The sequence below is a fragment of the Mesorhizobium sp. M0159 genome, assembly GCF_040322295.1.
GTDB lineage: Bacteria > Pseudomonadota > Alphaproteobacteria > Rhizobiales > Rhizobiaceae > Mesorhizobium.
This window is the reverse complement of record NZ_JAMYTF010000023.1, coordinates 53,331-99,123: the sequence shown is the minus strand read 5'-3', so window position 1 is coordinate 99,123 and position 45,793 is coordinate 53,331. Positions and strand designations below refer to the sequence as shown.

At 62.2% G+C, this 45,793-nt stretch carries 50 protein-coding genes and 3 tRNA genes (1 of these 53 running past the window's edge); 18 read left to right on the top strand and 35 right to left on the bottom strand.

The genetic code is table 11. From position 1 onward, the window contains the following. Positions 1-139 precede the first annotated feature (139 nt). The gene (locus tag NKJ32_RS21540; protein ID WP_352828882.1) at positions 140-3,109 is read right to left on the bottom strand and encodes an Rne/Rng family ribonuclease; all 2,970 of its coding nucleotides are present in this window, start codon (positions 3,107-3,109) and stop codon (positions 140-142) included. A 666-nt stretch (positions 3,110-3,775) separates the two neighbouring features. Between NKJ32_RS21540 and NKJ32_RS21535 the strand changes: the two genes are divergently transcribed. The 6 genes from NKJ32_RS21535 (at position 3,776) to NKJ32_RS21510 (ending at position 11,235) form a co-directional block, all read left to right on the top strand. After that, complete coding sequence (locus tag NKJ32_RS21535) at positions 3,776-5,038, top strand: N-acetylmuramoyl-L-alanine amidase (protein ID WP_352570913.1); 1,263 nt, start codon at positions 3,776-3,778, stop codon at positions 5,036-5,038. Positions 5,039-5,252: 214 nt separating this feature from the next. Beyond that, the gene (locus NKJ32_RS21530; RefSeq protein ID WP_352570914.1) at positions 5,253-7,709 is read left to right on the top strand and encodes a penicillin-binding protein 1A; all 2,457 of its coding nucleotides are present in this window, start codon (positions 5,253-5,255) and stop codon (positions 7,707-7,709) included. A 167-nt stretch (positions 7,710-7,876) separates the two neighbouring features. Beyond that, positions 7,877-9,008 (top strand): peptide chain release factor 2 gene (prfB, locus tag NKJ32_RS21525; protein WP_156948021.1). Its coding sequence is split into 2 segments (ribosomal slippage): positions 7,877-7,942 and positions 7,944-9,008, totalling 1,131 coding nucleotides; the frame shifts between segments, so codons are not numbered across the junction. Positions 9,009-9,480: 472 nt separating this feature from the next. Continuing rightward, positions 9,481-9,867, top strand: coding sequence for a hypothetical protein (locus NKJ32_RS21520; protein ID WP_031212810.1), 387 nt, complete (start codon positions 9,481-9,483; stop codon positions 9,865-9,867). 177 nt (positions 9,868-10,044) lie between these two features. Further along, positions 10,045-10,413, top strand: coding sequence for a GFA family protein (locus NKJ32_RS21515; protein ID WP_023679923.1), 369 nt, complete (start codon positions 10,045-10,047; stop codon positions 10,411-10,413). Between the two features lie 174 nt (positions 10,414-10,587). After that, entirely contained in the window at positions 10,588-11,235 is a 648-nt protein-coding gene (locus tag NKJ32_RS21510; RefSeq protein ID WP_023679922.1) for a YiaD family glycine zipper/OmpA-like lipoprotein, read from the top strand. A 90-nt stretch (positions 11,236-11,325) separates the two neighbouring features. Here the strand turns inward: NKJ32_RS21510 and NKJ32_RS21505 are convergent, their stop codons facing one another. After that, entirely contained in the window at positions 11,326-11,598 is a 273-nt protein-coding gene (locus NKJ32_RS21505; protein WP_023679921.1) for a DUF2798 domain-containing protein, read from the bottom strand. A gap of 48 nt (positions 11,599-11,646) precedes the next feature. Continuing rightward, positions 11,647-12,531: an NmrA/HSCARG family protein gene (locus NKJ32_RS21500; protein WP_023679920.1), complete on the bottom strand. Its 885-nt coding sequence runs from the start codon at positions 12,529-12,531 to the stop codon at positions 11,647-11,649. Between the two features lie 72 nt (positions 12,532-12,603). Between NKJ32_RS21500 and NKJ32_RS21495 the strand changes: the two genes are divergently transcribed. Together NKJ32_RS21495 and NKJ32_RS21490 are read left to right on the top strand one after the other, a co-directional pair. Continuing rightward, entirely contained in the window at positions 12,604-13,545 is a 942-nt protein-coding gene (locus NKJ32_RS21495) for a LysR family transcriptional regulator (RefSeq protein ID WP_352570916.1), read from the top strand. A gap of 447 nt (positions 13,546-13,992) precedes the next feature. Continuing rightward, on the top strand, positions 13,993-16,005 hold the full coding sequence (locus tag NKJ32_RS21490; RefSeq protein ID WP_352828879.1) for a BTAD domain-containing putative transcriptional regulator: 2,013 nt from the start codon (positions 13,993-13,995) through the stop codon (positions 16,003-16,005). Positions 16,006-16,086: 81 nt separating this feature from the next. Here NKJ32_RS21490 and NKJ32_RS21485 read toward each other — a convergent pair whose 3' ends face one another. The 7 genes from NKJ32_RS21485 to NKJ32_RS21455 all read right to left on the bottom strand — a co-directional run bounded on the left by NKJ32_RS21485 (position 16,087) and on the right by NKJ32_RS21455 (position 23,686). After that, complete coding sequence (locus NKJ32_RS21485) at positions 16,087-17,688, bottom strand: DEAD/DEAH box helicase (protein ID WP_352570918.1); 1,602 nt, start codon at positions 17,686-17,688, stop codon at positions 16,087-16,089. 190 nt (positions 17,689-17,878) lie between these two features. After that, complete coding sequence (locus tag NKJ32_RS21480; protein WP_352705043.1) at positions 17,879-18,652, bottom strand: NAD kinase; 774 nt, start codon at positions 18,650-18,652, stop codon at positions 17,879-17,881. Positions 18,653-19,113: 461 nt separating this feature from the next. Beyond that, positions 19,114-19,875, bottom strand: coding sequence for an MBL fold metallo-hydrolase (locus NKJ32_RS21475; RefSeq protein WP_352593835.1), 762 nt, complete (start codon positions 19,873-19,875; stop codon positions 19,114-19,116). 2 nt (positions 19,876-19,877) lie between these two features. Next, positions 19,878-20,942 carry an ABC transporter ATP-binding protein gene (locus NKJ32_RS21470; RefSeq protein WP_352593836.1) on the bottom strand — a complete coding sequence of 355 codons (1,065 nt, stop codon included), beginning with the start codon at positions 20,940-20,942 and terminating at the stop codon, positions 19,878-19,880. Beyond that, complete coding sequence (locus NKJ32_RS21465) at positions 20,939-21,721, bottom strand: ABC transporter permease (RefSeq protein WP_352593837.1); 783 nt, start codon at positions 21,719-21,721, stop codon at positions 20,939-20,941. Before NKJ32_RS21465 ends, NKJ32_RS21470 begins: the two co-directional genes overlap by 4 nt. 2 nt (positions 21,722-21,723) lie before the next feature. Next, positions 21,724-22,566 (bottom strand): ABC transporter permease, encoded by an 843-nt coding sequence (locus NKJ32_RS21460; RefSeq protein WP_352593838.1) that lies wholly within the window; start codon positions 22,564-22,566, stop codon positions 21,724-21,726. 13 nt (positions 22,567-22,579) lie between these two features. After that, the gene (locus tag NKJ32_RS21455) at positions 22,580-23,686 is read right to left on the bottom strand and encodes a polyamine ABC transporter substrate-binding protein (protein WP_352593839.1); all 1,107 of its coding nucleotides are present in this window, start codon (positions 23,684-23,686) and stop codon (positions 22,580-22,582) included. Between the two features lie 91 nt (positions 23,687-23,777). On the opposite strand from NKJ32_RS21455, the gene NKJ32_RS21450 reads away from it, so the two are divergent. After that, a complete protein-coding gene (locus NKJ32_RS21450; protein WP_023679909.1) occupies positions 23,778-24,392 on the top strand; it encodes a TetR/AcrR family transcriptional regulator in 615 nt (204 codons plus the stop codon). 129 nt (positions 24,393-24,521) lie between these two features. On the opposite strand, the gene NKJ32_RS21445 is transcribed toward NKJ32_RS21450, so the two are convergent. Next, the gene (locus NKJ32_RS21445; protein ID WP_352593840.1) at positions 24,522-24,989 is read right to left on the bottom strand and encodes a hypothetical protein; all 468 of its coding nucleotides are present in this window, start codon (positions 24,987-24,989) and stop codon (positions 24,522-24,524) included. Next, entirely contained in the window at positions 24,986-25,528 is a 543-nt protein-coding gene (locus NKJ32_RS21440) for a hypothetical protein (protein WP_352593841.1), read from the bottom strand. The genes NKJ32_RS21445 and NKJ32_RS21440 overlap by 4 nt, the downstream gene beginning before the upstream one ends. Positions 25,529-25,826: 298 nt before the next feature. Between NKJ32_RS21440 and NKJ32_RS21435 the strand changes: the two genes are divergently transcribed. Further along, positions 25,827-26,513 (top strand): DUF4145 domain-containing protein, encoded by a 687-nt coding sequence (locus NKJ32_RS21435; RefSeq protein WP_352593842.1) that lies wholly within the window; start codon positions 25,827-25,829, stop codon positions 26,511-26,513. 227 nt (positions 26,514-26,740) lie between these two features. On the opposite strand, the gene NKJ32_RS21430 is transcribed toward NKJ32_RS21435, so the two are convergent. The 5 genes from NKJ32_RS21430 to NKJ32_RS21410 form a co-directional block, all read right to left on the bottom strand. After that, positions 26,741-26,941, bottom strand: coding sequence for a DUF2905 domain-containing protein (locus NKJ32_RS21430; protein ID WP_023679908.1), 201 nt, complete (start codon positions 26,939-26,941; stop codon positions 26,741-26,743). A gap of 48 nt (positions 26,942-26,989) precedes the next feature. Continuing rightward, positions 26,990-27,628 carry a cupin domain-containing protein gene (locus NKJ32_RS21425; RefSeq protein WP_352828875.1) on the bottom strand — a complete coding sequence of 213 codons (639 nt, stop codon included), beginning with the start codon at positions 27,626-27,628 and terminating at the stop codon, positions 26,990-26,992. A gap of 135 nt (positions 27,629-27,763) precedes the next feature. Beyond that, positions 27,764-27,961, bottom strand: coding sequence for a hypothetical protein (locus NKJ32_RS21420; protein ID WP_084641813.1), 198 nt, complete (start codon positions 27,959-27,961; stop codon positions 27,764-27,766). Positions 27,962-28,236: 275 nt separating this feature from the next. Next, positions 28,237-28,476: a hypothetical protein gene (locus NKJ32_RS21415; protein WP_156937488.1), complete on the bottom strand. Its 240-nt coding sequence runs from the start codon at positions 28,474-28,476 to the stop codon at positions 28,237-28,239. A 153-nt stretch (positions 28,477-28,629) separates the two neighbouring features. Next, a tRNA-Thr gene (locus NKJ32_RS21410) sits at positions 28,630-28,705 on the bottom strand. A 156-nt stretch (positions 28,706-28,861) separates the two neighbouring features. Between NKJ32_RS21410 and NKJ32_RS21405 the strand changes: the two genes are divergently transcribed. From NKJ32_RS21405 to NKJ32_RS21395, 3 genes are all read left to right on the top strand, one after another. After that, a complete protein-coding gene (locus NKJ32_RS21405) occupies positions 28,862-29,029 on the top strand; it encodes a hypothetical protein (protein WP_352451069.1) in 168 nt (55 codons plus the stop codon). Positions 29,030-29,205: 176 nt separating this feature from the next. Next, the gene (locus NKJ32_RS21400; RefSeq protein ID WP_352623238.1) at positions 29,206-29,505 is read left to right on the top strand and encodes a BA14K family protein; all 300 of its coding nucleotides are present in this window, start codon (positions 29,206-29,208) and stop codon (positions 29,503-29,505) included. 467 nt (positions 29,506-29,972) lie between these two features. Continuing rightward, the gene (locus NKJ32_RS21395; protein WP_023680424.1) at positions 29,973-30,329 is read left to right on the top strand and encodes a hypothetical protein; all 357 of its coding nucleotides are present in this window, start codon (positions 29,973-29,975) and stop codon (positions 30,327-30,329) included. Positions 30,330-30,369: 40 nt separating this feature from the next. On the opposite strand, the gene bhcR is transcribed toward NKJ32_RS21395, so the two are convergent. After that, on the bottom strand, positions 30,370-31,227 hold the full coding sequence (gene bhcR, locus NKJ32_RS21390) for an HTH-type transcriptional regulator BhcR (protein ID WP_352622158.1): 858 nt from the start codon (positions 31,225-31,227) through the stop codon (positions 30,370-30,372). Positions 31,228-31,429: 202 nt separating this feature from the next. Here bhcR and gcl point away from each other — a divergent pair, with 202 nt between their 5' ends. The 3 genes from gcl to NKJ32_RS21375 all read left to right on the top strand — a co-directional run bounded on the left by gcl (position 31,430) and on the right by NKJ32_RS21375 (position 35,163). Then, the gene (gcl, locus tag NKJ32_RS21385; RefSeq protein ID WP_352570927.1) at positions 31,430-33,211 is read left to right on the top strand and encodes a glyoxylate carboligase; all 1,782 of its coding nucleotides are present in this window, start codon (positions 31,430-31,432) and stop codon (positions 33,209-33,211) included. A gap of 23 nt (positions 33,212-33,234) precedes the next feature. Beyond that, entirely contained in the window at positions 33,235-34,032 is a 798-nt protein-coding gene (hyi, locus tag NKJ32_RS21380; protein ID WP_352828873.1) for a hydroxypyruvate isomerase, read from the top strand. A gap of 243 nt (positions 34,033-34,275) precedes the next feature. Next, the gene (locus NKJ32_RS21375; protein ID WP_352828871.1) at positions 34,276-35,163 is read left to right on the top strand and encodes a 2-hydroxy-3-oxopropionate reductase; all 888 of its coding nucleotides are present in this window, start codon (positions 34,276-34,278) and stop codon (positions 35,161-35,163) included. Between the two features lie 123 nt (positions 35,164-35,286). Here the strand turns inward: NKJ32_RS21375 and NKJ32_RS21370 are convergent, their stop codons facing one another. Beyond that, positions 35,287-36,138, bottom strand: coding sequence for a TrmH family RNA methyltransferase (locus NKJ32_RS21370; RefSeq protein WP_023680429.1), 852 nt, complete (start codon positions 36,136-36,138; stop codon positions 35,287-35,289). A 202-nt stretch (positions 36,139-36,340) separates the two neighbouring features. Here NKJ32_RS21370 and NKJ32_RS21365 point away from each other — a divergent pair. Together NKJ32_RS21365 and NKJ32_RS21360 are read left to right on the top strand one after the other, a co-directional pair. Then, positions 36,341-36,425, top strand: a tRNA-Tyr gene (locus tag NKJ32_RS21365). A 67-nt stretch (positions 36,426-36,492) separates the two neighbouring features. Further along, a tRNA-Gly gene (locus NKJ32_RS21360) sits at positions 36,493-36,566 on the top strand. A gap of 71 nt (positions 36,567-36,637) precedes the next feature. Here NKJ32_RS21360 and NKJ32_RS21355 read toward each other — a convergent pair. From NKJ32_RS21355 to NKJ32_RS21280, 16 genes are all read right to left on the bottom strand, one after another. Continuing rightward, positions 36,638-37,852, bottom strand: a complete 1,215-nt coding sequence (locus NKJ32_RS21355) for a hypothetical protein (protein WP_352828869.1) — start codon at positions 37,850-37,852, stop codon at positions 36,638-36,640. Beyond that, positions 37,845-38,096 (bottom strand): hypothetical protein, encoded by a 252-nt coding sequence (locus NKJ32_RS21350; protein WP_352828867.1) that lies wholly within the window; start codon positions 38,094-38,096, stop codon positions 37,845-37,847. Before NKJ32_RS21350 ends, NKJ32_RS21355 begins: the two co-directional genes overlap by 8 nt. Beyond that, positions 38,093-38,308 carry a hypothetical protein gene (locus tag NKJ32_RS21345; protein WP_352828865.1) on the bottom strand — a complete coding sequence of 72 codons (216 nt, stop codon included), beginning with the start codon at positions 38,306-38,308 and terminating at the stop codon, positions 38,093-38,095. Before NKJ32_RS21345 ends, NKJ32_RS21350 begins: the two co-directional genes overlap by 4 nt. Next, positions 38,305-38,766, bottom strand: a complete 462-nt coding sequence (locus tag NKJ32_RS21340) for an ASCH domain-containing protein (RefSeq protein WP_352828863.1) — start codon at positions 38,764-38,766, stop codon at positions 38,305-38,307. The genes NKJ32_RS21345 and NKJ32_RS21340 overlap by 4 nt, the downstream gene beginning before the upstream one ends. Continuing rightward, a complete protein-coding gene (locus NKJ32_RS21335) occupies positions 38,763-39,035 on the bottom strand; it encodes a hypothetical protein (RefSeq protein ID WP_352828861.1) in 273 nt (90 codons plus the stop codon). Before NKJ32_RS21335 ends, NKJ32_RS21340 begins: the two co-directional genes overlap by 4 nt. After that, positions 39,032-40,144 (bottom strand): DUF5131 family protein, encoded by a 1,113-nt coding sequence (locus NKJ32_RS21330; protein ID WP_352828859.1) that lies wholly within the window; start codon positions 40,142-40,144, stop codon positions 39,032-39,034. Before NKJ32_RS21330 ends, NKJ32_RS21335 begins: the two co-directional genes overlap by 4 nt. Continuing rightward, positions 40,137-41,309: a hypothetical protein gene (locus NKJ32_RS21325; protein WP_352828857.1), complete on the bottom strand. Its 1,173-nt coding sequence runs from the start codon at positions 41,307-41,309 to the stop codon at positions 40,137-40,139. The genes NKJ32_RS21330 and NKJ32_RS21325 overlap by 8 nt, the downstream gene beginning before the upstream one ends. Beyond that, positions 41,309-42,439: a DNA polymerase III subunit beta gene (gene dnaN / locus NKJ32_RS21320; protein ID WP_352828855.1), complete on the bottom strand. Its 1,131-nt coding sequence runs from the start codon at positions 42,437-42,439 to the stop codon at positions 41,309-41,311. The genes NKJ32_RS21325 and dnaN overlap by 1 nt, the downstream gene beginning before the upstream one ends. Beyond that, complete coding sequence (locus NKJ32_RS21315; protein WP_352828853.1) at positions 42,436-43,398, bottom strand: DUF2303 family protein; 963 nt, start codon at positions 43,396-43,398, stop codon at positions 42,436-42,438. The genes dnaN and NKJ32_RS21315 overlap by 4 nt, the downstream gene beginning before the upstream one ends. A gap of 34 nt (positions 43,399-43,432) precedes the next feature. Further along, entirely contained in the window at positions 43,433-43,777 is a 345-nt protein-coding gene (locus NKJ32_RS21310) for a YfdP family phage-associated protein (RefSeq protein ID WP_352704999.1), read from the bottom strand. 108 nt (positions 43,778-43,885) lie between these two features. Beyond that, positions 43,886-44,365 (bottom strand): single-stranded DNA-binding protein, encoded by a 480-nt coding sequence (gene ssb, locus NKJ32_RS21305; protein ID WP_352828851.1) that lies wholly within the window; start codon positions 44,363-44,365, stop codon positions 43,886-43,888. Next, positions 44,365-44,646, bottom strand: a complete 282-nt coding sequence (locus tag NKJ32_RS21300; protein ID WP_352828849.1) for a hypothetical protein — start codon at positions 44,644-44,646, stop codon at positions 44,365-44,367. Before NKJ32_RS21300 ends, ssb begins: the two co-directional genes overlap by 1 nt. Continuing rightward, positions 44,646-44,897 carry a hypothetical protein gene (locus NKJ32_RS21295; protein WP_352828847.1) on the bottom strand — a complete coding sequence of 84 codons (252 nt, stop codon included), beginning with the start codon at positions 44,895-44,897 and terminating at the stop codon, positions 44,646-44,648. The genes NKJ32_RS21300 and NKJ32_RS21295 overlap by 1 nt, the downstream gene beginning before the upstream one ends. Beyond that, the gene (locus tag NKJ32_RS21290; protein ID WP_352828846.1) at positions 44,897-45,100 is read right to left on the bottom strand and encodes a hypothetical protein; all 204 of its coding nucleotides are present in this window, start codon (positions 45,098-45,100) and stop codon (positions 44,897-44,899) included. Before NKJ32_RS21290 ends, NKJ32_RS21295 begins: the two co-directional genes overlap by 1 nt. Continuing rightward, complete coding sequence (locus NKJ32_RS21285; protein WP_352828844.1) at positions 45,097-45,774, bottom strand: hypothetical protein; 678 nt, start codon at positions 45,772-45,774, stop codon at positions 45,097-45,099. Before NKJ32_RS21285 ends, NKJ32_RS21290 begins: the two co-directional genes overlap by 4 nt. Further along, positions 45,771-45,793: the final stretch of a hypothetical protein gene (locus NKJ32_RS21280; protein WP_352828843.1), read on the bottom strand. Its footprint extends 496 nt past the window's final position; only the last 23 of its 519 coding nucleotides appear in the window; its start codon lies beyond the right edge, outside the window — the gene reads right to left on this strand; it ends in the stop codon at positions 45,771-45,773. The genes NKJ32_RS21285 and NKJ32_RS21280 overlap by 4 nt, the downstream gene beginning before the upstream one ends.

The window sequence follows — 45,793 nt, the reverse complement described above, 5'->3', positions numbered from 1 at the left end:
ACCAAAACCCCGGATAACGCTCTCGGCCGCGGTCCCGTGGGCGCGTTTTTGTTAAAAAGAAACATAAAAAACCCCGCGCGGCCCATGGGCTGCGCGGGATTTTTTTTAATCAGAAAGTCTGGCTAATGCACGGAAAGGCTTAGAAAAAGCCCTTCCGTTGCCACCAGCCGGCACGCTTCGGCTTGTCCTCGGCCTTTGCTTCCTCGGTCTTTGCCTCGTCGGGGACGATCGAGGAGACGACCGGCACGACCGGAGCATCCACCGGTACGGGCTTGCGCCGCGACGGCCGGACCTTCGGCGTTTCCTCGGCAGCCGCCGCTTCGGTCTCCTGCGGAACCGGCGTGGGGGTCTCGCCGGAAGTCACTGAGGCGGCCTCGGCAGCCGATGTATCGGCGCCCGCAATCTCGGCAACCGCATCCGCCGCAACCTTCTTCGGCTTGGCGGTACGGCGCGGCTTCTTCGGCTTTTCGGCGCTCGGCATGTCGTCGTTCGCCGGAGCGAGCACCGCAAGCTCTTCGGCCGGCGGCGCACCTTCCGGCTCGCCGGTTACGGGCTCTGCTTCCGACACGGCACCTTCCGTCATGGCGGCTGGCTCGCCGGGGGCAGCTTCCAAGCCGTCCTCGCCGTCCTCACGGCGATTGCGCTTGCCGCCGCGCTTGCCGCGCCGGCGCTTCTTGCCGTGACCGTCGTCCGCCGCTTCCGCCGTTTCGGCAACACCGGCCGGCGCTTCACGTTCCGCTTCGGCGCCTTGATCGCCGGCCGCTACGAAGGCATCGTCCATCGGCGCCGAAACGGAAGCACCTTCCACAGCAGCGCCATGCTCGCGATCGCCATGTTCACGTTCCCCGTGTTCACGATCCCCGTGTTCACGATCCTTGCCGCCGCGCCGTCTGCGGCGCTTGCGGCGCTTGCGATCGCGGCCTTCGCCGTCCTCGCCGGACCTTGGCTGCTGCGGCTGCTGGGCAGGGCGTGGCTGCTCGGCCTGCACCGGTGCCTCGTCTTCCTCTTCGATGACGATCTCGTCCTCGGGTTCTTCCGGCTCGACATAGGCCGGGAACGTGCGCGCCTCGACAAAGCCTTCCGGCTTTTCGGCCAGCGCGCCGCGGAAGATGGCATAGTGTTGTGCACCGACCGCGTCATCGGCTTCGATGGTGATGGTCACGCCGAAGCGGTGCTCGAATTCCACCAGCGTGCCGCGCTTGTGATTGAGCACATAGAGCGCGGTCGCCGCCGGCGTCCGCACCGTGATGTGGCTGCGCGAATCCTTGAGCAGGAATTCCTCGATTGCCCGCACCACCATCAGCGCGACCGACGAATCGGAGCGCACATGGCCGGTGCCGCCGCAATGCGGGCAAGGCTTCATGGTCGATTCCAGCACGCTGGCACGGATGCGCTGGCGCGACATCTCCATCAGGCCGAAATGCGAGATGCGGCCGACCTGGATGCGGGCACGATCGTTCTTGAGGTGATCCTTCAGCCGCTTCTCGACGGAGCGGTTGTTGCGGTTCTCCTCCATGTCGATGAAGTCGATGACGATGAGGCCGGCGAGATCGCGCAGCCTTAATTGCCGGGCGACTTCCTCGGCGGCTTCCAGATTGGTGTGAAGTGCGGTGTCCTCGATCGAGTGCTCCTTGGTGGAACGGCCCGAATTGACGTCGATGGCGACCAGCGCTTCCGTCTGGTTGATGATGATGTAGCCGCCGCTCTTCAGCGTCACCTGCGGCTGCAGCATGCGGTCAAGCTGCGCTTCGATGCCGTTGCGCACAAAAATCGGCGTCGTGTCGCGGAACGGCTGAACCACCTTGGCGTGGCTCGGCATCAGCATGCGCATGAAGTCCTTGGCCTCGCGGTAGCCTTCTTCGCCGGAAACCAGGATCTCGTCGATATCCTTGTTGTAAAGGTCGCGCACCGAGCGCTTGATCAGGCTGCCTTCCTCATAGACCAGGGCAGGGGCCGTCGATTGCAGCGTCAGATTGCGGACGTTTTCCCAAAGCCGCATCAAATATTCGTAGTCGCGCTTGATCTCTGCCTTGGTGCGGCTTTCGCCGGCCGTACGCAGGATGACACCCATGCCTTGCGGCACTTCGAGATCGGCGACCACTTCCTTCAGCCGCTTGCGGTCCTGCGCATTGGTGATCTTGCGCGAAATACCGCCGCCGCGTGCCGTGTTCGGCATCAGCACCGAATAGCGGCCGGCCAGTGACAGGTAGGTGGTCAGCGCTGCACCCTTGTTGCCGCGCTCTTCCTTGACGACCTGTACCAGCAGGATCTGCCGGCGCTTGATCACTTCCTGGATCTTGTACTGGCGGCGCACCGGCTTGCGGCGGTTGCGCACTTCTTCCAGCGCGTCCTCGGCGCCGACCGATTCGACCTCGTGATCGTCCGGATGCGAGGATTGCACCTCTTCCAGCATGCCGCGATCATTGTCTTCGGACGTCGCTTCGCCGCTTGTCTCGGCCCCGCTTGTCTCGACTTGTGGGACGGCTTCGGAGATTACGTCGGCATCGACGCTGGCAGCGATGGAACTCGATCCGCCTTCGGAAGGCTCGGTCTCGCCGCTATCGGCGACTTCTTCACTCTGTCCAGCGCCATCCTCGCTCTGTCCGGCAGTGTCGGACGTGGTGTTGTCGGCAACGGCATCCAGCTTTTCTGCGACGGCACCTTCGCCGTTCTCGCCATTCTCACCGTCGGCCGCGCCTGCCTCGCGCCTGTGCTCGCCGCGGTCGCGGCTCTTGCCGCCGCGCCGGCGTCCGCGCTTGCCACGGTCGCGGCTCTGGCGGTCCTCGCCTTCGGCGGCTTCCTCGTCCTCTTCGTCCTGGGCTTCCTGTGCTTCCGCACGCAGCAGCGCCTGACGGTCGGCGACCGGAATCTGGTAGTAGTCGGGATGTATTTCACTGAAGGCGAGGAAACCGTGACGGTTGCCGCCATATTCGACAAAGGCTGCCTGGAGGGAAGGTTCGACGCGCGTTACGCGGGCGAGATAGATATTTCCTTTGAGCTGCTTCTTGTCCTGGGATTCAAAGTCGAATTCTTCAATACGGTTACCGCGAACGACGACAACGCGTGTTTCCTCCGGGTGGGAGGCGTCTATCAGCATTTTGTTGGGCATTATTTCGTTTCCTCCCGGCAGCCGTCGGCCGCAGCTTGCAGGACACTGCCCGCTGCCGTGGACCTGGAACATGGGTGCCGGACAATTGAACGTCCGCCGGCCGCTGCCTGAGCGCCATGGCGGTGCCGCCCGCAGCCGTAGTGGCGCGGTTTGTTGCGGACCTTTCCATGATTGCGCTTGAAGCCATCGTCACCAGCAGAACCTTTTGAACCAAAGCCCGGGAAAAACCGGACCAGCTTGTTTGCTCATACAGAGCCGGCACGGGACAATCCCGGCCGTTTTGCTCACGCAGGCGATTCCCCCGCCACGGGAGCACGCCTGCGAAAATCGTCGCGATCACCGATGCCTTCTTCGCCTGAAGCGAAAGGAGCCGTCTTGCGTCTGACCTGTAGCAGGAAGCTGCGGAGGAGGACGGTTCCAGGATTGCAGTGATCCACCATCGCTTTTATGATTTGGCGGGTTGGAAGGCAACCCCGATTCCCGATGCCGGCAAAAAGCCGTTCCGCAGCGGAAGCCCCGGTCCCAAGCCTTCCATGAAAAGGCTTGGTTAACCTTCTCTGGATACCAATCGTTAATCGAGTTCGCGGCCTGCCAGCACTTTGACAAGCAATAGGGCACTTCGACAAGCGATCGGGCATGACGCCAACGGGAGCGATTGGTAGAAAGATGGGACTGGCAGGCTTCGCAGACAAGGGCCGTCATCATGGAGGCTGGTTCTTCCGCACCGCCTGCCTGCTGCCGCTGATCCTGGTTTGCCTGGTCTTTTCGCCGCTTTCGCGTGCTGCCGACGCACCGCTCGGCGCCATAAGCTACAAGATGGCCGGCGATGCCACCAAGATGCGCATCGTCATCAATTTCGACCGCGAGCCCGACATCAAATGGTTCCTGCTGCGCGGCCCCAATCGCCTGGTCATCGATCTCCCGGCCACGAGATTCGCCCTCAATGCCAAGGATATGAAGCCGCGCGGGCTTGTCCGCGCCGTGCGTTACGGCGGACTCGGCGAGGGGAAATCGCGGCTGATTCTCACCGGCAAGGGACCGTTCGCCGTCGACAATCTCGACGTGCTCAAGAACGATGACGGCAACGGCTACCGCATCGCCATCGACATGTCGGCGGCCTCGCAGCGGGAATTCGACGCAGCGCTCGCCAATCAGGCGCTGACCACCGGTTCGACGGTCTCCGCCGACAAGGCCGGCAGGGTCGGTACCGGGCCGGTCTCCAATCCGGGCCATCGTTTCACCGTCGTCATCGATCCCGGCCATGGCGGCATCGACGGCGGCGCCGAGGGCCTGAACGGGACGGTCGAGAAGAACGTGACGCTCGCCTTCGCCATGGAACTGCGCGACAAGCTCGCCGCCGGCGGCAAATACGACGTGTTCCTGACACGTGAGACCGACATGTTCCTGCGGCTCGACGACCGCGTGCGCATTGCCCGCCAGCATGAGGCCGATCTGCTCATCTCGATCCATGCCGACACGATCAGCCTCAAGGGCATTCGCGGCGCAACGGTCTACACCGTGTCCGACAAGGCTTCCGATCCCGAGGCGCAGGCGCTTGCCGACCGTGAAAATCTTTCCGACCAGTTCGCCGGCATGGAGATCAAGGACGACAGCAAGGAAGTGACCGATATCCTGATCGACCTGATCCGCCGCGAGACGCATAATTTTTCGATGAGCTTCGCCCATACTCTCGTCGGACAGCTTTCCACCAGCGTCGGTCTGATCAACAACCCGCAGCGTTCTGCCGGCTTCAAGGTGCTGAAAGCGCCGGACGTTCCATCCGTGCTGGTCGAACTCGGCTATCTGTCGAACGCCAAGGACGAAGCGCAATTGCTCAGCGCCGATTGGCGCAACAAGGCGACCCAGAGCATAACCAACGCCGTTGCCCTGTTTGCTTCGGCCAAGAGCGGAACGGGGGCCGGAGGCTGAAATGTCCGCCGGCGCCCACAACCTGAAGCAGCGTTGCACGGCGACAACACCCTGTGCTTTTATTTCCGGCATTCGAAACCGAAATTCCGCGCTGCCGTATTTTGCCCACATGGTCGCGACATGGATTTTGCGATTACGGTTTGGGATCGTCCCGAAAGCTTGCGCGAAGGGCGGCTTCGTTTAGGAAATTCCCGAACCAAGGACTGGAGCGGGTATGATTCGTCTCATTGGCTATTTCTTCGGCATCGGCACGACGCTGGCCCTTTTGGTCGCGGCGGGCGTGGCGATCTATATCGGCCATTTGTCGAAGGACCTGCCCGATTACGAGGTGCTGGCCAAATACGAGCCGCCGGTGACGACCCGCATCCACGCGTCGGATGGCGCGCTGATGGCCGAATATGCGCGTGAGCGGCGGCTTTATCTGCCGATTCAGGCGATCCCGGACCGTGTCAAGGCGGCCTTCCTGTCGGCCGAGGACAAGAACTTTTACAATCACCCCGGCATCGACGTGACCGGCCTTGGCCGGGCCATTGTCGTCAACCTGCAGAATGTTGGCTCGGGAAAGCGCCAGGTCGGCGCCTCGACCATCACCCAGCAGGTGGCGAAGAACTTCCTGTTGTCTTCAGACCAGACCTACGAGCGCAAGATCAAGGAGATGATCCTCGCCTTCCGCATCGAGCAGGCCTACTCAAAGGATCGCATTCTCGAGCTCTATCTCAACGAGATTTTCTTCGGCTTCGGCGCCTATGGCGTCGCCGGTGCTGCGCTAACCTATTTCGACAAATCGGTGAACGAGCTCACCGTGGCCGAAGCCGCCTATCTCGCCTCTCTGCCGAAGGGGCCGAACAACTACCATCCCTTCAAGCATGCCGATCGCGCCTTGGAGCGCCGCAACTGGGTGATCGACCAGATGGTCGAGAACGGTTACGTCACGCATGAGGAAGGCGAGAAGGCCAAGGCCGAGCCGCTCGGCGTCACGCCGCGCCGCACCGGCAACTATCTCTTCGCCGGGGAGTATTTCACCGAGGAAGTGCGTCGCCAGATCATCGCGCGCTATGGCGAGAATGCGCTCTACGAGGGCGGCCTTTCCGTCCGCACGACGCTCGATCCGAAGATGCAGCTGATTGCCCGCAAGGCCATGCAGAACGGACTTATGAAGTTCGACACGCTGCGCGGCTACCGCGGGCCGGTCACGAGCATCGACGTTTCCGGCGACTGGGGTGTGCCGCTGGGCAACGTCAAGCGGTTGGAGGACGTGCCGGAATGGTCGCTCGCCGTCGTGCTCGACAGCTCGACCACCGGCCTGTCCATCGGCCTGCAGCCGACGCGCCAGATCTCCGGCGAAATCGTCAAGGACCGCGTCGAAGGCACTGTCAGCAAGGAAGACATGAGCTTCGCCATGCGCCACGTGGTCGACGGCAGGACCGTCAAGGCGAAGTCGCCCGCCGACGTGCTGAAGCCGGGCGACGTGATTTTCGTGCAGAAGAACGACGGCTCGGACAACAGCTACAGCTTGCGCCAGGTTCCCGAAGTGGAAGGCGGCCTGATCGCCATGGACCCGCATACCGGACGCGTCCTGGCCATGGTCGGCGGTTTCTCCTACGCGCAGTCGGAGTTCAACCGGGCGACGCAGGCCATGCGCCAGCCGGGATCGTCGTTCAAGCCGATCGTCTATTCGGCCGCCCTCGACAATGGCTATACGCCCGCCTCGGTGATCATGGACGGGCCGATCACCATCCAGAGCGGCAACACGACCTGGACGCCCAAGAACTACGACGGAACGGTGGCCGGCCCGGCGACGTTGCGCTCCGGCATCGAGAAATCGCGCAACCTGATGACGGTGCGGCTTGCCAACGACATGGGCATGAAGCTGGTCGTGGAATATGCCGAGCGTTTCGGCGTCTACGACCACCTGGCGCCGTATCTGCCGATGGCGCTGGGATCCGGCGAGACGACGGTGATGCGCATGGTGTCGGCCTATTCGATCATGGCCAATGGCGGCAAGTCGATCAAGCCATCGCTGATCGACCGCATCCAGGATCGCTACGGCAAGACCGTCTTTAGGCAGGACGAACGCGGCTGCTCAAACTGCAATGCCGCCGAGTGGCAGGACCAGCCAGAGCCGGAGCTGGTTGACAACTCCGAGCAGGTGCTCGATCCGATGACGGCCTACCAGATCACATCGATGATGGAGGGCGTCGTGCAACGCGGTACCGGCGCCACCATCAACGAACTCGGCCGTCACATCGCCGGCAAGACCGGAACGACCAACGACGAAAAGGATGCCTGGTTCATCGGCTATACGCCGAACCTCGTTGTCGGCCTCTATATGGGCTACGATCAGCCGAAAGGTCTTGGCAAGGGCGCGACCGGCGGCGGCCTTGCCGCGCCGATCTTCAAGGATTTCATGCGCGTGGCGCTGGATGGCACGCCCAATGTCGACTTCAAGGTTCCGGAAGGCATGAAGCTGATTGCGATCAATCGCAAGACCGGCATGCGGGCCAACGCGGGCGACGCCGGAACCATCATCGAAGCCTTCAAACCGGGTACCGGTCCCGCCGACAGCTACTGGGTGATCGGCATGGGTGCGGACGGCTCCAACGCCACCGGCGGGGCGCTGTCGCCGCAGGCCAACCAGGCCATCCAGTCGGGCGGCGGCGGGCTCTACTGACAATCGCTACATCGGGTCGGGCCGGCTTGACGATGATGGTCGAGCCGGTCCATTCCGCTTTACAGGGGCCGGTACATTACAGGGGCCGGCGCTTTACAGGAGACCGTGCCGTCCCTATGTATCGCGCCACCAAACCGCCATCCAGCAACAGGACAGAACAGCCAGCCATGCGCGCGGAAACGCAAAACATTGTCGACGAGATCAGGCAGGCGATCACCCTGCTGAGGAGGCATCTTTGACTGGGACCAAGCCATAAAGCGGCTTGAGTACCTGAACGTCCGTGCCGAGGATTCGAGCCTCTGGAACGAGCCGTTGGAAGCGCAAAAGCTGATGCGCGAGCGTCAGGGCCTCGAGGAAGGTATTGCCGCGGTCAAAGGCCTCACCCAGGCCTTGGAAGACAATATCGGCCTGATCGAGCTTGGCGAGGAAGAGGGCGACGAGGGCGTCGTTGCGGAGGCCGAGGCGGCGATCCGCTCGATGCGCGGCGAGGCCAAGGCGCGCCAGATCGAAACGCTGTTGTCGGGCGAGGCGGACGCCAACGATAGCTATCTGGAAGTTCATGCCGGCGCCGGCGGCACCGAAAGCCAGGACTGGGCCTCGATGCTTCTGCGCATGTATACGCGCTGGGCCGAGCGCCGCCGCTTCAAGGTCGAAGTGCTGGAAGTGCATGACGGTGAAGAAGCCGGCATCAAGTCCGCCACGCTGCTGATCAAGGGCCACAACGCCTACGGCTGGCTGAAGACGGAATCCGGCGTGCATCGTCTCGTGCGCATTTCGCCGTATGACAGCAATGCGCGCCGCCACACCTCCTTCGCCAGCGTCTGGGTCTATCCCGTCATCGACGATACGATCGACATCGACGTTTCCGAATCCGACGTCCGTATCGACACGTATCGGTCGTCGGGATCGGGCGGCCAGCACGTCAACACCACCGATTCGGCCGTGCGCATAACCCATCTCGCCACCGGCATCGCGGTTGCCTGCCAGGCCGAGCGCTCCCAGCACAAGAACAAGGCCAAGGCCTGGGAAATGCTGCGCTCGCGGCTTTACGAGGAAGAGCTGAAGAAGCGCGAAGCTGTGGCGAACGCCACCGAAGCGTCGAAGAGCGATATCGGCTGGGGCCACCAGATACGGTCCTACGTGCTGCAGCCCTATCAGTTGGTGAAAGATCTGCGCACCGGTGTCGAGAGCACCAGCCCGTCGAGCGTGCTCGACGGCGACCTCGATGATTTCATGGAAGCCTCGCTGTCGCAGCGGATCGAGGGTGGCGCCGGCGAAACGGTGGCCGATATCGACTGAGGCCGCCGGGCACCAATCCGGCAGGAATGTGGGTTCATCACGCGAGAGTTACGGCCATCGTGCGAGAGTGACGAGCTCTCAATTTGCACCTACCTGTCGTTCTACAACTTTGTTTTTCGTAGAGTTTTTCAAAATCGATTTCGGCTTTTGACGCGGATGCCTCGGGCCTGCCGGTGCCAAGCCTGGAACCAGCGCGAGCCAAATCCCGTTATTGGCGATCCCGCTGCCGGGGTTGACCAGGTTTCGTCAATCAGGACGGCAGGTTGGTTCCAGTTGCAGAGGTCGGCGTTCGGTTGCGACAGCAATTCCTTGCGCCAACCAAGGAATCAGCCCAGCATTCATGCGCTGGGGAGGAAAAAGCATTTATGGCCGGACGCGGCGTATCTGCGACCTGACGATCCGGCCACTGGGAAGACACGTTCCGGGAACGGGCAAGCGAAATGCTTGACAACCGTTGATAGGAACTGCGCTCATGCCTGCTCTCACAACCAGACCGGCCCCAGTCGCCCGCACGGCGCGCCGACTCCTGAATTCACTTGTCGCGGCAGTGGTTTTGATTGCTGCCGCCATTCCATTTGCGGCGCCTGCTCTGGCGCATGATGCCAAGCCGACCGCGGCAATGCCGCAAGGCTGGAGCTATCCGTTCTCCTGCTGCTCGGGCTATGATTGCCGCGAGGTCTCTCAGACATCGATCAGCGAACGTCCCGAGGGCTATGTCATCAAAGGAACCGGGGAAGTCGTGGCCTATAGCGACAAGCGGATCAAGAATTCGCCCGACGGCGAATATCATTGGTGCTCCGTTGCCGGTGCCAATGACGGAAAGACCATCTGCCTGTTCGTGCCCCCATCGTCCTACTAGCGCATGACGCCCAAAAGCTTGCCCACGGGCTGACCCGAGCGTGTGCAGCGGTTTTGGATCGATGGGCCTTCGATCTGTGCATCGCAGGCTCACAGGTCTGCTGACCGGCAGTTGTCAGGAGCGTTTCTTTATGCTGCCTTTGCCGTACGGGGCGGCGGCATTGTGAGGGACCAATTCATGACCATCAAGGCAAGCTGCCACTGCAAGGCGACGACGTTCGAGGTTTCGCAAGCGCCGCAGACAGTGACGCGATGCACCTGTTCCTTCTGTTCGAAACGCGGTTCGTTGTGGGCCTATTACACCCCATCGCAATTCAGACTCACCAGCCCGCCGGAGAATGTTTCGTTCTACCAGTGGGGATCGAAAACCATAAAACACGGTTTTTGCGCCACCTGCGGCTGCGGCACCTTCACCGAGACGCCGGACTGGTCGACAGGCGAGCCGAATTTCGACAATCCGAAGATCAGCGTGAACTCGCGGCTGTTCGACGATTTCGATCTCGACAAGGTCGAAGTGGTGGTCATCGACGGCAAGAATCTCTGGTAGCCGATCGAATTGGGGTGGTCGCGCGAGCCGCTGCAGGCGTGTGGAATTGAGCCGGGGAAAGCCGCGGCAACGGCTTTTGCTGGTCCGTTTTTCGCCGCATTTCATGGTACAAGTCGCTGGAAGGGCTGATGCGGTGCGCCGTTGCGCGACCGTGGAATGGAGAGGGACCACCATATGAAAAAGATTGTGCTCGCCGTCGTGGCGACGGCTGTGCTCGTGAGCGCATGCACCACCGATCCCTACACCGGGGAACAGAAGGTTTCCAACACCGCTGCCGGCGCCGGTCTCGGTGCTTTGGCGGGTGCCGGGCTCGGCATGCTTGCCGGCGGTAACGACCGCCGCAACGCGCTGATCGGCGCGGGCATCGGCGCGCTTGCCGGCGGTGCCATCGGTGCCACCATGGACCAGAACGAGGCCGAACTGCGCCGACAGCTTCAGGGCACCGGCGTCAGCGTCACCCGCACCGGCGACCAGATCATCCTCAATATGCCGTCCGACATCACCTTCAACGTCGACCAGGACGCGGTGAAGGCCGGTTTCTATCCGGTGCTGAATTCGGTTGCCCTTGTGCTGAAAAAGTTCCGGCAGACCACCGTCGACGTGTTCGGCCACACCGACTCGACCGGCGGCGACGAGCACAATTTCGACCTGTCGCAGCGCCGTGCTTTGGCGGTCGCCAACTATCTGTCCGGACAGGGCGTCGATTCCCGCCGCTTCGCCGTCACCGGCTTCGGCAAGACGCGTCCGATCGCCTCCAATGCGACGGCTGCCGGCCGGGCTCAGAACCGCCGCGTCGAGATCCAGCTGTCGCCGCTCACCTGAGGCAAGCACATGAACCGAGAGCGGCCCCGCAAGGGGCCGCTCTAATGGTTATGCCGGACCACCGGCCGCCGGCGCCCTTCGTTCGCGATATCAGGACCGGGCCGGCTGATCGACAATTGCGGCAACGATCCGGCGCACGATCGGAAGCACAATCAGCAGGCTGGGAAACGCAACAAGCCATGAAGCGCCCCACGCATAGCTCCAGGCCGCTATAAACCCGTTCGTCCAGCCTGCGCCGATTGCCGTCGAAACCGCCGAGACAATCGAGGACATCAGAATCGAAAGAACCAACGGCATCACCACCGCGCCGTAGGAGGGCGGCAGCTTTCTCAACTTGAAGGCTCGGTCCGGTGATGCTTGCATCGAAATCTCCTAATAAAAAAATATGCGTAGGCGCTATTGTGAGGACGATCAGGCGGCATATGCCGTCTGCAGCGCCAATTCCCGAATGAAGCTTCGCAGCGAACGCGGCTCGCGGCCAAGCACGGCACGCAACGTCAGGCTGTTCCCGCCGAGGCCGTATTTGGCGTAGTGGCTGTGTACTTTGGCCAGCATCTGCAACTGCCGGTCCGTATAGGGAAGGCGGGCCTTCGCCGCCCAGTCCTGAAATGTCGGCTCGCCCGCCGAAACCGGCCGGCCAAGCGCTTCGCTCATCATGGCGACGACCTCTTCGCGGCTGTGCATACCGTCGGCGCACAGCTCGAGGGTCGCATAGGACAAACGCGCTTCGGTCAGTGCGATTGCCGCAACTTCAGCCACATCGCGATAGTCGACGCGGGCGAGCTTCGCCGTCCTTGGAAACGGCTCGGCGAAAACGCCGTGCTCGACGACGGACGGCCAGGCCGCCGCGATATTTTGCATGAAATTGGCCGGGTGCAGAATGGTGTACTCCATGTTCGTCGAATAGAGGGCAGCTTCAACGGGTACCTTGCTTGCATGGTTTTCCAGCCTCGTATTGGTCGGCTGGATCACCGACGAAAAGACGAACTTTCGAACGCCTGCTCGCGCCGCCGCCTCAACCATGGCAACCCCCATGGCGGCTTCGTCGGGAGCAAAGGCCGGTCCGATGTGAAAGACACCGTCGACACCTTCCACGGCCTGCTCAAGGCTCCGATGGTCGCGCAGATCTCCGATCGCGATCTCGGATGCACCGGCTTTCTGGGCTTTTTCGGCACTCGCGGCGTCACGAACAAGCGCCCGAATCCTGGCATTGCGGCGGACGAGTTCAGGCACCACCAAACCGGCAACGCGGCCTGCGGCGCCTACGATCAGGACCGTTGGACTGGGTGTTCGCATGACGATCTCCTTCCCTCAAGTCTGCCTTTCGGCCTATGCAGGGAAGATAAAATCTAGCGAACTGCGTTACAATTGATCGATTTTGCGATAGTTTCTCCCGATTTTCGGGAGAAAGGAGCGATGAGCCGGATAGATGATTTCGAAGCCTTCATTGCCATTGTCGAGCACGGCAGCCTGACGGCTGCCGCACGCCGGCTGAACCGCTCACTGCAGTCGGTCAGTCGGTCCTTGGCGACATTGGAGGAATCCATCGGGGTCGAGCTTCTGCACAGGACGACACGCCGCTCGACGCCGAGCGAAGCCGGAGCGGCTTTTTTCCAGCGCATCAAACCCGCCGTCGAGGAAATTAACGAAGCCAGGCTTCAGGCGGCCAACCGACGGTCGGAGCCGTCGGGCATCCTGCGTGTGAGTGCCCCGGTTCTGTTCGGCCCGGATTTCCTGATGCCGGTCATCGCCGACTGTATGCGGACATATCCCCGCGTCGAGGTTGACCTCCAGCTTTCCGATGAATTTGTCGATCTTGATGCCGAGGGTCTCGATTTGGCGGTCCGGATCGGCAATTTGCCGGATTCCAATTTACGTGCGAAGCGGCTGGGGGCGTTGCGGCGCGTCGTGTTCGGCGCACCTGCCTACTTCCAGCAACGCGGCCGACCGGCCCATCCGCTTGAATTGCGTGAGCACGATTGCATCGTACGAACTGTCGACGGCCGCCCGGGCGAATGGATGTTTCAGATTGAAGGCAAGCCCCGGTCGGTGAAGGTCGCGGGCACTTTCCGGTCGAATTTGATGATATCCATCTATGCAGCCGCGGTTCACGGATTGGGTCTGGGCTACTCGCCGCTTTGGCAGATAAAACACCTGGTGGACGACGGCCGCCTGGAACTGGTTCTGACCGAATTCGAGCCTGTGCCGGTGCCGATACACGCCGTGTGGCCGGAAGGCAGATCATCCTCCGCCAAAGTTCGCGCTTTTCTGGACCTGCTGGCATCCCGCCTGGAGCTCAAGAACCTTTAGGGCGCAAAACTAATCTGAGCGCCGATCTTACCTCATCGACATCAAGTTCGTGATCAGAACTGCCTTGGCGGCGTTGACCACGGGTTGATGGACCTCCGAATGACCGATGTCATTCAGCTGATCGGTCGTCAAATTTGCCAATGCCCTGCGTCTTGCGACGGTCCGCCGCCACCCCGTGAAGGCAGTGATCATCATTGCTGCGCTTTTCAGGCCAGACCCAAGCCAGCGGCGTTTGGACGCGCTGCTGCCGGCGCGAGTTCCCGTGTGAGCCATTTCTTAGTCTCCCGTTTCGAGTTTGCGGGTGGGAGCGTGCCACGCAGGTGTTTTCGGGCTGTTCGGCTGTGCGTGAACAATTGGGAGGAGTCCGACGATCCGCCGTTAAATCGGTGTTAAATCAATCTACCGAGATGCTATTCTGTCGCTGCGGTCAAAGTCTGGAGACGATTTGTGCGCATCCGGTTGCTTGGTGGCCTGGAGGTTACTTCCCCGGAGCACCGGCCCGTCCGGTTCGCCACACGCAAGACTTCGCTTCTTTTTGCTGCTCTGGTTCTCGCAGGCCGCCGCGGCCATCGTCGCGAGCAGCTTTCCGAAGCCTTTTGGCCGGGGCGAAGCAATGGGCAAGCCCGCAATAGTCTGCGGCAAGCGCTTGTCGACATCAGGCGCTCGTTCCCGGCCAGCTTGGATGCCACCGTCTACATCGATGGGGATCAGGAAACCGTTGCGCTGATTGCCGGACCGGATGAGGCGGACATCTCGATCTTCGACCGGAAATTAGAGGAGGGCCGAACCACCGATCTCGCCTTCGCCGCCGATCTCTACCGCGGTGAGCTGCTTGCCGGGCAAACGATTCCTGACGAACTGGACGAGTGGTTTGGACCGTATCTGAGCAAGTATCAGCGCAAGGCGCTGCAGTTGGTCGATCGGCTGAGCCTGGCGCTGCCCGCACCCGGCTCAGCGGAAGAGACGGCCTGCGAAGGGCTCGCGGAGAGATTGCTCGCCTCGGATCCGACGGCGGAGGCAGCCCATCGGGCGCTTATCCGCATCCACGCTCATCGAGGTCACGAAAACGCGGCCTTGCGCCAGGTCGAGCTGTGTCGGGCAGCTTTAAAAAAACATCTGAATGCGGACCCAGAGGAGCAGACAAGCTCACTTGCGGCTTCCCTGCAGTCCCGTGAAAGAACTGAACGTCAGCGGCCTGAGCCAAGCTCTGCCGCCGCATCACTGGCGCAGGTTCTGGCGGCCCCGACGAGGCGCGACGACCAGCCGTCGATTGCGGTGCTGCCGTTTCAGAATCTAAGCGGTGATGTGGAGCAGGAATATTTCGCCGACGGCATGGTGGAAGACATTGTCACCGCCTTGGCTCACTTTCGTCACCTGTTCGTGGTCGCACGGAATTCGAGCTTCACCTACAGGGGACGGTCCATAGACATAAAGCAGGTCGGGCGTGAGCTGGGCGTGCGCTATGTGGTCGAGGGAAGTGTTCGCCGGGCGGGCGACCGCCTGCGCATCGCCGGGCAGCTCATCGACACCTCGACGGGGGCCTATCTCTGGGCCGACCGTTTTGATGGAACGCTCGCCGAAGTTTTCAGTCTGCAGGACCAGGTCGCCTCGAGCATCGTCGGCGCAATCACACCGAAAATGGAGGAGGCTGAGATCGAGCGTGCCAAACGCAAACCGACAGAAAGCCTCGATGCTTATGACTACTATCTCCGCGGGCTGGCGGCCTTTGACCGAACGATCACTAGTAGATCGGCGATTGACGACGCCTTGCGCCTCTTCATGAAGGCGATCGACCGTGACCCGGAGTTCGCGATAGCCCATGCGCGGGCGGCGCGGTGCTACGCTACCCGAAAAAGCAACGGCTGGATGGTCGACCGTGCAGAAGAGATTGCCGAAGCTACTCGACTGGCCAGGAGAGCGGTCGAACTCGGAAGGGACGATGCAATTGCGCTTTCCTACGGTGGATACGTCCTCGGCTACGTAGGCGGCGACCTTGATGATAGTGCGGCTTGCATCGATCGCGCGCTCGCTCTCAACCCGAACTTGGCCGCTGCTTTGGGCGTCAGCAGCTGGGTGAGGGCTTGCTTGGGCGAGCCAGGCAAGGCCATCGAGCACGCCGCGCTTGCCATGCGCCTAAGCCCATTGGATCCACGCCTGTTCGCTTGGCAGTTCAACACCGGGCTCGCTCATTTTTGTGCAGGCCACTACGATGACGCCGTCGCTTGGGCGGGAAAGTCGCTGCGGCACCAGCCGAACTACGTGAGCGCGATGCGTGTAGTGGCGGCGGGTCATGCCCTTGCGGGGCGCCTAACGGAAGCGCAGCAAATGATGGCCCGGCTTTGCGAGTTCGATCCCTCGCTGCGGCTTTCGAATCTCGCCGAGGTGCTGCCGCCGTTTTATCGACCGGACGATCGCAGCAGATATATCGAAGGCCTTCGCAAGGCGGGCCTGCCGGACTAACCCCATCTCAGCGCGAAGCGAGGCTGTCTTATGCAGGTTTCGGTGCTTCGCGCGTCCGCAGGACGCACAAGCGCTGCAGCATCAGACCTTGGCGACGATCCGCATGAAGGCCGGCATGTCGTCGCCGAAGCCGACGGTCGCGTCATTGTCTTCCTGTCGCTGGCGGGCAGGGCGCTCGCGCTGCGGCCTGGTGTCGCCGCGTTCGGGCGCGCGCCTTTCGTTGCGATCCGGCGAAGCCTTCCGTTCAGGTGAAGCCTGGCGTTCGCTGTTTTCCGACCGGATCGCCTCTTTGCGGGTACGCCGCTCGTCGATGTCGGCGACGGTGGCTTCGGCCACGACTGGCTGTTCCTCGCTAACCGCTTCCGGCGCCGCTTCCTCGCTGCGCTTGACGTGGCGTTCACGCGGTTTGCGCTCGCCCCTGTCCTTGGCGTCGGCGTCGTCCTTGCGGCCGGCACGGCGTGGCGCACCGCGGCCACGGCGCGGGGCCTCATCCTCGCCGCCTTCGCTGGCAACGACCGTCGACAAATCGCCGTCATGCCACTCGATCTTCGTGCCGATCAGCCGCTCGATGGCGTCGATGTATTTGGTGTCCGACTTGGTCGCGATGGTGAAGGATTTGCCCGAGCGCCCGGCGCGGCCGGTACGGCCGATGCGGTGGACGTAATCCTCCGCGTGGATCGGCACGTCGTAATTGAAGACATGGCTGACATCGGGAATGTCGAGGCCGCGCGCCGCGACATCCGAAGCAACGAGGTAGCGCAGCTTGCCGTCACGGAAATTGGCAAGCATCTGCATGCGCGCGCGCTGGTCCATGTCGCCATGCAGGGCGCCGGCGTCGAAATCATATTTCAGCAGCGAGCGGAACAGCTCCGATACCTCGATCTTGCGGTTGCAGAAGATGATGGCGTTCTTCAGCTCGGCATCCTCGGCTTTCATCAAATTGCGCAGCGTCTCGCGCTTGTCCCACGGCTTTGGCCCGGATTTCACCAGCCGCTGGATAATGTTGGTGGCGGCCGATGCTGCCTTCGACACTTCGACGCGCACCGGCGCGTGCAGGAATTTCTCGGTGAGCTTGGTGATTTCCGGCGGCATCGTCGCCGAGAAGAACAGCGTCTGCCTGGTGAACGGGATCATCTCGCAGATACGCTCGATGTCGGGGATGAAGCCCATGTCGAGCATGCGGTCGGCCTCGTCGATGACGAGGATCTCGACACCATTGAGCAGGAGCTTGCCGCGCTCGCGATGGTCGAGCAGGCGGCCGGGAGTCGCGATCAGCACATCGGCGCCGCGCTCGAGCTTCTTGTCCTGCTCGTCGAAGGACACGCCGCCGATCAGCAGTGCGATGTTGAGCTTGTGGTTCTTGCCGTATTTGACGAAGTTTTCCTCGACCTGCGCGGCGAGCTCGCGCGTCGGCTCGAGGATCAGCGTGCGCGGCATGCGGGCGCGGGCGCGGCCCTTTTCCAGCCGGGTGAGCATCGGCAGGACGAAGGACGCCGTCTTGCCGGTGCCGGTCTGGGCTATGCCCAGCACGTCCTTGCCGAGCAAGGCGTGAGGGATGGCGCCAGCCTGGATCGGCGTCGGCTCGGTGTAGCCGGCATCGGTAACTGCGGAAAGGACCTTCGGCGACAGGCCAAGGTCTGCAAAGGTCAACGCTTCTTGAGCGATCTGGGTGTCTGAGGACAAGTTTGGCTGTCTTTGGCTGGTTCGGGGGCGCAACATATGCAGTCGCGGCAAGCGCCGCGCGCCTGCAAGATTGGTATTGCAGGTAGGCGCAAGCCCACGATTTGTCAACACAAACGGGCGGCATTGGCGCGATTGTGAAGTCGTAACCTTAATCGCGATGCTTAATTTGCGCAGTGGCCGCTGCGCCGGCTCAATACCTGAACTGTTCGGCGAGAATGCGCTCGTTCCACGAATGGTTGGGATCGAACAGCAGCGTCGCCGTTGCCGTCGGCGATTCCCTCACCGTGACCGTCGTCACCGCCTTGACCTCGGTGTGGTCGGCGGCGGCATTCACCGGCCGCTTTTCCGGCTCCAGAATGTCGAAACGCACGATCGCCTTGTTGGAGAGCAGCGCGCCGCGCCCGCGGCGCGGACGAAACGGGCTGACCGGGGTCAGCGCCAGCAGCGGAGCGTCGAGCGGCAGGATCGGCCCGTGCGCCGACAGATTATATGCGGTCGAGCCGGCCGGCGTCGCAATCATCACGCCGTCGCAGTGCAATTCCTCCAGCCGCTCCTGCCCATCCACGGTGATGCGGATCTTGGCCGTCTGGTACGACTGGCGCCAAAGCGCGACCTCGTTGATCGCGAGCGCCGAAATCGTCTCGCCTTCGGCCGTCACCGCCTGCATCTCCAGCGGACGGATCGTTTCGGCAACGGCCGCCGCGATGCGCCCGGTCAAGCCGCTGGCGCGGTATTCGTTCATCAGGAAACCGATGGTGCCACGGTTCATGCCGTAGACCTTCTTTCCCGTGCTCATCGTCTCACGCAGGGTCTGCAGCAGAAAGCCGTCGCCGCCGAGCGCCACGACGATCCCGGCTTCTTCGACGGATGCCTGGCCGTAACGTGCAGAGAGGCTTTCCAGCGCTGCATTGGCGTCGGCTGTACCGGATGAGACGAAGGCGAAACGGCTGGCGGTTTTGCTCATGGCTCTCAACGACAACCGATTGGCGACGACCGTCTGGCGACCGATTGGCGGCGACCGGTTGCTGGGCCGCGCCAGCGCCGGGTTAGCATGGGTGGGCATTTCTGCAAAGGGAGGGAGGTGCCTGGAGATGGCGACCAAACAAGCCGCACTCGCGCATCATGTCGGAGGACAAAATGATGTGATGGTTAAGACTCGCCTTAAACTCTCGTAAAGCCGGATCGATCATGTTAGCCGGCAGCGGACGGGCGGCGTGGGGGCTAACCAGTCGAGGCCGATCTATTGCCGCTGGCACGCTTGATTATTGTCTTCCTGATGCTGGCAAGTTTTGCCCTGGCTTTCGCGGAACTGGTGCGCCAGTCGGAGGAAAAGAGCTTTAGACCCGAGCCCACGGCCTCACGCTGCGGCGACGCGGCGGGGACACCCTGTCCGCAAAGGGCGCTTTGACGCCACAGCGCCAGTGCTTATCGGGCTTGCAACAGATGGCAGCCGGCCTGGCGCTTTTGCGCGAGGTACTCGTCGACAAGCTGGCGATAGCGGACTTTGCCGAAGCTCGGGAAATGGCCGCCGTGCACGACCGAGACATCGAGATCGCGCATGCGCAGCAGCGTTTCGACATAATCGTCGATATCGGAGTGATAGACGTCGTCGATCAGCGGGCCGTCATAGATGATGTCGCCGGAAAACAGGATGCCCGTCCTGTTTTCGTAGAGCGCAATGCCGCCGGGTGAATGGCCGGGCGTGTGGATCACCTCGAAGGCACGGTCGCCGAGATCGACGATGTCGCCTTGCTCGAGCAACCGGCCGGCTGGTGCGGGCAGGATCTGGTAGCGCTTCGCGTCCCAACCTTGCGGCATGCCGTCGAACATCTCGTCAGTGGCATAGCGGTCGGCAACCGTCGATTCGTTGCGTGGATCGGCGAGGATTTCGGCCTCGGCAGGGTGCACGCAGCGGTCGGGAAATTCGTGATGGCAGCCGATATGATCGAAATGCGTGTGGCTGGCCACGCAGGTGAGCTTGCGCTCCGTGACCAGCGGCACGTGGCGGCGCAGGCTGAAATGGCCGAGGCCGGTGTCGAACAGAAGATCGCGGTCGCGGCCGCGCACATGCCAGATGTTGCAGCGGAAGAACGGCTTGATCCACGGCTCGTGGATCAGCGTCACGCCATCGCCCATGCGGATGGTTTCGTACCAGTGGCCGGCGTCGATGGTTGGAAGCGTGCTCATGTTCAGTCCGCAAGCAGGATGATGTCGCCAGCATCGCACGATACCCCGACCACGTCGCCCGGCTGGACGGCCGATGCCGAGGGAACCTTGGCGATGAAATGCAGCGCCGGGTCGGTCGTGGAGGTCCCCAGCACACGCTTGAAGCTGCCCTGGAAGACGACGTCGCTGACCTTGGCCGTACCGAGCGCCACAGCACCGCCGGCAGCGCCGAGGACAAGATGCTCCGGCCGGACGGCCAGCGCAACGGTCGAGCCGGCCGGCAATGTGCCAGGCACGGAGAGCGACCCAAGCTTCGTGGTGACGATGATTTTGCCGCTCTTCGCCTTGGTCACCGTTCCCGATAACAGCGTGCTTTCGCCCATGAAGGTCGCGGAAAAGCGCGTCGCCGGCCGTGCATAGACGCGCTCGGGCGGTCCTTCGTCCTCGATGCGCCCGTCATTCATCACCACGCAATGGTCGGCCAGCGCCATCGCCTCTTCCTGGTCGTGGGTGACGTGGATGAAGGCGGTGCCGACGCGTTTCTGGATCGCCTTCAATTCATCCTGCATCTGCCGGCGCAATTTCAGGTCGAGCGCGCCGAGCGGCTCGTCGAGCAACAGCACCGCCGGCTCGACCACCAGGGCGCGCGCCAGCGCCACGCGCTGCCGCTGACCGCCCGAAAGCTGATGCGGCTTCTTGTCGAAGGCAGTGGCCAGCCCAACCAGCGCCAGCGCCTCGCGCGCCCTTGCTGCCCGGGTTGCGCCATCGACACCCTGCATGCGCAGACCGAAGCCGACATTGCTGCCGACGCTCATATGCGGGAACAGCGCATAGTCTTGGAACACGGTCGTCGTCGGCCGCTTCGCCGGTGGCACGGCCGTGCAGTCCTCGCCGCGGATCAGCACCTTGCCCTCGCTCGGCGTAACGAAGCCTCCGAGGATGGACAGAAGCGTCGTCTTGCCGGAGCCGGACGGCCCGAGCAGGATCGTGTAGCTGCCAGGCTCGATCGTCAGCGAGACATTCTTCAGCACGGTGTGCTGGCCGAAGCGATGCGAGACGGAGCTTATATCGACCAGTGGCGCACTCATGCCGGCTTCCTCCGCAACAGCATCAGCTCGAACAATACCACCAGTACGATGGAGACGGCGAAGACCAGCGAGCCGACGGCGTTGGTCTTGGGATTGAGGCCGGAGCGGAGCAGGTTCCAGATCTCGACCGGCAGCGTCGTGTCGAAGCGCGTCAACAGGAACGAGATGACGAACTCGTCCCAGGAGAAGGTCATCGACAGGAAGAAGCCGGCGAAGATGGCCGGCGCCATGACAGGCACGGTGATCAGCAGCAGCACCTTCCATTCGGGCGCGCCGAGGTCGCGCGCGGCGCGCTCGATGTTGATCTGGTGATCGCCCATCTGGCTGTAGACGATGGCAAAGCAGAGCGGCAGGTTGATCACGACATGGCCGATGCCTGCGGCAAGTAGAGACTTCGGTACGCCGGTCCAGTTGAACAGCACCAGCAGCCCCATGCCGATGATGAGATAGCTGACGGTCAAGGGCAAGGTGATCAGCCCGCGCATCAGGCCCGAGCCCGGCAAGGCGAAGCGCGCAAAACCCCAGGCGGAGAGAAAGCCCAACGTGACGGCGGCAGCCGAGGAGACGACCGCCACCAGCAGCGAATTGACCAGCGCCGAAGTCAGCCGCGTGTCGGCGAGCACGGCCTCGTACCAGCGCAGCGACGGCCCGGTGAAGGGCGGGATCGGAAACGACGTCGCCTGCAGCGAAAACAGCACCAGCACCACCACCGGCAGGAAGATGAAGCCATAGATGGCGATGGCATAAAGGCCGGAGACGAGGCGGATGAGCGCGCGCATGGTCAGGCCCGCTCGATCTTCAGCCAGCGGGAGCAGGCGAGGTAGGCGATGGTGACCACCGCCATCAGGATGATCGACAGCGCCGAGGCGAGCGGAAAGTCGCCGCGCCGGCCGATCTGCATCATGACGAGTTGCGGCATCAACAGCTCGTTGTTGCCGCCGAGGATCTGCGGCGTGATGTAGTCGCCGATGCATAGCACGAAGGTGAGGAAGGCGCCGACCATGATGCCAGGCAGCGTCAGCGGCAGAACGACATGCAGGAATGTGCGCATCGGCCCGGCGCCGAGGTCGGCGGCGGCCTTGCGGTAGCTGGGGCTGAGCTGCTTCAGATTGGCAAAGATCGTCAGCGTCAGCAGCATGACGAAGAAATGCACGAAGCCGGTGACCGTCGCTAGCCGCGTATTGGCGAGCTGCAGCGGTTCGCCGAACAGGCCGGAGCCGGTCAACGCGCGGTTAACGACGCCGTTTTGCGCCAGCACCAGCAGCCACGAATAGGAGCGCACGACATAGGAGGTCCAGAAGGGCAGCACCGCCAGCATCAGCGCCAGCCGCTGCCAGCGCTCCGGCACCTGCTCGGCCAGGATCCAGGCAAAGGGATAGGCGAGCAGCACCGAAATCACGGTGACGATCGCCGTGACCTGCAGCGAGTTCACCATCGCCTGCCAGTAGGACGGATTGGCAAAGAATTGGCTGTAGTTGGACAGCGTGAAGCCGCCGCCTTCATGCGCCGTCAGGCTGGATACCGCCATGGCGACGAAGGGCAGCACGAAGAACAGCAATGTCCAGCCGAGCGCCGGCGTGACCAGCGCCCAGGGCAGGGCACGCCCGCTGTTGACGGCGTTCACGACCGGCAGCCGGTTATTGCGCCTGCAGCATTTCGGTCCAGACGTCCTGCATCTTCTTGTCGAGATCGGCATTCGGCGCCGGATAGGACTGGGCGCGGGCGAGGAATTCCGGCTGCTCGTCGAAGCGCAGGATCTTCTTCTGCTCATCACTCAGCGCCGCCTTGCTGTTGGCCGGCATGCCCCAATAGCAGGACGAGGTGGCGAGCCGCGCCTGGCCTTCGGGGCTCATAATGTACTGGATGAATTTAAGCGCCAGCTCCTTGTTCTTGGAATCCTTGAACATTGCCAGCGACTGCGACCACAGCACGGCGCCTTCTTTCGGGATAGAGAAGTCGAGGGCAGGGTTTTCCTTGGCCAGCCCCGCCGTCACCCATTCGCCGCCGCCGACCAGAATGTCGACCTCGCCGGTCGCCAGCGCCGTCTGGCTGGCGGTCACTTCGCCGACCAGCTTGGCGTTGGCCTTCATTTTGAGCAGCTCTTCCTTGATGGCGGGAAGGTCGGCCTCGGTCAGTTCCGCAGTCTTCTTGCCGATCGCCAGTGCGGCCATGCCGATGACCGGCAGGTAATAATCGTAGATGGCGATCTTGCCCTTGTATTTGTCGCCGGTCAGCGCCGCCATCGACTGCATGTCGGCCGGGTCGACCTTGGTCTTGTTGTAGCCGATCGTGTTGTAGCCGAACTTTTCGGTGATGCCGTAACGCTTGCCGTCGACGACGGTGGAGCTATCCATCTTCACCTGCGGAAACAGGTCGGCCAGCGGCAGCTTGTCTTCCGGTAGCGGCTCGAACAGGCCTTTTTCGACGCCGCGCGGTACGTCGATGCTGTCGATCACCATCACGTCCCAGTCGCCCGGCTGTGATTGATCGACGATGGCTAGGCCGGCGCCGGTGCCCTCGAACTCCTTGACATTGACCTTGACGCCATTGGCCTCCTCGAAAGGCTGCAGCAGCGCCGGATCGGCGTGATCGCACCAGATCAGCGCGTTGAGGTCCTGCGCCTGAGCGAGGCTGCCCGTCGCCAGCAGCAGTGCTGCCGCGGCACAGGCGCCTTGGAGATGGCTCTTCAGAACGGAAAGCGGATTCCTGACGGTTGGATTGGGGGTCTTCAGCTTGGTGTACATCGAGTGTTCTCCCTTGCCTTTTTGGCTTGTAGGAAAAAATTGAACCAATTCTAAAATTGAGTCAATTCTGTTTTTGTGGCAAACAGCCGCTATGAGCGGATTGCGGGCAAGGCAGAAGGCGGATCGGCACCGCCGCATCATCGAGGCAGCGGCGGCGCTTTTCCGCGATGCCGGTTATGAAGGCGCCAAGATCGAGACCATCGCGGCGCAGGCCGAAGTCTCGGTCGGCACCATCTACAATTACTACCAGAACAAGGGCGACATCCTCGGCGCCATCGTCTCGATGGAGGTCAACGAGGTGCTGAATGCCGGGCGCGGCGTCGTCGCCAACCCGCCAGCCAATGTCGGCGACGCTCTCGATACGCTGCTCGGCATCTATATCGAGCACTCGCTGCATTATCTCAGCAAGGAGATGTGGCGGCAGGCGATGGCGATCTCGACGCAACTGCCCGACAGCCCGTTCGGCCAGGCCTATACCGCGCTAGACCGCGCCCTGACCGAGCAGATCCGCGCGCTGATCGTCCGCCTGCAGGCGCTCGGCCTGGTGCGCCGCGACATCGACGGGCCGGCGCTCGGCGAACTCATCTTCAACAACATGAACATGATGTTCATCGAATTCGTGAAGCGCGAGGAGGCGAGGATTGCCGAACTGCGCACGGCGATACGCAGGCAGAACAGGATATTGGTGGCGGCGATCGGAGTTTGAACGGAGGATCTCAAAACCGGAATTTTCGGTGTCTTAGACAGAATTCTCAAGAAGAATTTCCGCGCATGGCATCTACGAGTTTCTTTTCCCTCCCGGCTAGTTCGTTCGGTTATTGACTGACCTCGATAACTAGCCGCCACATCTGCAGAGCCATCCATCCTTCGTTTTCTTGAGTTCAGAACTTGCCAGCGGTTTCGGCCTGATGATGTAATCAACCTCCGATTTTTGTATGAGTGAAAAGCACATCGAGTATTTGTTTATGTACGCGAGCATAATCTCGCGCCCGGTTCGCCCGCGAACTAGGGAATACTCGCACACCCAGACGTCCTTGAACGCGGGCGGGTCGAAGGAAAATGTGCTCTTCAACTCATCCGCTTGCACTCTTTCGAGGAGCGTCGGCATCGGGTTCGCATAGCCGGCCGCGTTTGTGTACACTTCGAGTGCCGTAGGAGGTGGATCCCTTAGATACCAGTCCCAAAAATAAGCGCCAATGAATGAGACTACCGCGCCTACAAGAATGGCGCGGAAGTCCGCTCCATCCGCCCAGAACCAGCCCCACACGCGCCGCGCGTAGCGTTTGATTTTATGAATGTTCATTTGATCGGTAGGTATACCGACAAGGTGGCGGCATTTTTCCTGGCTTCGAGGAGGAAATCACCGGCTTCGGTTCTGCCACATGACACGTCCTTCCCATTGTAGAATTTGTCATCCTTCCAGAGCGTTTCAAATGAACATTTCTCTATCTCATTGGAATTATCTGCGATCGCCTTCATCCATTGTGCCCTTTCGTCCGCTCCCACATCCGGGCTCAGCAACGGAATCGCCAACGCTTCAATCGCGGAGGGGACGAATTTTCCCTGCACTATAGAAAACGCTTTGGCAGCGTCCGACGTATTTTTTAGTTCATCCCAAGTGTCGAAGACAGCTTTGAATTTTCCCATCGGCGCTATTGATACGAAGAACTTACATGTCTGCGTTGCTGGGTCCTTCAGCACATTAACAGCGAGCTGAGGATCGACATTAACTTCGGCCATCTGGCGTACTGCATCACAGGTATAGCGCACCTGTGCCTCCGCCTGATGGGAACTCAGCAGGATTCCCGAAGTGATGGCCAAACCAATTCTATTGATCGTCATTTCGCCCTATCCCCGCTACAACCGATTGGCACTTGTTACCCTACGATCATTTGCCGCTAAAAGACCATGGGTTCAAAACGACGCTCGACAGCCTGGGGTGTTAGGCGAAGGCCACTCCAAGCCCCCGCTGTTCTTCGATCCTGGGGTGCGCCGCCACATCCTTCAACATCATCGAGGCATATGAGCTTGGGCGGTGATTTACACGTGGTATGATCCGCATTCGAAGCCGCCCGCTACTCAAGATTTCATGGACGCGGTATTACTGGGTCGGGGTCACTCAATTTAGGGCAACAGACCGATGGCGAAGCTTCCAAGCGCGATTGAAATTTATCTGACGGAAATGCAACGGCCTAAGCTGCTGTTCTCAAAATTCCTGCAGCCGGGGGGCAGATGTCCCCACTGTTCGATACCCAATCCTGGATATGCGGAATGGTGGACGAGTGGCGGCTTGGTTCCAAGGGCAACCCCTGGTTTCACCGCAAAATGGGGTACCTATTTTTGTACAGCCTGCGGCGGAGGGGTACTGGCAAAAGGTGTTTGGGGTGATGCTAAAGATAATGCAGAAATTGCGTCATTGATCCCAACGGCACGGTCTGTTCATGACGATGTGCCTGAGCCCGTGCGAACCTTTCTTCAACAGGCTATAGATACTCAGCACGCACCCGACGCAGCGGCCGTCATGGCAGGCTCGGCTGTGGACTCCATGTTGAAAGTCTTAGGCTACGAAGACGGCAGCGTGTATGCGCGCATTAACAAGGCCGTCGAAGAACACAAAATTACGGAAAGTATGGGGGAATGGGCACACGCGGTGCGGCTGGAGGCCAATAACCCGAGGCATGCCGACAAAGCTAAACCTCACGTATCCTCTGCTGAGGCGGCACAGTCTGTGGAATTTGCGGAAGCCCTCGCATTTTTCTTGTTTGTGCTCACGGAAAGAATAAAGCGCGGGAAAACAGCGGCCGAGGAAGCATCGTTGCCGAGTTGAAAACCTGCTGGTACGCCGCGACATTGACGGGCCGGCGCTCGGCGAACTCATCTTCAACAACATGAACATGATGTTCATCGAGTTCGTGAAGCGCGAGGAGGCGAGGATTGCCGAACTGCGCACGGCGATACGCAGGCAGAACAGGATATTGGTGGCGGCGATCGGAGTGTGAGAAGATCAAAGGCGAGTAGGGCCTGGAACACAAATCGCCGCAGCCGGAGCATCGCCTAACGGTTGATCAGCCATAGAATCGCCGAGAGCACGATGCTGACCAGTATCCCCGTGGTGATAGGGACATAAAGCCTGAAGTTCTCACGCTCGATCACGATATCGCCGGGCAGCCTGCCAAGGCCGGTCCGAGCCAACCAAGGCCACAGCAGGCCTATGGCAACTATGCTGAGACCAACGACGATCAGAGTTCGCGACATGGCAGCATCCTGCCGATAAAAATGCCGGGCGCCTGGTATGGACCCGGATCACCCAGCCGTTAGGCCTGCTCGAGCGAGGATTTCAGGAGCCGGCATGACATGCCCGTGCGGCTTGCAGTAGACGGGGTCGATCGCGTGATAGCCAAGCAGATGGCCGAGTGGCGCCAGGATCCCCAGCGCCACTCGCTGAATCGCAGGTGGCGGGTGCGTGAAGACGATCACGTCGGCAAATTCTCTGGCGATGACTGCTGCCTGAAGCGGCGAAGGTCTACCTTTTCTGTCTACCTTGCCGGCATTGGCCAGGCCGAAGAGCATGCCGATCAGCAGCTCGAAACGGTTCGGGTCGACATTGTCCGCACCTGGCGCCCGGTCGACTTCGACCAGGACATGCGCTTCTTCGGTTTTGCTGCTGTTCCACCAATCATGTGCGACGCCTGCTTCGACCGTGGCGGATTGGCCAGGCCCCAGGGACAAAGTGCTCCCGGCGATGCAAGCGTCGAGACGGCCACGGAGGACGGTAAACCGTTCCGTCAGATTCGGGTGGAAGTGCTCGCCCACCACTGCGGCTCCCGGCCGGGCGGTCAGATGAGCGATGCCAGGTCGCTGGCCGCGGTCTTCGGTACCACGCAGGATGACCGCATATTCGCCGGTCACCTTGTTCTCGTAGACATCTCCACAGCGTGACATGGATCGGCTCCGGAGTTTCAGAGCACCACTGCCCGGCAACTCTATCGTCAAAGACTTGGTCGTTCAACGACGCTCCAACGGGCGATTGCGGAAACACCAGTTGCCGGCTCTTCGTCAACGCGGGCGATCAGCGCTCTACCGAACATGCTTAGGCGGCCGCGCTCGCGGAAACGGCACGACCGTCAGTGGCGCCTTGCGGAATTCCGCGATGGCTATTTCTTCAATCAGCGCGTCGAGGGCCTCGTTGACGCGTCGGCTCGTTTCATCCGCGCCGCAGAGGCGGTTTTGTGCGCACTCCAAAAGCTCGCGCGCCGCGGCGAAATCACTTCGCATGACAACACCCTTTGGTTTTTGGCCCGCCGCACCGACATTGTCGGCGCGCTTAATTGAGCGAGTGCTAATATACACAGGAGCAATTTAATCGAATGGTACGAGATGGCCGAGGCCGGGAGAGAGGGCCGAAATGACGGCTCTGCAACCGCGAAGTCACGCCCGGGCTCAGCGTCTCTAGATATGAGATGCTAACTCGTTGTCTGGCGACAGATTTTGCCAGCAATTTCACGGAAGTTTCTGGTGACCCGACGAGGACGGTCCCGACACGTACGCCCCTAATACGATCTTGGGCGGCTTATATATTCTCTGGCGGCGGCAATCTGGCGCCGGTGCTCGCGGAGGAAGGCTGCGCCGAAACAAATGGCGAAGGCCAGTACTGAAAGGCTTGTCGTTGCTCTTGATGTTGGATCGGGATCGGGACTTAGCAGGAAACGGAAACCGAACGCGAAGGCGAAGACGATAAATCCGCCAAATATGCCGTTGATGAAGGGGGCGGTCGTGCGTTTCTGCTCCAACGAAGACTCCTAGGTTTTCCGCTAGGGAACTATGGTTTCCGCTAGGGAATATATGCGTTGAAGCTGATGTGCTACCGATCCTGACGGCCCCGGCCTGTGGATATCGGGGATGAGCAGATATCAAGCGCCCCGGAGGTCTCAAGAAGCCCGTACTGGTGCCCCCGGACGGAATCGAACCGCCGACCTTCGGTTTACAAAACCGCTGCTCTACCAGCTGAGCTACAAGGGCACGGCGCTCCGGTTACCATATCTGCTGCGCCAGTAAAGACAAAACTCCGTTTTCCGATGCCGCGAACGCGGCGGTTCTGCCGCCAAGGCGTCCTGAAAACGGCCAATTCGCTTCCTATATTGATCGAAGGTGCAATTGCATCAGCGAGGCAGTCGCATGATCAGGTTTGTCATCATTCTCCCGCTCGTCGTCGTGGCCTGGGTTCTCCTGGTGAAGCTCATCAAGGACCTGAAGCACGCCAATATCGACTGGACCGGCGTCACCACCATCATCGGCTTCATCGCGCTCGCCTTCTGGCTTCGCCATATCACCGGCATGGGCTGAGGCCTGCCGGTTGTTCCGGTGAACTGTCGACGGCGCGACCGTTCGTGGTCGCGCATCAGACCGCGCGATTTCTCCCGCCGAGAAAAAATCCAAAAAGACCTTCGAACCTTTTTCCTTGTCGCGACGACTGACGGTCAAGAGGCGGTTGGATCGCCTCCCACAACAAGGAGATCGTCATGTTCAAGCGCACCATCGTTTCCGGCCTCGTCGCCACCACCGTCGCCACCGCCATGCTGGTTGGTACGGTTCAGCCTTCGGCCGCCCATCACAAGCACAAGCACCTCGGCATCGGCATTGCTGCAGGTGTCGGCGGCTTCCTGCTCGGCAGCGCGCTCGCCCAGCCGCGCACCGTCTATATCGAGGAAGACGGCGGCTCCTGGCACGTCCGGCGCTGCCTCAATCGCTACCAGAGCTACGACCCGTACTCGGACACCTATGTCGGCTACGACGGCTATCGTCATCGCTGCCGGCTTTGAGAGCCACTACTGCCAATTTTGAGAGGAGGTGACCGTTTCAGGCAACCGGAAGAAGGGGCACCCCACTGCCCCTTTTTCTGCGTGTCTGAATGGCAGGGCAGAGGGGTTGTTCCTCCGACCTCTTAGGACCTGGGTTCCTCGCCCGCCGCGAAGCGGGGGAGAGGTGGCCGCCCACGGGTCTTGCCTTCGGCAAGCCCGAGGACAGGCTCCGCGGCCGGAGAGGGGGCCTTCGTAGGGCGCGGTTCCCTCTCCGTCGCGGCTTCGCCGCGCCACCTCTCCCCACTTCCGTGGGGCGAGGAACCCAAGCTGGAATAAAGCCGCGCTCCGTCAGCCTCTCTGTCCTGTCGAACATCGCCCACTTAAGGCGAGATCGGATGCCGCTTCAGCATTCGCCAACACTCTTGCCGATGTACAGGGATTTCCCGACAGCCTAATCTACTGCCGAGCCGAAACAGGGGAGAGGGCGCTTGGGCGAGCAAGATCCGAACGAAGAGCCGATCGAGACAATTTTCCGCAACGGCACAATCACCACCGTCGGCATCCTGCTGGCGTTCTCGCTGGGCTTCATCACGCATTGGGCCGCCAACCCGATACCATGGGAAATCTATCACCTGGCCGCCGTCGTGCCGATTTTGATCGGCATTGCCCTGCAGATACGAGCGCTGCGGTTGCTGCTCGACATAACGTCTCTACAACGGCGCGTTTATGAACGCGCCAATCGTATCTTCATTGCCGGCCTCATCTTCACCGCCTGCGGAGTTGGGCTGGCGATGCTGCTTGATTTCTACGACCTATCGACCAAGAGCGCGGTGCCCGGGGGCTAGCTCTGGCCATCCTGGCAGATGTCGCACCATTCGGCGCTGGTCAGCGCTGCCATGCGCTCGGCTCGCTGCCAAGGCCGGGAGGGGTCGGCAGGCCGCCGATCATCCTCGTCACCTCCGCCGCCGCATCGTGCACCAGCGGGCCGATCTCGGCCAGCCGTTCCGGCGTGACCCGTACTGTCGGCCCGGAGACCGAAACGCCGCCGATCGGCTCGCCGAATTCATTGAAGATGGCGGCGGCAACGCAGCGCATGCCCGGATGCCGCTCCTCGTCGTCTACCGACCAGCCGCGCAGCTTGATCGTCACCAGGTCGCGGGCGAGCGCCGAGATGTCGGACAGCGTGTTTTCGGTGAAGCGCTCCAGCCCGGCCCGGCGCAGGATGGTGGCGACGCGTTCCGGCTCGAGATGCGCCAGCACCGCCTTGCCGATGCCCGAGGCATGGAAGGAGCTGCGCGTGCCCGGCCGGAAGAAGGCGCGGATCGCCTGGTGCGTCTCGACCTGACTGACGAAGACGACGCAATCGTCCTCGGCGACGCCGAGATTGGCGGTCTCGCCGGTCTTCTCCATCAGTTCCTGCATGACGATACGGGCGCGGTCGACCAGCTTGCGGCGGCGCAGGAACGCCGCGCCCATGCGATAGGTCTCGACGCCGATCGACCACAGCTGGTCGGTGCCGTCGAACTCGACCATGCCGTGGTTCTCCAGCGTCGTCAGCATGCGGTAGGCGGTGGATGCCGGCAGACCGGAACTGGCGGCGATCTCGCTCAGCGACAGGCCACTGCCATCGGCGACGATTGCCAGGATCCGCAGCGCCCGGTCCAGCGACTGCACCGAGGCGGCCTCGGACGGCCCGTTGAAGGCGCGCGGCCGGCCGCGCTGGCGTTTTTCGGTGGTTTCCATCGGGCCATTCTTCCCCTGTTCGCCCAAACAGGCAATGAAAAAGTTTTCCAGTGATTTACGAAGCGAATTCATGGAAAACAAAAAGGCCAATAAATTCAACCAATAAGAGCTGTTTTCTAGAAATGGAAAAATATTCTGAAAAAATTGAAAAATCATTGGTGCGCTGGCATCATGGGCTATCAACAATTCCGTGGAGGCTGACATGGCCAGGATGCGCGCAGTCGACGCAGCGGTTCTCGTTCTCGAAAAGGAAGGCATCTCCTGTGCCTTCGGCGTGCCGGGTGCTGCGATCAACCCGCTCTATTCGGCACTGAAGGCGAGGGGCAGTATCCGCCATATCCTTGCGCGTCACGTAGAGGCGGCCTCGCATATGGCCGAAGGGTTTACCCGCGCCAGATCGGGCAATATCGGTCTGTGCATCGGCACTTCGGGTCCCGCCGGCACCGACATGATCACCGGCCTCTATTCGGCCGCTGCCGATTCAATTCCCATCCTCTGCATCACCGGGCAGGCGCCGCGCGCGCGTCTCAACAAGGAGGATTTTCAGGCCGTCGACATTGCGGCGATCGCCGCACCCGTCGCCAAATGGGCTGTTACCGTCATGGAACCCTATCTGGTGCCGATGGCGCTGCAGAAAGCGTTCCATCTGATGCGCTCGTCGCGGCCGGGGCCGGTGCTGATCGATTTGCCTGTCGATGTGCAACTGGCCGAGATCGAGTTCGATATAGATGCCTATGAGCCGCTGGTGCCGTTCAAGCCGGCAATGTCGCGCGCTCAGGCCGAGAAGGCGTTGACGATGCTGAACGCGGCGGAAAAGCCTGTCATCGTCGCCGGCGGCGGCATCATCAACGCCGATGCGTCCGATCTGCTGATCGAGTTCGCCGAGGTCACCGGCGTGCCTGTCATTCCGACGCTGATGGGCTGGGGTGCGATCCCCGACGACCACCGCCTGATGGCCGGCATGTGCGGGCTGCAGACCTCGCACCGCTATGGCAATGCCACGATGCTCGAAGCCGATTTCGTTTTCGGCATCGGCAACCGCTGGGCCAACCGCCACACCGGTTCGATCGACGTCTACACCAAGGGTAAGAAATTCATCCACGTCGATATCGAGCCGACGCAGATCGGCCGCGTCTTCGCGCCGGACCTCGGCGTCGTCTCGGACGCCGGTGCGGCGCTGAAAATGCTGCTCGACGTCGCCACCGAGTGGAGAACGGCCGGAAAATTGCGCGACTGGTCGGGCTGGGCCGGCGAATGCCGGCAGCGCAAGAAGACAATGAAGCGCAAGACCCATTTCGACCAGGTCCCGCTGAAGCCGCAGCGCGTCTACGAGGAGATGAACAAGGCGTTCGGCCGCGACATCACCTATGTCACCACGATCGGCCTGTCGCAGATCGCCGGGGCGCAGTTCCTGCACGTCTACAAGCCACGCAACTGGATCAATTGCGGCCAGGCCGGCCCGCTCGGCTGGACGCTGCCGGCAGCGCTCGGTGTTCGCGCCGCCGATCCGGACCGCACCATCGTGGCGCTGTCCGGCGACTATGATTTCCAGTTCATGATCGAGGAACTGGCGGCCGGCGCACAGCACAGATTGCCCTACATCCATGTCGTCGTGAACAATGCCTATCTCGGCCTGATCCGCCAGGCGCAGCGCGGCTTTTCGATGGACTTCGAAGTCAGCCTGGCCTTCGAGAACGTCAACCGGAAAGACGAGCCTGAGGCGGGCTACGGCGTCGACCACGTCGCCGTTGCCGAGGCGATGGGCTGCAAGGCGGTCCGGGTGCGCCGGCCGGGGGAATTCGCCGGTGCCTTCGAAGAGGCAAAGCGCCTGATGAACGAGCACCAGGTTCCGGTGGTGCTCGAATTCATCCTCGAGCGCGTCACCAACGTTTCGATGGGTACCGAAATCGACAAGATCACCGAATTCGAGGAGCTAGCCGAACATCACGAAGATGCCCCCACGGCGATCGTCATGCTCGATTAAGCCGCATATGAGGAACTACTGCCATGCCACGGTTTTCAGCCAATCTTTCGATGCTCTTTGGCGAGCATGACTTCCTCGACCGCTTCGATGCCGCCGCCCGCGCCGGCTTCAAGGGCGTCGAGTATATCGGCCCCTATGACCATGCGCCGGATGTCGTCGCGGCCAGGTTGAAGAAGAACGGGCTGACGCAGGTCCTGTTCAACCTGCCTGCCGGCGACTGGGCCAAGGGCGAGCGCGGCATCGCGATCCTGCCCGACCGCATCCCGGAGTTCCGGCAGGGCATTGCCAAGGTCGTCACCTATGCCCATGCGCTCGGCTGCGAGCAGGTCAACTGCCTCGCCGGCATCGCGCCGCAAGGCGTCGATCGCTCCGTGCTGGAAGACGTCTTCGCCGAAAATCTGGCTTTCGCGGCCGAAAAGCTGGAGCAGGCCGGCATCAGGCTGCTGATCGAGCCGATCAACACCCGCGACATTCCGGGCTTCTTCCTGAATTACTCGGACCAGGCTCTGGCCCTGATCGACCGCGTCGGATCGAAGAACCTGTTCCTGCAATACGACATCTATCACATGCAGATCATGGAGGGGGATCTCGCCCGTACCATAGAGGCAAACCTCAACCGCATCGCGCATATCCAGCTTGCGGACAATCCCGGCCGTCATGAGCCGGGGACGGGCGAGATCAATTTTCCTTTTCTGTACAACCACATCGACCGCATCGGCTATGCCGGCTGGGTCGGCGCGGAGTATAAGCCGAAGGCGGGGACGGAAGCCGGGCTTGGCTGGTTTCGGGACGCGGCCGGGCAGGGGAGTGCGGCGGCGTAGACGCTACGTATCGCACGTCGCGTTCCTGCGCGCCCCCCTCTGGCCTGCCCTCTTTGCCAAAACTTGGCATCTCCCCCACAAGGAGGGAGATTGGATGTCACCGCCGCTTTCGCCAATTTTCGAGGTCGGGAACGTTTAAGGGCCGGCGCGGGAACTGCCGATCTCCCCACTCGTGGGGGAGATGGCCGGCAGGCCAGAGGGGGGCGCGCAGGAACGCCCCCTTAACAAGAAACGGAGAAAGACATGGACACCATCGGCTTCATCGGTCTCGGCATCATGGGCGCGCCGATGGCGGGGCATCTGCTAGACGCCGGTTATCAGGTCGTCGCCAGCGACCACCGCTCGAAGCCGCCGGCCGATCTCGTCGCCAAGGGCCTGAAGACAGTCACCGGCCATGATGCCGTCGCGCGTGCCGCCGACATCGTCATCACCATGGTTCCGGATACGCCGCAGGTCGCCGACGTGCTGTTCGCTGAGAACGGCGTCGCGTCCGGGCTGACAAGAGGCAAGCTGGTCATCGACATGAGCTCGATCTCGCCGATCGAGACCAAGGAATTCGCAAAAAAGATCAACGATGTCGGCTGCGACTATCTCGACGCGCCGGTGTCGGGCGGCGAGGTCGGCGCCAAGGCGGCTTCGCTGACCATCATGGTCGGCGGTGAGGAAAAAGCCTTCGAACGCGCTAGGCCCATCTTCGAGAAGCTTGGCAAGAACATCACTCTGGTCGGACCGAACGGCGTCGGCCAGACCACCAAGGTCGCCAACCAGATCGTCGTCGCGCTGACCATTGAGGCCGTCGCCGAAGCGCTTGTTTTTGCATCGAAAGCCGGCGCCGACCCGGCCAAGGTCAGGCAGGCGCTGATGGGCGGGCTCGCAAACTCGCGCATCCTGGAAGTGCATGGCGAGCGCATGATCAAGCGCACTTTCGCGCCCGGCTTCCGCATCGAACTCCACCAGAAGGACCTGAATCTCGCCCTTGAAGGCGCGAAAGCGCTCGGCGTCGCCCTGCCCAACACTTCAACGACGCAGCAATTGTTCAACTCGTGCGCGGCGAATGGCGGGTCAAAGGAGGATCATTCGGCGCTGGTCAAGGCGCTGGAGCGAATGGCGGGATGTGAAGTGGGTGAATAGTGAATAGTGAATAGTGAATAGTGGGTCGGTAATCAGTAGCAGATGGGTGAGTCGTTGGTAGTGAATTGGTCACGACTTACGTACACTCTCACCATTCACCATTCACCATTCACCATTCACCATTCACTCTCTCAAAAACTTCCTCGCCGCATAAAGCGCCACCGCCGCGGCATTCGACACGTTGAGCGAGCGGATGGCGCCGGGCATGTCGAGCCGGGCCAGCGTCGTCACCGTCTCGCGCGTTTTCTGGCGCAGGCCTTTGCCCTCGGCGCCAAGTACCAACGCGATCTTTTCTCCGGCAAAGCTCGTTTCGAGCTCCGCCGGCCCGTCTGAATCCAGGCCGATCGTCTGGAATCCGGCCTCGTGCAGCTGCTCCAGCGCATGGGCGAGGTTCTTCACCTCGATCTGATCGATGTGTTCGAGCGCGCCGGAAGCCGACTTTGCCAGCACGCCGGATTCCTGCGGGCTGTGGCGCGCCGTGGTGATCAGTGCGCCGGCGCCGAAGGCGACCGCCGAGCGCAGGATCGCGCCGACATTGTGCGGATCGGTGATCTGGTCGAGCACCAGCACCAGCCTGGTGTCGCCGAGCGCATCGAGGCGTTTCGGTTTCAGCGGCTCGGCCTCGATCACCACGCCCTGGTGCACGGCATCCGAGCCGGTGACCTTGTCGATGTCCCTGGGTTCGACCAACTCCGCCTTGAAGGGCAAAGCGCCAAGATCGGCGATTGCCAGCCGCTCGGCAGCGTTGCGCGTCACCAGCATCTTCTTGATTTTTCGGCGCGGATTGTCGAGTGCGGCCCGCACCGTGTGCAGCCCGTAGAGCCGCACCAGCCCATCCGCCGGGTTCTCGCCGGGCGGCACCGGCTGGCGTGGCCTGAATGCAGGCGCGCCACCGCTCTTCTCGTCGCGATGCGCGCGGCGCAGCTTGGCGTAGTGGGTGTCTTTAGGGGTCTTCGATTTGTTGTCGTTGCTCATGGCCGGCTTCTATAGCCGTGTCGTCCGGCCATGGATACAGCTGCATAAGCTGCTTGTCGGGCGAGGCGTGAGATTCAGCGCTTTTTGCCGGACTGTTGCGGTTGACAGTTTTGGGCGCTGCCGCCATAAGGCGCTTCGCGGAAGGGCTGCTCAGGCAGCCGCGACGCGTCGATGCCTCGTTGCATGGCTCCGGCGGCAGACTGGAGAGGTGCCCGAGTGGTTAAAGGGGACGGACTGTAAATCCGTTGGCTATGCCTACGTTGGTTCAAATCCAACCCTCTCCACCACTGCCGGCCCGGAAGCCCTGAAACGCAGAGCGAGCGTCGGAGCGGATCCGATGCTTGACTGAAAGGCGCGGGTATAGCTCAGTGGTAGAGCAGCAGCCTTCCAAGCTGAATATGCGGGTTCGATTCCCGCTACCCGCTCCAGTCATCTATTTGAAATCATTGATGAAATCGCTTTCTAAAAAGTGCGCCGTGTCACGCGTGTCACTGGCGTGTCACTGTCTTAGTTTGGCTCGGGCCTCGGCCACCTTGCGGTTGTTGTCGAGGTCGCCGTTGCGGACGTAGCCTTGCGTTGTCTTGGTGGTGGTGTGGCCGGCCATCTTGCGGGCCGATTCGAGATCGGTGGCGATCTCGGCTTCCGAAATCGCGCCAGCGCGGGTGTCCATCGACCAGACGCTTGCCGGCACCTTCGCCGCGGTCGCCACCTCGCGCCAGTCGGTGGCATAATAATTTTCCCGGTAGGGCAGGCCGGTCGCTTCCGAGACGATCAACGGCCCGAAGGCGGGCAGCTTGATGCGCCTCAGCACCATCTGCACCAATGGACATTTGCTCAGATCGTGCTCGGTCGCCGCCTTGTTCTTGGCGGTGATCGGTACGGTCAGGACATGGTCGGCCGAGATGTCGGCCACCGTCAGGCCGCGCCACTTGGTGTTGCCGCGCACAATGCCGCCGGCATCGCCGGCCTCGAGTGGAAGCCATTCGCCGATGATGTGGATGCGGCGCAGCGCGGTGTCCCATTGCAGCGCCTGCGTCAGCGCGATCGACGGCCGCTTCAGCCTGATCGCCGTGGCGCAGATGGCGAGCGCGTGCCTGTATTCCATCTTGACGCGGCGCGGGTCCGGCGTGGCGAATTCCATCAAGGACAGGATCTCGCGCGCCTGGGCGCAACCAGCCAGGCGTTCCGTCGTGCCGAAGGAGAGGACCGATCGCAGCTTGCGGATGGCGCCATGGGCACGGCGCGTGCGGCCCTTCGATCCCCATTGCTCGAACCAGCGGCGGAAATCCGAGCCGACCAGGTTGCGCACCAGGCGCTTGCCGACGGTGTCGATGATGAGCCTCAGCGAGGGATCATAGTCACGAATGCGGGTCGGGTGCTTCAACGCCTGATAGGGCGATTGCGGATGCGTCTTGTAGACAAGCACCGCCGAGGCGACAGACCCGTCATATTCCGGGCTCTTGCCGTGGCCTTCCAGATCGGCGAGCAATTCATCGGTCCAGGTCCGGCAGATTTTCGAGATGGCCTGGTCGTCGGTTGTGACGTTCGGATGCTCAAGCAGGGCTTGGGCGATCGCTTCATCGGTGATCGGCCGCGGGTCGAGCGCCTTCGGCGCCGTCTTGCAGGCCCGCTGCGGCACCCAATAATGGGCGCGGCTGCCGTTCGCCCTTGGCCGGTATTTGTAGCCCGGCCGGTCCTTTCGCTGTTCAGTCATTAAAATTTTCCTCTCCGTCCACGGCGGCGGGAATGCCGCCGGTACGGGAAGGAGAGTCCAAACCGGCGCGCCGGTCAAAGAAAACTTCGACGGAGCGGCGATCGGTCTTGTTCACAAGCTGGTCGCGGGGCGGAAAATGGCGCGTGGCGCGCAGCCGATCGAGCGCGCGTTCGGATAGGCCGAACCAAGCGCGCAGCTCCTGGTCGGTCATAAAGCGCGGTACGAATCGCTCGTCCAGCTTCATGGCTTTGCCTTCCGGATGGCGTTGCCGCTGGTGATCATCGCGCTGCCGTCGGCGAACTCGACGCGGACCGAGTTGAAGCGGGCCGGGCTGGGCAGTCCGAAACCTGGCAAGGCGAAAGAGGCGGAACCGGCGCGGCTGCGCGCGCTCACGCGGCAGGGCTGGTCTTTGCGGCCGTGACGGTCCCAGCGATAGATGTAGGGAAGGGCGGTCAATCCGGCCTCCAGTGCCAGAAGCCCTGCAAACCCTTCGCCGGCTGGATCGGCTCCAGCGGCACGATGTCGGTCAGCGGCCAAGCCCAATTGGTATGCTCGTCGCGATCGCTGTCGTTCAGCTTCGCGCCGAACTCGGCGACGATGTCATGGGCACGCTTCGGCTCGCCCAGCATCGCCGTGCCGAGGATCGAGGCCAAGGGCAGGGCGAACGGGTTGGAGTGCCAGCGCTCGAGCATTGCCAGCGCTTCGGGCCTCAACGCCGTCGACCACGATTCGGCAGAGCGCAGGCGCAGGATCAGATCAGCCAGCTCGGATTTTCTCACCGGCCGGGCGCCGGCGTGGATGGCGATCCGAGTGCTGCGCAGCGCCCTTGGCGCCGGCCAGCCGCGAAACTCGTAGGGTTTGACGCCGGCCATGATCAGCGTCGCCCAGGGCTGCCAGATGGTCAGGGCTTTCATGTCGACACCGCTGGGAAGTCCTCGGGATCGAGGCTTTCCCTCTTTTCCAGCACGAGTTCGGCGCCGGCGCGGGTGAGGCGAAACAGGTCGCTACCACCGGTTAGTTCCGAGCCGGCGCGCCGCCATGCGTGACCGGCCTCAACCAGCGCCATCCATTCGCGATGATCGTTACCGCCTTCGCCTGTGACGAAGTGGTTTCGGTACGAGCGCCGTTGCCTGTTCGGCAGACCGAGCGCGTGTCGCGCGAGGTCCTTCTGTGCCGGGGTCATGCTGCCACCTCTGGAAATTGGGAGTGCTCGACGCCGTCGAGCAGCCGGCCGGAGGCCTTCTTGCCGACCTGTTCCATACTCATACTGGGTCGATCGAGGCCGTAGCCGGCGCCTAACCAATAGGGCTTTGCAGGCGCGATCGTTCCATGGGGCATCGGATGTGCGCAAAGCTGCCAGTCAGTCTCGCGCCATGCGCCCCACTGCTTGAAAAAGAACGGCACGCCGGCGGCCTGGCATTGATCGCGGATCGAGCGCGCCCAGGCAGGATGCATCGGCCGCGCGCCCGGGCCGCTCTCGCCGCCAACGATGATCCAGTCGAGCTTTCCGCCATCATGCCGAAGCCCGACGTCGATGTCGCCTAGGCGATTTCCGGAGGGATCACGCGCTTCCGCCTGCATCTTTCCGGCAGGCGCATTCAACCAAGTCGCATCCTGGGCATTCGCCGGCCAGTGCGGATCGGGATGACCGCCGCAGTCTTCGAAGGTGTCGGTGAACTCCCCAATCCGATCGAACCTGATTGGTCCAAGCAGCGGCTCGGCCGAGACGAAGCGGATCGCGGCTGGAGTCGCCAGCAGTTCGGGCACGCGCTCGTCGGCGCGCTTCTGATCCTCGGCCGAGACGCCGCACCAGACGTTGTGCAGCGGCCAGGAATAGACCTCGGCCGGCTTGCCGGTGAAAGTGTACCAGTTGACGTAGATGTCCTCGAGCAGGTCACGGCGCGACAGGAACTCGCGCATGCGGTCGGCACGCTTGGTCAGCACCTGGTAGGTGTGATGGTCGGCGGCGGCCATGACGGTGAACACGTCGAGGATCCATTCGTCCGGGACGTTTTCGGCGAACAGGTCGCCATGGGCGCAGACGAAGATCCGGCGCGGCTTCTTCCAATCGAGCGGCTGATGAAGCCATTGCCGGTTGAGCCGCACTTCGCCGGTCCAGACAGGGCCGGCCTTGGTGTCGCGCGTCAGGCCCTTGCGGCTGTCGATGTGCTTCAGCCGGGTGCCGGCGAGCTTCATAGCGTAGCAGTTGGTGCAGCCGGGCGAGACGATCGAGCAGCCGGTGATCGGGTTCCAGGTCGCGTCCGTCCACTCGATCGATGAATGGTCAGCCATTTTCCACTCCGTCGATATTGGTATGCCGCATGACGATGTCGGCGCCGCCGTCAGCATCCAGCCACGTTTCCACCGCCGACGTTGGGGCGGCCTTGGCATTGGAGAGGCGGACTTCAATATCAGAGCGCCGGATGCCGTTTTGAAAGTACAGGTCGTCTACGCCGTCACGAACAGGTTGCCCCAAAAACGCTTCGACTGCCGTATCGCCCAACACAGTGGCAGCGCGAAGCCGGCTCAGTTCGTCTTGCGCCCATTGAGGTAGCGCTTCGAAAGCCAAGCGCTCGTATTCAGCGATGTCATCGGGCGCAGGGTTTATGGTCGAGGTGAGCCGCCTGCCGGTCGTCGGATCGCTGTCACCTTCCTTCTCGGCCATGCGCATGGCCCATTCTTCCGTCACGAGCGGTTTGCGCACGGGCGAGCCCGAAGTGTTTGACCCTATGCCGCCGCATCCTTGCGGATCGTGGCAAAGACCGTCACTCGCGCAATCCTCCCACGCATTGCATGCCGTAGGCGGGAACTTCGCGCTCGCCGATGTTGGGGCGAGAGCGGCGTCGCGCATCGCGAGATAGACCTTTTGCGCGTCGGTAAAATCGACTCCCTCGTAACCGAGTTCGACAAGTTTGGCTCGGCCTGCTTCGGCCATCTTTGGGGTCAGCGCCTTCACCAACTCCCCCGGCACAGCCATGGTGGCAGGGGCGGCTTGGGCGAGGGTGGATGTGATGCCGTCTCTGACGCTCTGGTCCCACGCGCTCCATGATCCATCCTTCGACCACTCGCCTTTCACGACATCGAGAATTTGCGCACAGTTAGTCAGGAGGTTTGCCACATCCCCATCCACCGCCGATGTTGGGGCGGGCGGGGTGGCTACGAGAGTGGCGGAAAGGGCGGCTCTCATGTTCTTGCGGTAATGAGCTTTTGCGAAAGGCTCTTCATTAGCCCACGTCGATGTGAACGCCTCGCATGCACGCTCTACCGCCGAATCGTCCACCACGGCTGGCGCTTCGAGAGTGCTGAGAGTGGCAGCCGGGCGCAGTCGATCAAGGTCAACATCGCCCGCGCAGCCTGAGACATCCCAGACGACTTCGGCATTGTCGTTTTCGTCGATACTCTGCACGGTGCCGAAATCGATGCAGACGACGCGATCACCCTCTTTGATGGACATCATCAAACCCTCATTGGCATCAGGACGAAGAGCGGCTTGAGGCCGGTCTCGTCGGCGGTTTCCGGCTGGATCAGCGTCGGCGAGCCGGGATCGCCGAGGCTGAACACCAGCCGCTTGCCTTCGGCGGCGTTGAGCAGGTCGAGGCAGTAGCGGCCGTTGAAACCGATCTCGACGCTGTCGCCCTCGCCGTGCTCGATCGTGACTTCGTCATTGGCGCTGCCGGCGTCTGGATTGTTGGTGGTCAGCGTCAGGTTGCCGCCGGCCTCGAAGGCGAACTTCACCGCGCTGCCGCGCCCGCTCGACACGGTGCCGACCCGGTCGACGGCGCTGGCCAGTGCTTCGCGTTCGACGGTGAAATGGTTGGCATTGCCGGCCGGGATGACCCTGACATAGTCGGGGAAGCTGCCGTCGATCAGCTTCGACAGCAGCGTGCCTTGGCCGGTCTCGACGCGGATCTTGGTGTCCGACATGCTGACCTTGACTGCGCCCTTCTCGCCGATCAACTGGCGGATCAGCCCGACCGCGCGGCGCGGGATGATGATGGCCGGCATGCCCGCAGCACCCTCTGGCAGGGGCGCGGCGAACTTGGCCAGGCGGTGGCCATCGGTGGCGACTGCGTTCAGCGTCTCGCCGGCGTGCCAGTAGATGCCGTTGAGGTAGTAGCGCGTTTCCTCGCTCGATATGGCGAAGGAGACGCTGTCGAGCATCCGCTCGAACAGGCCGGCGTCGAGGTCGAAACTGTGGCTGAACGTGCCCTCGCTCATCGTCGGGAAATCTGTCGACGGCAGCACCTGGATCTTGAAGCGCGACCGGCCGGCGCTCAGCGTGGCGAAATCCTTCTCGGCCAGCAGCGCGATCTCGGCGCCCTCCGGCATCTTGCGAACGGCATCATGCAGGATCGCCGACGGCAGCGTGAAGGCCTCGTCCCGGCCGGCCTGGCAGGCGAGTGTGGCGCGCAGCTCGCAATCCAGGTCGCTGCCGGTGATGGTCAGTTTGCCCGCCGCGGCGTCGACGGTGAGCAGGACGTTGGCCAGCACCGGAATGGTTGTGCGTCGCTCGACGGCCTTGTTGACGAGCCCGAGCGCGGGAAGCAAAGCCTCCCGCGCCATGATGATGGTGTTGGGCGTCTTCACGCCGACATCTCCGGCGTGCCTTCATAGGTCGGGAGGTCCGTCTGGTCGCGCGCTGACGCGAGCACGTCCCGGACGTGCTCGGTGATGAACTGGTCGGGCCTGTAGATCTGATAGAACCAGGTGACCTTGCCGCCCGCCGGCCGGTAGCGCAGCCGCACCGGAATGCGCACCTTGTCGCCCATGAAGAACGGCGCGATGTTGAGCATGAAGATGCCCGGCACCTTCAGCGCCTTGCCGTCGGCGCCGCTATGCGTCTCTTCCCAGGCAATCTGGCCTTCGCCGCTCTGCAGCGTCGTCGAGGCCTTGACCTTGCTCTCGACATTGACCTGCAGGCCGCGCGACAGCTCGACTAGCTGCGCTGGTGTGGCGATCGTGGTGGCGAAGTCGCGCTCGTATTGGAGCTTCTCCTCCTCGGTAGGCGACGACAGTTCGGCGACGCGATCCTCGAGGAACCAGGCGAAGTCGCCCTGGTCCATCTTGACGCCGTCGCCCGCGACCCATTTCTGCCATTCCTCGGAAAGCGGGAAGGCGTAGTGGATGCGATGCTTGCCAAAGTTGGCGTGGCCCTCGGCCAGCTCGTGATAGTCGATGACGGACGTCAGCGTCGGCTTGCGCCAATCCATGTTGGCGAAGATGGCGCTGTGGCCGGTCTGATGGCGGATCGTAAGGTTGCAGAAGGCTTCGAAGGTCTGCGCCACCGCCTGGCCGACCTTGCGTGCAGGGTGCTGGCGGTAAGGTTCGAGCAGGCGTTCAAGACCTTCGACGCCGGGTGCCGTGCCGCGCTTGAGCAGGACCGGGACAGCACCGGGCAGGCCGGGAGCCTTGGCGGTGTTGGTCAGCGTCGCGATTTCGACACCTTCCGCCTTGGCGCCGAGCCATGCCGCGACGTTGAGGTCGACGGTGAAGGGCGAGGGCGAAAGCAGCGCTTCGCCTGCAACGTTGGAGGTCTTGTCGGCCATTGGGAAGTTTCCTTCAGGTTTGAGGGTTTGGGGGTCAAGACTGCTGGCGTTCGGATGCCGCGCGCGGGCCGCCGAACATGTCGGTCTGCTGCGGATGCTCGGTCGACAGCGAGCCGTCATCCAGCACCCAGTAGAAGGACGAGCCGCGCGCCGGCTTCGGCCGCTTCGAATCGATCTCGCACGAGATCGTCGCCGTGCCGGCCTCGACCTCGAGATTGAGCTTGAGGGTGACGTTGCCCTTGATCTTGGTCTTCGGCCGATCGCCGGAGAGCTCCTTAAGCTTGGCCAGCGTCTCGGTGATCTCGGTCGACATGGCGGCGGCGACTTCGCCGCCTTCCAGCATGCCGATGATGGTCTGTGCATCGCGGATTTTCTTCATGGTGTCCTCACGGGCCGTGTGCCTGCCGTCGAGTGTGACCGAACCGAAGGTGCCGGCAGGCTGGCCTCCGGACGGGGCGGCGAACGATCGCCGGCCCGCAGTAGCGGGCTAGAAGGGGATTTCGTCGTCGAGCGCTTCGCGCAGGCCGGGCGATTGCTGCTGGTCCGGCCCGCGCTCCTGGCGGCTTGAGCCGCCGCGCTGCGTGCCGTAATCGTCAGGGCTGCGGGCCGGATGGTCGGCCTTGTCGAGCATCTGCAGTTCGCCGCGGAACTTCTGCAGCACGACTTCAGTGCTGTAGCGAGGCTGGCCGGACTGGTCTTCCCATTTGCGGGTCGAGAGCTGGCCCTCGACATAGACCTTCATGCCCTTCTTCAGATACTGCTCTGCGACCTTACAGATGTTCTCATTGAAGCAGACGATGGTATGCCACTCGGTCTTTTCCTTGCGGTCACCGCTAGTCTTGTCGCGCCAGCTTTCCGACGTCGCGATGCGGAAATTGACCACGCTGCCGCCGCTGTTCAGCCGGCGGATTTCCGGGTCGGCACCGAGGTGGCCGATCAGAATGACCTTGTTGACGCTGCCGGCCATCAGTAGCCTCCCGCCGTCTGGAGGCGGAGCAGCTTCGCCGTTTTCTTCAGCGTCGACGTGCATCCAGCCGGCCTACTACGGCGCGACATGTAATTCTTCGCGCCCGAGCCTTTCCAAATGACCGGGGTCCCCTTCGCGATCGGCTTGCGCTTCTTGCGGCTGACGGGCTGGCTGACCGGCGCCGAAAATTGCGGCATGATTGCTGGCATCGGTTGAAGTGCAGCCGCCGAGGCGAACATCGCCGCCGCCAGCAAGGTCGGCTTACCAAGTGAGAAGGCCATTAGGCAGTCCTTTCTTCGGGCAGGGTGATGAGCGCATGGCCGGCTGGCGCGTTCGGGTCTGGTGGCGTCAGCCCGGCGATCTGTGCCTCGATGTCGGCGATCAGATCCTTGCGCAGGCTGGCGGCGAACGGCGCGGCGAGCATGATCTCGCTCGAATTATAGAGTTTTTCCCCGATCAGCAGGCGCAGCGGCTCATTGGCGCGCAAGCGCTCGACGGTGTCGTGCCAATGGCGGATCGCGGCCTCGCTCATCAGATTAAGCCCTTCGACAGCGCCAGCCATTCCGGCATGGTGACGACGACGAGGCCGCCCGCCTTCTTGACCATCTCGATTTCGGAAACCGGCACCCAGACGGCCTTGGCGTCGTCCCCAGTTTCGGAGACGCGCACGGCCTTGCTGGTTGTGGCGTGCAGCGCCAGCGTCAAATCGATCAGGTCGGAGCGGCCGCTGGTCATGCCGCCCTCACCACAATGCCGAGATAGCGATCAAGCCGGTCGAGGAAGGCGATCTCGGCCTTCATCGCGCCCCATGGTTCGATCGCTCCGGTCAGCCTTGGCGCCGACGCCACCTTGGGCAGGCACTTCTGGTCGGCCTTGGGCCCGAACAGGGCATGGGCTTCGGCGACCAGCATGCGATCGTCCATGTCCTTGACCTGGCGGACATAGAGCGGCATGCGATTGATGTCGGGCAGCCTGGCGGCTTCATAGATGGCGAGATCGATGCAGCGCTTCACCTCGCCGATCGCGCGATGGACGAGCTTTTCTATGAAGGCCGGGCGATCGAGCTTGGCCTCGGCGGCGAGTTTCGCCACCTGGTACTGGATCAGGTCGACGGCCGGCCGCGTCACATCGCCGAACGGATATTCGTGGCCGTCATGAATGACGAAATAGCCGGCCAGCACGCTGTCGCCGGTCTCGCGGAAGATGGCGTCCGCGCCCATCACCGAATGCTGCGCCACCGAATAGGCCGCACAGCGATAGATGCCATTGAAACGCGCGATCTTCGACAGCGCATTGGCCATGTCGGCGAAGTCGATGTCGGCGGCGGTCGGGCTGACAAGGTTGAACGCCGACCCGTCAGGCCGGAAGGCCGGGACAATTGAAGGAATGCGGTTGGCCGATTGCTTCACTGGGACACCTGCGGCAGCG

Coding starts and splice junctions, on each gene's coding strand:
- NKJ32_RS21540 (WP_352828882.1), bottom strand. CDS start 3,109: ATGCCCAACAAAATGCTGATAGACGCCTCCCACCCGGAGGAAACACGC.
- NKJ32_RS21535 (WP_352570913.1), top strand. CDS start 3,776: ATGGGACTGGCAGGCTTCGCAGACAAGGGCCGTCATCATGGAGGCTGG.
- NKJ32_RS21530 (WP_352570914.1), top strand. CDS start 5,253: ATGATTCGTCTCATTGGCTATTTCTTCGGCATCGGCACGACGCTGGCC.
- NKJ32_RS21520 (WP_031212810.1), top strand. CDS start 9,481: ATGCCTGCTCTCACAACCAGACCGGCCCCAGTCGCCCGCACGGCGCGC.
- NKJ32_RS21515 (WP_023679923.1), top strand. CDS start 10,045: ATGACCATCAAGGCAAGCTGCCACTGCAAGGCGACGACGTTCGAGGTT.
- NKJ32_RS21510 (WP_023679922.1), top strand. CDS start 10,588: ATGAAAAAGATTGTGCTCGCCGTCGTGGCGACGGCTGTGCTCGTGAGC.
- NKJ32_RS21505 (WP_023679921.1), bottom strand. CDS start 11,598: ATGCAAGCATCACCGGACCGAGCCTTCAAGTTGAGAAAGCTGCCGCCC.
- NKJ32_RS21500 (WP_023679920.1), bottom strand. CDS start 12,531: ATGCGAACACCCAGTCCAACGGTCCTGATCGTAGGCGCCGCAGGCCGC.
- NKJ32_RS21480 (WP_352705043.1), bottom strand. CDS start 18,652: ATGAGCAAAACCGCCAGCCGTTTCGCCTTCGTCTCATCCGGTACAGCC.
- NKJ32_RS21475 (WP_352593835.1), bottom strand. CDS start 19,875: ATGAGCACGCTTCCAACCATCGACGCCGGCCACTGGTACGAAACCATC.
- NKJ32_RS21470 (WP_352593836.1), bottom strand. CDS start 20,942: ATGAGTGCGCCACTGGTCGATATAAGCTCCGTCTCGCATCGCTTCGGC.
- NKJ32_RS21465 (WP_352593837.1), bottom strand. CDS start 21,721: ATGCGCGCGCTCATCCGCCTCGTCTCCGGCCTTTATGCCATCGCCATC.
- NKJ32_RS21455 (WP_352593839.1), bottom strand. CDS start 23,686: ATGTACACCAAGCTGAAGACCCCCAATCCAACCGTCAGGAATCCGCTT.
- NKJ32_RS21450 (WP_023679909.1), top strand. CDS start 23,778: ATGAGCGGATTGCGGGCAAGGCAGAAGGCGGATCGGCACCGCCGCATC.
- NKJ32_RS21445 (WP_352593840.1), bottom strand. CDS start 24,989: ATGAACATTCATAAAATCAAACGCTACGCGCGGCGCGTGTGGGGCTGG.
- NKJ32_RS21440 (WP_352593841.1), bottom strand. CDS start 25,528: ATGACGATCAATAGAATTGGTTTGGCCATCACTTCGGGAATCCTGCTG.
- NKJ32_RS21435 (WP_352593842.1), top strand. CDS start 25,827: ATGGCGAAGCTTCCAAGCGCGATTGAAATTTATCTGACGGAAATGCAA.
- NKJ32_RS21430 (WP_023679908.1), bottom strand. CDS start 26,941: ATGTCGCGAACTCTGATCGTCGTTGGTCTCAGCATAGTTGCCATAGGC.
- NKJ32_RS21425 (WP_352828875.1), bottom strand. CDS start 27,628: ATGTCACGCTGTGGAGATGTCTACGAGAACAAGGTGACCGGCGAATAT.
- NKJ32_RS21420 (WP_084641813.1), bottom strand. CDS start 27,961: ATGCGAAGTGATTTCGCCGCGGCGCGCGAGCTTTTGGAGTGCGCACAA.
- NKJ32_RS21405 (WP_352451069.1), top strand. CDS start 28,862: ATGATCAGGTTTGTCATCATTCTCCCGCTCGTCGTCGTGGCCTGGGTT.
- NKJ32_RS21400 (WP_352623238.1), top strand. CDS start 29,206: ATGTTCAAGCGCACCATCGTTTCCGGCCTCGTCGCCACCACCGTCGCC.
- bhcR (WP_352622158.1), bottom strand. CDS start 31,227: ATGGAAACCACCGAAAAACGCCAGCGCGGCCGGCCGCGCGCCTTCAAC.
- gcl (WP_352570927.1), top strand. CDS start 31,430: ATGGCCAGGATGCGCGCAGTCGACGCAGCGGTTCTCGTTCTCGAAAAG.
- hyi (WP_352828873.1), top strand. CDS start 33,235: ATGCCACGGTTTTCAGCCAATCTTTCGATGCTCTTTGGCGAGCATGAC.
- NKJ32_RS21375 (WP_352828871.1), top strand. CDS start 34,276: ATGGACACCATCGGCTTCATCGGTCTCGGCATCATGGGCGCGCCGATG.
- NKJ32_RS21370 (WP_023680429.1), bottom strand. CDS start 36,138: ATGAGCAACGACAACAAATCGAAGACCCCTAAAGACACCCACTACGCC.
- NKJ32_RS21355 (WP_352828869.1), bottom strand. CDS start 37,852: ATGACTGAACAGCGAAAGGACCGGCCGGGCTACAAATACCGGCCAAGG.
- NKJ32_RS21350 (WP_352828867.1), bottom strand. CDS start 38,096: ATGAAGCTGGACGAGCGATTCGTACCGCGCTTTATGACCGACCAGGAG.
- NKJ32_RS21340 (WP_352828863.1), bottom strand. CDS start 38,766: ATGAAAGCCCTGACCATCTGGCAGCCCTGGGCGACGCTGATCATGGCC.
- NKJ32_RS21335 (WP_352828861.1), bottom strand. CDS start 39,035: ATGACCCCGGCACAGAAGGACCTCGCGCGACACGCGCTCGGTCTGCCG.
- NKJ32_RS21330 (WP_352828859.1), bottom strand. CDS start 40,144: ATGGCTGACCATTCATCGATCGAGTGGACGGACGCGACCTGGAACCCG.
- NKJ32_RS21325 (WP_352828857.1), bottom strand. CDS start 41,309: ATGATGTCCATCAAAGAGGGTGATCGCGTCGTCTGCATCGATTTCGGC.
- NKJ32_RS21315 (WP_352828853.1), bottom strand. CDS start 43,398: ATGGCCGACAAGACCTCCAACGTTGCAGGCGAAGCGCTGCTTTCGCCC.
- NKJ32_RS21310 (WP_352704999.1), bottom strand. CDS start 43,777: ATGAAGAAAATCCGCGATGCACAGACCATCATCGGCATGCTGGAAGGC.
- ssb (WP_352828851.1), bottom strand. CDS start 44,365: ATGGCCGGCAGCGTCAACAAGGTCATTCTGATCGGCCACCTCGGTGCC.
- NKJ32_RS21300 (WP_352828849.1), bottom strand. CDS start 44,646: ATGGCCTTCTCACTTGGTAAGCCGACCTTGCTGGCGGCGGCGATGTTC.
- NKJ32_RS21295 (WP_352828847.1), bottom strand. CDS start 44,897: ATGAGCGAGGCCGCGATCCGCCATTGGCACGACACCGTCGAGCGCTTG.
- NKJ32_RS21290 (WP_352828846.1), bottom strand. CDS start 45,100: ATGACCAGCGGCCGCTCCGACCTGATCGATTTGACGCTGGCGCTGCAC.